The 56,463-nt window shown below is 63.3% G+C and carries 54 protein-coding genes and 1 pseudogene (1 of these 55 only partly in view); 26 read left to right on the forward strand and 29 right to left on the reverse strand.

Features of this window, described 5'->3' with window-relative positions:
* Both FJV80_RS04870 and FJV80_RS04875 read left to right on the forward strand, forming a co-directional pair.
* Positions 1 to 1,804 (forward strand): FAD-dependent oxidoreductase (locus FJV80_RS04870; protein WP_142875699.1); only part of this gene is annotated, 1,804 nt, incomplete at its 5' end.
* Positions 1,805 to 1,813: 9 nt separating this feature from the next.
* Positions 1,814 to 3,169 (forward strand): Xaa-Pro peptidase family protein, encoded by a 1,356-nt coding sequence (locus FJV80_RS04875; protein WP_142875700.1) that lies wholly within the window; start codon positions 1,814 to 1,816, stop codon positions 3,167 to 3,169.
* Here the strand turns inward: FJV80_RS04875 and FJV80_RS04880 are convergent.
* Both FJV80_RS04880 and FJV80_RS04885 read right to left on the reverse strand, forming a co-directional pair.
* Complete coding sequence (locus FJV80_RS04880) at positions 3,134 to 3,961, reverse strand: PhnD/SsuA/transferrin family substrate-binding protein (RefSeq protein ID WP_142875701.1); 828 nt, start codon at positions 3,959 to 3,961, stop codon at positions 3,134 to 3,136. The genes FJV80_RS04875 and FJV80_RS04880 overlap by 36 nt on opposite strands.
* A 93-nt stretch (positions 3,962 to 4,054) precedes the next feature.
* Positions 4,055 to 5,065 carry a fatty acid desaturase gene (locus tag FJV80_RS04885; protein WP_179296431.1) on the reverse strand — a complete coding sequence of 337 codons (1,011 nt, stop codon included), beginning with the start codon at positions 5,063 to 5,065 and terminating at the stop codon, positions 4,055 to 4,057.
* A 230-nt stretch (positions 5,066 to 5,295) separates the two neighbouring features.
* Between FJV80_RS04885 and FJV80_RS04890 the strand changes: the two genes are divergently transcribed.
* On the forward strand, positions 5,296 to 6,153 hold the full coding sequence (locus FJV80_RS04890; protein WP_095772939.1) for a helix-turn-helix transcriptional regulator: 858 nt from the start codon (positions 5,296 to 5,298) through the stop codon (positions 6,151 to 6,153).
* Positions 6,154 to 6,302: 149 nt separating this feature from the next.
* Positions 6,303 to 7,325 carry a betaine--homocysteine S-methyltransferase gene (gene bmt, locus FJV80_RS04895; RefSeq protein WP_095772940.1) on the forward strand — a complete coding sequence of 341 codons (1,023 nt, stop codon included), beginning with the start codon at positions 6,303 to 6,305 and terminating at the stop codon, positions 7,323 to 7,325.
* A gap of 9 nt (positions 7,326 to 7,334) precedes the next feature.
* On the opposite strand, the gene FJV80_RS34440 is transcribed toward bmt, so the two are convergent.
* From FJV80_RS34440 to FJV80_RS04925, 6 genes are all read right to left on the reverse strand, one after another.
* Positions 7,335 to 7,616, reverse strand: a complete 282-nt coding sequence (locus FJV80_RS34440) for a hypothetical protein (protein ID WP_095787438.1) — start codon at positions 7,614 to 7,616, stop codon at positions 7,335 to 7,337.
* A 210-nt stretch (positions 7,617 to 7,826) separates the two neighbouring features.
* Positions 7,827 to 9,950, reverse strand: coding sequence for a VWA domain-containing protein (locus FJV80_RS04905; protein ID WP_142875702.1), 2,124 nt, complete (start codon positions 9,948 to 9,950; stop codon positions 7,827 to 7,829).
* A 2-nt stretch (positions 9,951 to 9,952) separates the two neighbouring features.
* On the reverse strand, positions 9,953 to 10,513 hold the full coding sequence (locus FJV80_RS04910) for an RNA polymerase sigma factor (protein ID WP_095773110.1): 561 nt from the start codon (positions 10,511 to 10,513) through the stop codon (positions 9,953 to 9,955).
* Positions 10,514 to 10,705: 192 nt separating this feature from the next.
* Positions 10,706 to 11,443: a dienelactone hydrolase family protein gene (locus FJV80_RS04915; protein WP_095773111.1), complete on the reverse strand. Its 738-nt coding sequence runs from the start codon at positions 11,441 to 11,443 to the stop codon at positions 10,706 to 10,708.
* Between the two features lie 105 nt (positions 11,444 to 11,548).
* Positions 11,549 to 12,235, reverse strand: a complete 687-nt coding sequence (locus tag FJV80_RS04920) for a hypothetical protein (RefSeq protein ID WP_095772943.1) — start codon at positions 12,233 to 12,235, stop codon at positions 11,549 to 11,551.
* An 89-nt stretch (positions 12,236 to 12,324) separates the two neighbouring features.
* Positions 12,325 to 13,899: a trimethylamine methyltransferase family protein gene (locus FJV80_RS04925; RefSeq protein WP_142875703.1), complete on the reverse strand. Its 1,575-nt coding sequence runs from the start codon at positions 13,897 to 13,899 to the stop codon at positions 12,325 to 12,327.
* Between the two features lie 289 nt (positions 13,900 to 14,188).
* Between FJV80_RS04925 and FJV80_RS04930 the strand changes: the two genes are divergently transcribed.
* On the forward strand, positions 14,189 to 14,887 hold the full coding sequence (locus tag FJV80_RS04930) for a B12-binding domain-containing protein (protein ID WP_032930649.1): 699 nt from the start codon (positions 14,189 to 14,191) through the stop codon (positions 14,885 to 14,887).
* Between the two features lie 84 nt (positions 14,888 to 14,971).
* On the opposite strand, the gene FJV80_RS04935 is transcribed toward FJV80_RS04930, so the two are convergent.
* Positions 14,972 to 15,109: an entericidin A/B family lipoprotein gene (locus FJV80_RS04935; protein WP_019858698.1), complete on the reverse strand. Its 138-nt coding sequence runs from the start codon at positions 15,107 to 15,109 to the stop codon at positions 14,972 to 14,974.
* A gap of 54 nt (positions 15,110 to 15,163) precedes the next feature.
* Here FJV80_RS04935 and FJV80_RS04940 point away from each other — a divergent pair, with 54 nt between their 5' ends.
* Complete coding sequence (locus tag FJV80_RS04940) at positions 15,164 to 15,793, forward strand: DUF1638 domain-containing protein (RefSeq protein ID WP_142875704.1); 630 nt, start codon at positions 15,164 to 15,166, stop codon at positions 15,791 to 15,793.
* 10 nt (positions 15,794 to 15,803) lie between these two features.
* Here the strand turns inward: FJV80_RS04940 and FJV80_RS04945 are convergent, their stop codons facing one another.
* Positions 15,804 to 16,724, reverse strand: a complete 921-nt coding sequence (locus tag FJV80_RS04945) for an NAD(P)-dependent oxidoreductase (protein ID WP_142875705.1) — start codon at positions 16,722 to 16,724, stop codon at positions 15,804 to 15,806.
* A 153-nt stretch (positions 16,725 to 16,877) separates the two neighbouring features.
* Between FJV80_RS04945 and FJV80_RS04950 the strand changes: the two genes are divergently transcribed.
* The 6 genes from FJV80_RS04950 to FJV80_RS04975 all read left to right on the forward strand — a co-directional run bounded on the left by FJV80_RS04950 (position 16,878) and on the right by FJV80_RS04975 (position 21,577).
* A complete protein-coding gene (locus FJV80_RS04950; RefSeq protein ID WP_142875706.1) occupies positions 16,878 to 17,453 on the forward strand; it encodes a DUF4893 domain-containing protein in 576 nt (191 codons plus the stop codon).
* 86 nt (positions 17,454 to 17,539) lie between these two features.
* A complete protein-coding gene (locus tag FJV80_RS04955) occupies positions 17,540 to 18,322 on the forward strand; it encodes a formyl transferase (RefSeq protein WP_142875707.1) in 783 nt (260 codons plus the stop codon).
* 201 nt (positions 18,323 to 18,523) lie between these two features.
* Positions 18,524 to 18,826, forward strand: coding sequence for a virulence factor (locus FJV80_RS04960; RefSeq protein WP_095772947.1), 303 nt, complete (start codon positions 18,524 to 18,526; stop codon positions 18,824 to 18,826).
* A complete protein-coding gene (locus tag FJV80_RS04965; protein ID WP_095772948.1) occupies positions 18,819 to 19,433 on the forward strand; it encodes a methylenetetrahydrofolate reductase C-terminal domain-containing protein in 615 nt (204 codons plus the stop codon). Before FJV80_RS04960 ends, FJV80_RS04965 begins: the two co-directional genes overlap by 8 nt.
* Positions 19,430 to 20,521 (forward strand): methylenetetrahydrofolate reductase, encoded by a 1,092-nt coding sequence (locus FJV80_RS04970; RefSeq protein WP_095772949.1) that lies wholly within the window; start codon positions 19,430 to 19,432, stop codon positions 20,519 to 20,521. The genes FJV80_RS04965 and FJV80_RS04970 overlap by 4 nt, the downstream gene beginning before the upstream one ends.
* Positions 20,522 to 20,602: 81 nt before the next feature.
* The gene (locus FJV80_RS04975) at positions 20,603 to 21,577 is read left to right on the forward strand and encodes a methyltetrahydrofolate cobalamin methyltransferase (RefSeq protein WP_142875708.1); all 975 of its coding nucleotides are present in this window, start codon (positions 20,603 to 20,605) and stop codon (positions 21,575 to 21,577) included.
* Between the two features lie 79 nt (positions 21,578 to 21,656).
* Here the strand turns inward: FJV80_RS04975 and FJV80_RS04980 are convergent, their stop codons facing one another.
* A complete protein-coding gene (locus tag FJV80_RS04980; RefSeq protein ID WP_142875709.1) occupies positions 21,657 to 21,917 on the reverse strand; it encodes a hypothetical protein in 261 nt (86 codons plus the stop codon).
* A gap of 71 nt (positions 21,918 to 21,988) precedes the next feature.
* On the opposite strand from FJV80_RS04980, the gene FJV80_RS04985 reads away from it, so the two are divergent.
* From FJV80_RS04985 to FJV80_RS04995, 3 genes are all read left to right on the forward strand, one after another.
* A complete protein-coding gene (locus tag FJV80_RS04985) occupies positions 21,989 to 24,058 on the forward strand; it encodes an ASKHA domain-containing protein (RefSeq protein ID WP_142875710.1) in 2,070 nt (689 codons plus the stop codon).
* 188 nt (positions 24,059 to 24,246) lie between these two features.
* Complete coding sequence (locus FJV80_RS04990) at positions 24,247 to 24,432, forward strand: hypothetical protein (protein WP_027046953.1); 186 nt, start codon at positions 24,247 to 24,249, stop codon at positions 24,430 to 24,432.
* 231 nt (positions 24,433 to 24,663) lie between these two features.
* Entirely contained in the window at positions 24,664 to 25,620 is a 957-nt protein-coding gene (locus tag FJV80_RS04995; RefSeq protein WP_142875711.1) for an alpha/beta hydrolase, read from the forward strand.
* Between the two features lie 21 nt (positions 25,621 to 25,641).
* Here FJV80_RS04995 and FJV80_RS05000 read toward each other — a convergent pair whose 3' ends face one another.
* Positions 25,642 to 26,541 (reverse strand): LysR substrate-binding domain-containing protein, encoded by a 900-nt coding sequence (locus tag FJV80_RS05000; protein ID WP_010910020.1) that lies wholly within the window; start codon positions 26,539 to 26,541, stop codon positions 25,642 to 25,644.
* A 230-nt stretch (positions 26,542 to 26,771) separates the two neighbouring features.
* Between FJV80_RS05000 and FJV80_RS05005 the strand changes: the two genes are divergently transcribed.
* From FJV80_RS05005 to FJV80_RS05015, 3 genes are all read left to right on the forward strand, one after another.
* Positions 26,772 to 26,957, forward strand: coding sequence for a hypothetical protein (locus tag FJV80_RS05005; protein ID WP_095772954.1), 186 nt, complete (start codon positions 26,772 to 26,774; stop codon positions 26,955 to 26,957).
* A gap of 337 nt (positions 26,958 to 27,294) precedes the next feature.
* A complete protein-coding gene (locus tag FJV80_RS35550; RefSeq protein ID WP_080512035.1) occupies positions 27,295 to 27,429 on the forward strand; it encodes a hypothetical protein in 135 nt (44 codons plus the stop codon).
* Positions 27,430 to 27,710: 281 nt separating this feature from the next.
* Positions 27,711 to 28,712 (forward strand): GlxA family transcriptional regulator, encoded by a 1,002-nt coding sequence (locus tag FJV80_RS05015; RefSeq protein WP_095772955.1) that lies wholly within the window; start codon positions 27,711 to 27,713, stop codon positions 28,710 to 28,712.
* Between the two features lie 8 nt (positions 28,713 to 28,720).
* Here the strand turns inward: FJV80_RS05015 and FJV80_RS05020 are convergent, their stop codons facing one another.
* From FJV80_RS05020 to FJV80_RS05085, 14 genes are all read right to left on the reverse strand, one after another.
* The gene (locus FJV80_RS05020; RefSeq protein ID WP_095787570.1) at positions 28,721 to 29,518 is read right to left on the reverse strand and encodes an ABC transporter ATP-binding protein; all 798 of its coding nucleotides are present in this window, start codon (positions 29,516 to 29,518) and stop codon (positions 28,721 to 28,723) included.
* Positions 29,515 to 30,288: an ABC transporter permease gene (locus tag FJV80_RS05025; protein ID WP_095772956.1), complete on the reverse strand. Its 774-nt coding sequence runs from the start codon at positions 30,286 to 30,288 to the stop codon at positions 29,515 to 29,517. The genes FJV80_RS05020 and FJV80_RS05025 overlap by 4 nt, the downstream gene beginning before the upstream one ends.
* Positions 30,289 to 30,375: 87 nt before the next feature.
* Positions 30,376 to 31,326, reverse strand: coding sequence for an ABC transporter substrate-binding protein (locus FJV80_RS05030; RefSeq protein ID WP_095787428.1), 951 nt, complete (start codon positions 31,324 to 31,326; stop codon positions 30,376 to 30,378).
* Between the two features lie 211 nt (positions 31,327 to 31,537).
* The gene (locus FJV80_RS05035) at positions 31,538 to 32,386 is read right to left on the reverse strand and encodes a DUF1194 domain-containing protein (RefSeq protein WP_142875712.1); all 849 of its coding nucleotides are present in this window, start codon (positions 32,384 to 32,386) and stop codon (positions 31,538 to 31,540) included.
* 93 nt (positions 32,387 to 32,479) lie between these two features.
* On the reverse strand, positions 32,480 to 35,041 hold the full coding sequence (locus tag FJV80_RS05040; protein ID WP_142875713.1) for an FAD-dependent oxidoreductase: 2,562 nt from the start codon (positions 35,039 to 35,041) through the stop codon (positions 32,480 to 32,482).
* Between the two features lie 139 nt (positions 35,042 to 35,180).
* On the reverse strand, positions 35,181 to 35,939 hold the full coding sequence (locus FJV80_RS05045) for an FkbM family methyltransferase (RefSeq protein ID WP_142875714.1): 759 nt from the start codon (positions 35,937 to 35,939) through the stop codon (positions 35,181 to 35,183).
* Positions 35,936 to 37,168, reverse strand: a complete 1,233-nt coding sequence (locus FJV80_RS05050; protein ID WP_142875715.1) for a DUF2029 domain-containing protein — start codon at positions 37,166 to 37,168, stop codon at positions 35,936 to 35,938. The genes FJV80_RS05045 and FJV80_RS05050 overlap by 4 nt, the downstream gene beginning before the upstream one ends.
* Before the next feature lie 25 nt (positions 37,169 to 37,193).
* Positions 37,194 to 38,624 carry an aspartate aminotransferase family protein gene (locus FJV80_RS05055; protein ID WP_185975142.1) on the reverse strand — a complete coding sequence of 477 codons (1,431 nt, stop codon included), beginning with the start codon at positions 38,622 to 38,624 and terminating at the stop codon, positions 37,194 to 37,196.
* 102 nt (positions 38,625 to 38,726) lie between these two features.
* Positions 38,727 to 39,734 carry an NAD(P)-dependent oxidoreductase gene (locus tag FJV80_RS05060; protein ID WP_142875717.1) on the reverse strand — a complete coding sequence of 336 codons (1,008 nt, stop codon included), beginning with the start codon at positions 39,732 to 39,734 and terminating at the stop codon, positions 38,727 to 38,729.
* A complete protein-coding gene (locus FJV80_RS05065; protein ID WP_095772965.1) occupies positions 39,731 to 40,165 on the reverse strand; it encodes an EamA family transporter in 435 nt (144 codons plus the stop codon). The genes FJV80_RS05060 and FJV80_RS05065 overlap by 4 nt, the downstream gene beginning before the upstream one ends.
* 124 nt (positions 40,166 to 40,289) lie before the next feature.
* On the reverse strand, positions 40,290 to 41,639 hold the full coding sequence (locus FJV80_RS05070) for an FAD-binding oxidoreductase (RefSeq protein WP_142875718.1): 1,350 nt from the start codon (positions 41,637 to 41,639) through the stop codon (positions 40,290 to 40,292).
* A 2-nt stretch (positions 41,640 to 41,641) separates the two neighbouring features.
* Positions 41,642 to 43,075, reverse strand: a complete 1,434-nt coding sequence (locus tag FJV80_RS05075) for a UbiA family prenyltransferase (RefSeq protein WP_142875719.1) — start codon at positions 43,073 to 43,075, stop codon at positions 41,642 to 41,644.
* A gap of 226 nt (positions 43,076 to 43,301) precedes the next feature.
* Positions 43,302 to 43,565, reverse strand: coding sequence for a hypothetical protein (locus FJV80_RS05080; RefSeq protein ID WP_027145877.1), 264 nt, complete (start codon positions 43,563 to 43,565; stop codon positions 43,302 to 43,304).
* A gap of 218 nt (positions 43,566 to 43,783) precedes the next feature.
* Complete coding sequence (locus tag FJV80_RS05085) at positions 43,784 to 46,273, reverse strand: mechanosensitive ion channel family protein (protein WP_142875720.1); 2,490 nt, start codon at positions 46,271 to 46,273, stop codon at positions 43,784 to 43,786.
* Between the two features lie 204 nt (positions 46,274 to 46,477).
* Here FJV80_RS05085 and FJV80_RS05090 point away from each other — a divergent pair, with 204 nt between their 5' ends.
* Genes FJV80_RS05090 through FJV80_RS05105 form a run of 4 tightly spaced genes read left to right on the forward strand, consistent with a single transcriptional unit; the run spans position 46,478 to position 51,628 of the window.
* The gene (locus tag FJV80_RS05090; protein WP_095791069.1) at positions 46,478 to 47,737 is read left to right on the forward strand and encodes a sarcosine oxidase subunit beta; all 1,260 of its coding nucleotides are present in this window, start codon (positions 46,478 to 46,480) and stop codon (positions 47,735 to 47,737) included.
* A gap of 24 nt (positions 47,738 to 47,761) precedes the next feature.
* Entirely contained in the window at positions 47,762 to 48,058 is a 297-nt protein-coding gene (locus FJV80_RS05095; RefSeq protein WP_095772970.1) for a sarcosine oxidase subunit delta, read from the forward strand.
* Positions 48,055 to 51,048: a sarcosine oxidase subunit alpha gene (locus tag FJV80_RS05100; RefSeq protein WP_095772971.1), complete on the forward strand. Its 2,994-nt coding sequence runs from the start codon at positions 48,055 to 48,057 to the stop codon at positions 51,046 to 51,048. The genes FJV80_RS05095 and FJV80_RS05100 overlap by 4 nt, the downstream gene beginning before the upstream one ends.
* Entirely contained in the window at positions 51,041 to 51,628 is a 588-nt protein-coding gene (locus FJV80_RS05105) for a sarcosine oxidase subunit gamma (protein WP_095787416.1), read from the forward strand. Before FJV80_RS05100 ends, FJV80_RS05105 begins: the two co-directional genes overlap by 8 nt.
* Positions 51,629 to 51,649: 21 nt before the next feature.
* Here FJV80_RS05105 and FJV80_RS05110 read toward each other — a convergent pair whose 3' ends face one another.
* Positions 51,650 to 51,973 (reverse strand): DMT family transporter, encoded by a 324-nt coding sequence (locus FJV80_RS05110; protein WP_142875721.1) that lies wholly within the window; start codon positions 51,971 to 51,973, stop codon positions 51,650 to 51,652.
* 82 nt (positions 51,974 to 52,055) lie between these two features.
* Positions 52,056 to 52,130 (reverse strand): annotated as a pseudogene (locus FJV80_RS34920) (hypothetical protein); the annotation flags it as partial.
* A gap of 86 nt (positions 52,131 to 52,216) precedes the next feature.
* Here FJV80_RS34920 and FJV80_RS05120 point away from each other — a divergent pair.
* Both FJV80_RS05120 and FJV80_RS05125 read left to right on the forward strand, forming a co-directional pair.
* On the forward strand, positions 52,217 to 53,113 hold the full coding sequence (locus FJV80_RS05120) for a LysR family transcriptional regulator (RefSeq protein ID WP_095791068.1): 897 nt from the start codon (positions 52,217 to 52,219) through the stop codon (positions 53,111 to 53,113).
* Positions 53,114 to 53,278: 165 nt separating this feature from the next.
* The gene (locus FJV80_RS05125; RefSeq protein WP_095772974.1) at positions 53,279 to 54,721 is read left to right on the forward strand and encodes an MFS transporter; all 1,443 of its coding nucleotides are present in this window, start codon (positions 53,279 to 53,281) and stop codon (positions 54,719 to 54,721) included.
* A gap of 35 nt (positions 54,722 to 54,756) precedes the next feature.
* On the opposite strand, the gene FJV80_RS05130 is transcribed toward FJV80_RS05125, so the two are convergent.
* Positions 54,757 to 55,461 (reverse strand): nitroreductase, encoded by a 705-nt coding sequence (locus FJV80_RS05130; RefSeq protein WP_185975138.1) that lies wholly within the window; start codon positions 55,459 to 55,461, stop codon positions 54,757 to 54,759.
* Between the two features lie 204 nt (positions 55,462 to 55,665).
* On the opposite strand from FJV80_RS05130, the gene FJV80_RS05135 reads away from it, so the two are divergent.
* A complete protein-coding gene (locus tag FJV80_RS05135) occupies positions 55,666 to 56,229 on the forward strand; it encodes an XRE family transcriptional regulator (RefSeq protein WP_142875724.1) in 564 nt (187 codons plus the stop codon).
* A gap of 97 nt (positions 56,230 to 56,326) precedes the next feature.
* A protein-coding gene (locus tag FJV80_RS05140; RefSeq protein WP_142875725.1) for an FAD-dependent oxidoreductase crosses the window boundary here: on the forward strand, positions 56,327 to 56,463 show its start. 2,317 nt of this gene lie beyond the right edge of the window; only the first 137 of its 2,454 coding nucleotides appear in the window; it begins with the start codon at positions 56,327 to 56,329; the stop codon falls past the right edge of the window.

A 56,463-nucleotide genomic window follows, 5' to 3' on the forward strand; every position in this document is an offset into this window, starting at 1 on the left:
GATCTACACACGCCAGGAGCGCAACGGAATCCTGCTCGGCACCTATGAAAAGGCCTGCAAGCCGTGGTCCCCGGTCAACACGCCGTGGGATTTCGGCCACGAATTGCTGCCGCCCGATCTCGACCGCATCGCACCGTCGCTGGAGATCGGCTTCAAGCATTTCCCCGGCATCGAGAAGGCCGGCATCAAGCAGATCATCAACGGCCCCTTCACCTTCGCGCTCGACGGCAACCCGCTGGTCGGTCCGGTGCAAGGCCTGACCAATTTCTGGTGCGCCTGCGCCGTCATGGCCGGTTTCAGCCAGGGCGGCGGCGTCGGTCTCGCCCTGTCGAACTGGATGGTCCATGGCGATCCGGGCTTCGACGTCTGGGGCATGGATGTCGCCCGCTTCGGCGAATGGGCAGGCCTGCGCTACACCAACGCCAAGGTGCGCGAAAACTATTCGCGCCGCTTCTCCATCCGTTTCCCCAACGAGGAGCTGCCGGCCGCGCGGCCGGCCCAGACGACGCCGCTCTACGACACGATGCTCGCCAACAACGCCGTTATGGGCGACTCCTGGGGTCTTGAAACCCCGCTCTGGTTCGCGCCGAAGGGCAAGGAACCGAAGGACATCGTCTCCTTCCATCGCTCCAACGATTTTGGGCCCATCGGCGAGGAAGTGCGCGCCACGCGTGAGCGCGTCGGCGTCACCGAAATCGCCAACTTCGCCAAATACGAAGTGTCGGGACCGGGCGCGGAAGAGTTCCTCAACCGGCTGATGACCAACCGCATGCCGAAGACCGGCCGCATCGTGCTCACCCCGATGATCAACGAATTCGGCAAGCTGATCGGCGACTTCACCATCGCCAAGGCCGGCGAGGACCGCTTCATGATCTGGGGTTCGTCGGCCGCGCAGAAATACCACATGCGCTGGTTCGAGAAGCACCTGCCGAAGGACGGTTCGGTGCGCATCCACCGTTTCGACCAGACGCTTGTCGGCCTGTCGATCGCAGGGCCGAAATCCCGTGACCTCTTGCAGAAGCTGGTCGACGTCGACATCTCGACGAAAGCCTTCCGCTTCATGGACTTCCGCGAGATGGCGGTCGGCGGCGCTCCCTGCATGGTCAACCGCATCACCTATACCGGCGATCTCGGCTACGAGATCTGGATGGCGCCGGCCTATCAGCGGCTGGTGTACAAGGCGATCAAGGACGCCGGCGAGGAGTTCGGCCTGGTCGATTTCGGCATGCGCGCTTTGCTGTCGATGCGCCTGGAAAAGAACTTCCCGACCTGGTTCCGCGAGTTGCGGCCGATCTACGGTCCGTTCGAAGGGTCGATGGATCGCTTCATCAAGCTGGAGAAGAACGACTTCATCGGCCGCGAAGCCGCTGCCAAGGAACAGGCGGAAGGCCCGAAACTGCGTCGCGTCTCCTTCATCGTCGATGCGGCGGACGCCGATGTGATGGGCGACGAGCCGATCTGGGCCAAGGTCAGCAAGGACTACGGCACGGTGGAAAAGCCGCATGGCTATGGCGCGCCGCGCTTCGATGACAAGGGCAAGGAAGTGCGCGGCTCCAACGCCGCCGAAGGCGCTTCCGCCGTGCGCGGCATCGTCGATGGCGGCTGGCGCGTGGTCGGCTGGATCACGTCGGGCGGCTATGCCCACTACGTCCAGAAGTCGATGGCGCAGGGCTACGTTCCGGCGGCACTGGCCGAGGACGAAAGTGCCGGCCTTTTCGAGATCGAGATCCTCGGACACCGCCGCCCGGCGCGAATCAATGTCGAAGCGCCTTTCGACCCGAGCGGCGAGAAGATGCGGACCTGAGGTTCGACGATGGACAGCGCGGCGCCAAAGGGCGGCTTCGGCCGCCATCGCAAGATCATGCCGTTCGAGCCCGGCTCGATCGAGGCGCTGCGCGAAGCCTCCCGCCAGAAGGCGGCGTCTCTCAACCAGCATATGCTGGGCTATGGCGCGCAGGCGGAAGCTGAATGGGCAGCGGCAGGGATTGCCGCGCCCGACCTGCCGGCGATGCGCCAATACCGGCTGGAGCGCATCCGCGCCGAGCTGAAGCGCCGCGACTATGCCGGCGCCCTTCTCTACGATCCCGTCAACATCCGCTACGCCACCGACAGCACCAATATGCAGCTGTGGGTGGCGCACAACCCGACTCGGCATTGTTTCGTCGCCACCGAGGGTCCGGTGGTGCTGTTCGACTATTTCTCCTGCGAGCACCTGTCCGACCATTCCGGCGTCGTCGACGAGGTGCGTCCGGCCGTGTCGTGGATGTATCTCTATGGCGGCGAACTGACAGAGCAGAAAGTCCGCCGCTGGGCCGCCGGCATTGCCGATCTGGTCAGGGAACATGGCGGCGGCAACAGCCGCATCGCGGTCGATCACATCAATCCGGAAGGCGTCGAGGAACTCGCCCGTCTCGGCATCTCGATCGGCAATGGCGAAGCGGTGATGGAGAATGCCCGGCTGATCAAATCACCGGACGAAATCCTCGCCATGCGCCGCGCCATCGTTGCCTGCGAGGCGGCGATGGGCGAAATGAAACAGGCTCTGCAGCCCGGCATTTCCGAGAACGAGTTGTGGGCCGAACTGCACCGCGGCAACATTGCGCGCGGCGGCGAATGGATCGAGACGCGGCTGCTGGCGTCCGGCCCGCGCACCAATCCGTGGTTCCAGGAGTGCTCGTCGCGCATCATCGAGGCCGGCGACCTCGTCGCCTTCGACACCGACCTGATCGGCCCCTACGGCTTCTGCGCCGACCTGTCGCGCACCTGGCTGTGCGGCGATACAAAGCCGACCAACGAACAGCGCGACCTGTTCCGCATCGCCGCTGACCAGATCACCCACAATACCGAATTGATGCGGCCGGGCATCTCGTTTCGTGACCTTGTCGAACACTCGGCCGTGCCGCCTGGAGACTGCTTCCCGACCCGTTACGGCGTGCTCTATCACGGCGTCGGCCTGGCCGACGAATACCCGACGCTGCCACATGCCAGCGACTGGACGCCGGACACGCCGGACGGCATGCTCGAACCGGGCATGGTGCTGTGCGTCGAAAGCTATATCGGCAGGCTTGGCGGGCGCGAAGGCGTCAAGATCGAGGAGCAGATCCTGATCACCGAGACCGGCAACGAGCAGCTTTCAACCTACCCGCTGGATGTGAGGCTGCTCGGCTAACCCAGCCAAGGCTTCACGCATTGCCCGGACGGTCTTTTCCGGCGTCGTCCTGGCAGTGATGAAGGGCAGGCCCTTGCGCCGTGCGGTCCAGCCGACGATCACAACCTTGCGTGCCGCCGGTTCGAAACGCTGCGCCAGCGCCCAGCTCTCGCAGTCGATCGCGGCGACATCTGCCCTGCCCTCGGCAACAGTGACGATCGAAGCGCGATGACCGCCGCTTTCGCTGCGCGAGGAAAAGATATCGAGGCTTTCGCCGGCCGCCTGCAGATCGCGCGTCAGGCCGAGAGTGCCCGACATCGAATCCAGGCTGTTGAAGGTGAAGCGTTTGCCGCGGAGCAGGTCGAGCGGCAGCACGGCCTTGCCATCCGCAGGCGATCGCGCCTCCGGCCCCTCGCCGGTCCGCATCACCAGCGCGCTCGAATAAAGCTCGCCCTGCCCGCCTTCATAGGCGTCATAGCTTGGCTGGCCGATCACTTGCACATGGCTCGACAGCCCGAGTTCCATCGGCCCCCAGCAGGTCTGGGCGAACAGCAGCGCCGGATGCACCCAGAGCCTATGATAATCGAGTTCATCCGGTGGCGATGTCGCTGGATCCGGCGCGATCAGGACCCCCTGGGCATCGTGGATGCCGCCCGGCACCGGCGGCAGATCGCCATTGCGACGCGCGATGGTTTGCGGTGCGTCGATGCCCTTTTGCCGGAAGGCATCGCGCAGCAGCGCCCACTGCGCATCGACCTCGCCGCGCACTTCGGGCCAATCGTACATCGGCAGGGCCGCAATCGATTCACTCATGCCGATATCAAATCATCATGTCTGTAGAAAGGATCGCAAAAACGCGGCGTCCAATCAGAATTGGCCGACACAGAACCCGAGGGATGCCCCGGATTATTCCTTGGGCGGCTCGGCGGGCACCGGCGCGGTGCCGAGGCCATTGATGTTGCGCGCCCGGATACGCGGCTTGAACGCCCGGCCGTGCTCGGGCGCACGCCGCAGCACCGGATGCACGATCGGCTCTTTCGCCTTGAAGGCATAGGCTTTGATCAGCGCGAAATAATTCGGATAGGCATAGCCGTTGTTCATCCGCAGCCATTCGTCGCGACGCTCGCGAAACAGTTTCGGCAGCTTGTACCAGGCCACCGTAGGCGTCTTGTGATGGACGAAGTGCAGATTGTTGTTGAGGAACAGGAACGACAGCGGCGAGCGCTCGATGATCACCGTGCGGCCTTCCGGATGCTCGGACCACTGATGCTCGGCAAAGGTGCGGATCGCGATCAGCGACTGGCCAAGCCAGACCGGCGCCAGAATGTAGAGCCACAGCGGAATGCCGAAGCCAAACTGCACGATCGGCGCCACGATGGCGAGGCCGATCGCATGCAGCAGCCAAGCCTTGCGGATCGCCTTGTCGCCGGCCATCATCTGCTTGAAATCGTCGATGAAGAAGCCGATGCAGGACAGCCAGGGGCCAAGGAAGAAACGGCCGACCATGGTGTTGTTGATCTTGAGCAGGAACTTCATCGTCGGCGGCAAATCGTCATGCTGCCACAGCGCCTGGTAATAGCTTTCCGGATCGTCGAGCGGATCGGTCAGCCGCTCGTCGGCATGGTGGCGCAAATGCAATGTCTTGAAGCGGCGGAACGGCCAGACCAGGCCGATCGGCAGGAAGACGAAGGCCTCGTTGATCAACGCGCTGCGCGTCGGATGGCCATGCAGCACTTCGTGCATGATCGACGACTGCAGTGCCAGGATGAAGCCAAGGAGAGCGAGCGCGAGGATGGGATAGGACGGCCAGAGCAGGAAACCGGTGGCAAGCCATGTTCCGTAGCAGAAGAAAGCGAGAACCACTGTCGGCCACTCGATGGCCGGTGCGTTGCGTCGCTTGATGCTCTTGCCTGTCATGCTATCGACCACTGCCCCTCAGTCGTCGGAACCCCAACTGGTTCCTGACAGCATAGTGTCAGGAGAAACGATTCCACTCAACGCGACAAAGTATACAAAATGTTGCGATTGCGCATTTTTGACCGCACATGTTACACGTTGTAAACAACCTTATGGATTCATTTACGCCTGAGACGCCTCACCAGGCTGCCTTGACGCAAATTTTTCCTCAAGACTCGGAGAAGCGGACGATGGACAAACGCGATCTGTCAGCAATTTTCCGGGAGCGTCTGAAGCTGCTCCTGACACGCTCGGACCTCAACCAGTCGGCCTTCGCGTCAGCGGTCGGCATCGACCGGTCGGCACTGTCGCAGCTGATGTCAGGTGCCTCGACGCGCCTGCCGCGTGCCGAAACGCTGCTCAACATCGCCGCCGAATTCAAGGTGTCGCTGGACTGGCTGCTGGGCCTCAGCCAGGACGAAGGCGTCACCGGCGAAATCCGCGAAAGCCTGGAGATCGAGGAAGCGCCCGATGGTTTCGACCGCACGCTGCTCGCCAAATGGTTCGCCGAGGCAGCGGGCACCAAGATCCGCTACGTGCCCGCGGGCATTCCCGATCTGCTGCGAACCCGCGCGCTGGTCGACTACGAAGCCAACATCACCAACAGGAGCCGGCTGGCGCAGGCCAGCGAGACGCAGTACCGCATCGAATACAACCGCCGCCCGGAAACCGACATGGAAGTCTGCATGCCGCGCCACACGCTGGAGATTTTCGCGCGCGGCCTCGGTGTGTGGGATCGCTTTCCCGAGGCCGACCGCCGGCAGCAGCTCGCCCATATGGCGACGCTGCTCGACGATCTCTATCCGACCTTCCGCCTGTTTCTCTATGACGGCCGCATGCGCTATTCGATCCCGCTCACCATCTTCGGCCCCTATCGCGCCGCCATCTATGTCGGCGACATGTATGTCGTGCTGAACGCCACCCAGCCGGTCCAGGCACTGACCCAGCATTTCGACAATCTGATCCGTGCCGCCGACGTCAATCCGCACGAGGCAGCAAGCTTCGCCCGCAATCTGGCCGGCATGTCGTTCCCGTCAGGCTCTGTCTGATCGACGGCAATCATGGTCATTCGAATACTGGACCCCGACACGGTCGAAGGCCACGCCATTGGCATTGCCGAAGGTCGCCACAAATCATTGACTAGACATAAAGACTTCTTTATATCCTTATTCGAATTTGAAACACGAAAGCCAATCCGATGACCACCACCAATCCGATCGATGCCCTGCTGGCTGAAAAGGGCGTGCTGCTGGCCGATGGCGCCACCGGCACCAACCTGTTCGCGATGGGTCTGGAGGCCGGCGAGGCACCCGAACTGCTGAACGAGACGGCGCCCGGCACCATCACCAGCCTGCACCAGAATTTCGTCGATGCCGGCGCAGACATCATCCTGACCAACTCCTTCGGCGGCACCCGCCATCGGCTGAAACTCCACCATGCGCAGGACCGCGTGCATGCACTCAACAAGCGCGCCGCCGAGATTGCCCGCGCCGTCGCCGACAAGGCCGGCCGCAAGGTGATCGTTGCCGGCTCCGTCGGCCCGACCGGCGAATTGCTGGTGCCGCTTGGCGCCATGACCTATGACGAGGCGGTCGACGCCTTCGCCGAGCAGATCGAGGGTCTCAAGGAAGGCGGCGCCGAAGTCGCCTGGATCGAGACCATGTCGGCACCCGACGAGATCCGCGCCGCCGCCGAAGCCGCCATCCGTGTCGGCCTCCCCTACACCTATACCGGCTCCTTCGACACCGCCGGCCGCACCATGATGGGCCTGCTGCCGAAAGACATCCATGGCGTCGCCGACGGGCTGTCGGAAGCACCGCTCGGCGTTGGCGCCAATTGCGGCGTCGGCGCCTCGGACATCCTGGCCTCGCTGCTCGACATGACTGAGGCGAAGCCGCGGGCGACGGTGATCGTCAAGGGCAATTGCGGCATTCCGGAATTCCGCGGCACCGAGATCCATTACTCCGGCACGCCGGAACTGATGGCCGACTATGTTCGCCTCGCCGTCGATGCCGGCGCCAAGATTGTCGGCGGTTGCTGCGGCACGTCGTTCCAGCACCTCGCCGCCATGCGCAAGGCGCTCGATGGCCACACCAAGGCCAGCCGCCCGACGGTCGAGACGATCGTCGAGCGCATCGGTCCGATGCGCAACAAGGTGGCAACGCAAAACACCGCCGAGACCAGCGAAGCGCGCCGCGAGCGTCGCCGCAGCCGGGCCTGAGGATTTCGATTATTCGCTGTTGTCGGCGTAGCTCGACTGCGCCGACTTGAAATCGACGGCATTGTCGCCGCGCATCGTCATCAGCGCGCCGGACGAAGCCGGATCGGTGATCTGTTCCAGCATCGCGCGGAAGCGGTCATTGGTCAGCGCCGACATGGCGGTGTGACGGGCCTGCGCGACATCGTCGCTGATGCGTTTGGATTCGGCTGATGGTCCGGGCGAAGCCGTCGATGTTTGTGCTGGAATCTCTCGCGCCGGCGGCAACGAGTTGGCGATGGTGGTGATCTGCAATTGCGGCTCCCTCAAGCCCGAAGGCCAGTCCTGAATAATGGACCCGGGTTGCGATCCTCTACCGGAAATAACGCGCAATTTAACGACCTCGGAAAATCCGAAAAAAGGCCGGCAAGGGAATGAACCCCTCGCCGGCCTGCCTCACCCGCCCGTGGGCCGGTTTCCCCTGTCAGAACGATCCCACCTGAAGGAAACCGGCCGTCATCGCCACTACCGGTTACCGCCCAGCGCCGAGGCAAGGCGCACAAGCGAGAGGAACTCGGACCTGTACCCAAACGGGTCGGCTCCTCGGGCGGCAGTGGCAATCTCCATGATCTTGTCGTAGCCGAACTTCGCGGTCGCATCCTCGTCGCGCAGCTTCTGGCCGAAGGCGGCGACCGCGACGGAGAAACGCTGGTCGGTGCTGGCCTGGTCGAAGGACGCCATCTCGTTGGCCGATGTCACCGGCGTGGTGATCAGCTTCGAGACGTCCTCGTTGGGCAGCTTGTAGCGGATCTTGACGAAGGCATATTCATCCGCATTGGCGACGCCGCCATTGTTGACCGTGGCCTGGCCATAACGCAGCGGATCGATCTGCTCGCCACCACTGCCCTTCGGGGTGATCTCATAGATCGCGGTGACCGAATGGCCCGAGCCGATATCGCCGGCATCGACGCGGTCATTGTTGAAGTCCTCGCGGTTGAGCGCCCGGGTCTCGTAGCCGATCAGGCGGTATTCCGAGACCTTGTTGGGGTTGAACTCGACCTGGATCTTCACGTCCTTGGCGATCGGGAACAGCGTCGAGGAGGCATCCTCGACCAGCACCTTCTCCGCCTCGGCCAGCGTGTCGATATAGGCGGCGGTGCCGTTGCCGTTCTGGGCGATCGTCTGCATCATCTGGTCGTTCAGATTGTCGTGGCCGAAGCCGAACACCGACAGGAAGACACCGCTCTTGCGCTCCTGCTCGATCAGGCGCTTGAGATCATCGTCGTCGCTCTGTCCAACATTGAAGTCGCCATCGGTGGCCAGCATCACCCGGTTGACGCCGTCCTTGACGAAGGATTGCTGGGCAAGCTTGTAGGCTTCCTTGATGCCGGCCTCGCCGGCCGTCGAACCGCCGGGCGTGAGATTGTCGATGGCGTTCAGGATCTTGTCCTTCTCGGCAGCCCTGGTCGGCATCAGCACGGTGCCGGCCTCACCGGCATAGGTGACGATCGAGATCGTGTCGTCGGCCCTGAGCTTGCTGACCAGCAGCCGGAATGCCGACTTGAGCAGCGGCAGCTTGTCCGGCTCGTCCATCGAGCCCGAGACGTCGATCAGGAAGACCAGATTGGCCTTCGGCTGCTCGGTCGGATTGATGTCGAAGCCCTTGATGGCGACATGCATCAGCTTGGTGTGACCATTCCACGGCGTCGGCATGACGCTGACGGTCGAATTGAACGGCGTCGACGCCGAGTCCGGCCCCTTCCAGTCATAGGGGAAGTAGTTGATCATCTCCTCGACACGGACGGTGTCGGCCTGCGGCACGGCCCCTTCCTTCAGCGAACGGCGCACGAAGGAATAGGAGGCGGTGTCGACATCGATCGAGAAGGTCGAGACCGGGTCTTCCAGTGCCGCATGCACCGGATTGGTCTTGAAATCCTGGACGCGATTGCGGTTTTCCTCTTGCGGCGCGATCTGATCCGCCGGCGCCATGGCAGGCTGCTGCGGGGCCATCAGCTTGGACTCGGGAGCAGCTCGCGAGGCACTGCCCTCGAGCGCGAATTCGCCGGTTGGCGCCGGCGCTGGCGGTGCAATTTCGCTCAGCACGCCTCGTCCGAGCGCTTTCTGCTGCTGCGCTGTGCCGCCGGCAACGGTCGATTCGGATTTAGGCGGCGAAGCCGGCGCGACGAGCGCATCGCTGGCGTCGCGGCTTTCGACATCCGCGTCGGCCTTCTTGTCCTTGGCCGGCTCGGTGGCTGCAAGCGGCTGGTTGATCTCCGGCTTCGCCTGCTTCGGCTCGGCCGGCTTCAGCGTCGCCGGCTTGTCGGCCAGCGTTTCGGTGATCTTTTCGTCGCCGCCGAATTTGGCCGGCTGTTCCCTCAGCAGATGGAAAGTGGCGTATCCTGCGATCGGCAGGGCGACGAGCCCGGCAAGGGCCGGCGTGGCGATGAGTTTCTTTTGCATGATCTCGCTCCAGAGCTTTTGTGCTCGCTCTGTGAGACGAAGGCCGCCGACCGATCCTTGGGTGACGGCAGAAATAATTTCCTCATCATAGGCGCGCAAGGCGGCTTCGAAGGCGCGCGCCTTCGCGCTCTCACCCGGCGCCGGTGCCGCGATATCGCGCAGTCTGTTGAGTTCGTTGTCGTCGACCATGGTCACACTTCCCCGGCCGAGCGCATCAGCGTCTTCAGCCGTTTCTTCGCTTCATGGATGTGCCAGGAAACCGTCGTCTCCGAGATCGCCATCGCCTCGGCAGCGGCCGCATGGCTCAAGCCCTCGCCATAGACCAGCAGCACGGCGTCGCGCTGCTTGTCCGGAAGCTGCCGCACGGCGGCCCACAGCGCCTCGGCCGGATCCTCGCTCTCGGCCGGGGCCTCGCCCGAAATCAGCGCATGGACGCCATAGGCCTCGGTCTTCACGGTCTCGCGGGTGGTCTTGCGCATCATATCGCGCGCCGCGTTCATCGTCACGGAATAGAGCCATGTCGTGAAGGCACCTCCACCGCGATAGTCGCGGATCGCCTTGCCGAGCCGGACGCAGACTTCCTGGGCGATGTCTTCGGCATCGGCCTTCTTGCCGCACCAGCGATAGGCGGCGCGATAGACGAAGTCGTAGTGGCGCTCCAGCAATGTGCCGAAGGCCCCCCTGTCTCCGCCCTTCGCCCGCCCGATCAGTTCAGCGTCGGAGGCTTCGCTCTCATCCAGCATCATCGCCATCATTTGCCTGTTGGACGAAGGCTAATGGCTAATCCTTGGGATGATGGAAAGATTTTTTTGGCAAGCGCCCTCCTCCTTCACCCCGTTCACGGGAGAAGGTGCCCGGCAGGGCGGATGAGGAGCGGCGCCAACTCTCGAAGGTTCGTGCTGGAGTGCCCGAAATTGGAGCTTATCCCAAGCAGGCAGCCCCCCCTATCCCAGCGTCTCCGCAAACAGCGTGATCAGCCTCTGCCAATGCCGTTCGGCGCCGGCCTGGTTGTAGACGCTGTGGTCCGGCACGCACCAGCCATGCGCCATGCCGACATAGTTCTCGATGGCGTGGTCGACTTCGGCATTGCGCAGCGCCTCCTCCAGCCGTGTCGACTGCTCCGGCGGGAAACTCCTGTCGATCCCCGCCATGCCGACATAGACACGCGCCTTGATGGATGCCGCTTTGCGGTGCGGGCTGTCGGCGGCATCGCTGGCGAGATTGCCGCCATGGAAACTCGCGGCGGCCCTGATCCTGTCCGGGTAAGCCGCGGCCGCATTGAGCGCCCGCGCGCCGCCCATGCAATAACCCACGGTGCCGATCGGACCGGTGACGCCTTCCTCGGCGAGCGCATCGAGAAAGGCTTCGCCGTCACTGATGGTCATCTGCTGCGTCGTGCCGGTGACCAGCGCCATCAGCGCTGCCTTGGTGCTTTCCTCGGTGAAGGCGGTCTTGGCGTCGAACGGACCATAGGGCGCGTTGCGATGGAAGAGGTCCGGCACCAGCACCGCGTAACCCTCGCCTGCCAGCCGCTCGGCCATGCCGTCGAGCGCCGGACGCGGACCGAAGGCGTCCTGGTAGAGAATGACGCCGGACTTGGCGGAGGGCGTCTTGGCCGAACGGAACAGGCCCGCTTTCGCCACGCCGTCACGGGTCTTGATCCTGAGATCCTGCTTCGCCATTGCGCGCTCCATTTGTCGGATGCGCGATACATATCCACGCGGCCTGCCACGGCAAGGCATTCCTTGAAAGTACCCGTCAACATTTCGTGCAGGATCGCGGGACGATCACAGGCCGGCGAATGCCGCCATGTGGAAGGCCTGGATATCAGACGGATAGCGATATTCCGTGCCATAGGGACAGGCATTGCGGTCGAGGCAGCCGCCGCTCCGGCACGGTTCGCCATTCCCTCCCCGCACATGCGCCAGGCAGGCCTGATAGGCGAAGCCTTTCGTGGAATAGGCATCGACCGGACAGGATTTCAGGCAAGGTTTCTCAACACAGGCATCGCAGAGATGCGCTGCCGCGCCCTGCCCCGGAAGCGCGATCTCGTCCTCGAACAGCAAAGCGCCGCGATAGGCATGCCAAAGCCCGTATTGCGGATGCATCAGAATGCCGAGCGGCGACGGTTTTAGCCCCTCGGCCCGGACAGCCCATTGCTGGAACGGCAGATAGGGCTTGTCGGAGGGAGAAACGGCGCGCGCGCCGAATGCCTCCGCCACATCGCCGATGACCTGCCGCGACCAGCTGTCGAGCGGATCGGCGATTGTCGACGGCTGCTGCTCCCGCCAGCGCAGGAAATGCGGCCAGGGTGCCGCACCCGCCTGCCCCACCAGCAGCACGGATTTCGCCGGCGCGCCCGAGGCGCTATGAGGGGCATCCTCATCACCGGGGAAAAAGAAGCCGCCACGCAGGATGAGGCCGTTGACGCCGAGCGCGGCGGTGATCTCTTCGACCATGCCGCGGGCAATCATCCCTTGTTGTCCGGATCGGAGAAGGCGCTCCGCCAGACTTCCTTGTGGATGATGTTGGCGACTTTAGCCCCGCCTGACTCGGGCTCCTTTCAAGTGAAGGCGTCGGGCATCGACCCCTTCTTCTTGGCGATGAACTCCTTCAGGGCTTCGTCGATGCTTGGATCGAGATGCGGCGCCTCGTAGCTCTCCAGCCAGCGGCGGGCGAGTTCATTGGCGCGCTGCGGCGCGGTTTTCTCGCCTTCGGCCAGCCACTGTTCGTAGGAATTGTTGTCGGCGATGCTGGAGCGATAGAAGGCCGTCTGGAAATTGGCCTGGGTGTGGTCGCAGCCGAGATAGTGGCTGCCCGGGCCAACCTGGCGGATGGCGTCCATCGCCTGGCCGTTCTCCGACAGGTCGACGCCTTCGGAGAATTTCTGCTGCATGCCGAGCTGATCGATGTCCATCATGAATTTTTCATAGCAGGACGCCAGCCCGCCCTCGAGCCAGCCGGCCGAGTGGAGGACGAAGTTGGTGCCGGCAAGGATCGTCGAGTTCAGCGTGTTGGCGCTTTCATAGGCCGCCTGCGCATCCGGAACCTTGGACGCGCACAGCGAACCGCCGGTGCGGAACGGCAGGCCGAGGCGGCGGGCGAGCTGTGCGGCGCCATAGGACACCAGCGACGGCTCCGGCGTACCGAAGGTCGGCGCTCCCGACTGCATCGAGATCGACGAGGCGAAAGTGCCGAACAGCACCGGCGCGCCCGGCCGGATGAGCTGCGTGAACGATGCGCCGGCCAGCACTTCGGCCAGAACCTGCGTCAACGTGCCGGCGACCGTCACCGGGCTCATCGCGCCGGCAAGGATGAACGGCGTAACGATGCAGGCCTGGTTATGGCGCGAATAAACCTTCAGCGCGCCCAGCATGGTTTCGTCGAACACCATCGGCGAGTTGGCGTTGATCAGGCTGGTCAGCACCGTGTTGTTCTCGACGAAATCGTCGCCGAACACGAGCTTGGCCATGGCAACGGTGTCCTCGGCGCGTTCCGGCGCGGTCACCGAGCCCATGAACGGCTTGTCCGAGTATTTTATGTGCGAATAGATCATGTCGAGGTGGCGCTTGTTGACCGGCACGTCGACCGGCTCGCACACCGTGCCGCCGGAATGGTGGATCGACGGCGCCATATAGGCGAGCTTCACGAAATTCTGGAAATCCTCGATCGTCGCATAGCGCCTGACACCGTCAAGGTCGCGCACGAAGGGCGGGCCATAGACCGGCGCAAAGACAGTAGCATTGCCACCGATCTGCACCGAGCGCTCGGAATTGCGGGCATGCTGGGTATAGACGGACGGCGCGGTCTTCAGCAGCGAACGGCAAAGCCCCTTCGGGAAGTGCACGCGCTCGCCCTTGACGTCGGCGCCGGCCTCTTTCCACAGCTGCAACGCTTCGGCGTCATCGCGAAAGATGATGCCGATCTCTTCGAGCACCGTATCGGTGTTCTTCTCGATCAGCGCGAGGCCTTCCTCGTCAAGGACCTCATAGATGTTGATCTTGCGCTTGATGTAGGTGAGTTGGGTGCCGGGTCCGCCGCCGGAACGCGCGGCGCGCCTTGCCGCCGCTCCGCCGCTCGCGCCGCGCCCACGCCGCGCGTTTGACGCTTCCTGGTCGACTGCCGCGTGTTCACTCATGATCGCTCTTCCCTGAATATGGCCTGGCCTGACGATGGCCGGTCCGTAGCCGTTCTGGCCGCATGGCGCGGCTTTCGCCGGATCGTAGCCATGCACCCTATTCGAAACGGCCCGTCCGCGCCAACGCCTGTCGCAAAATCGACAAGAAAACCAATAGATTTTCCAGTCGCTTTCCTTTTGCGGGAAGTCGCAAATCAGCTATGGATAGCCGCCCGTTGCGGGTTAGGTATGAACGCTAATATTTTGTGCCTTGCGACACAGTCGCGATGCCGTGAGGAGCTGGATAAAAATGTCCGACGACGAGATCATCCTTTCTGAACTTTCCGACGACGAGTTGGTGCAGCAGATGCACGACGACCTTTATGACGGGTTGAAGGAAGAGATCGAGGAAGGCACGCGCATCCTGCTGGAGCGCGGCTGGGCGCCCTACAAGGTGCTCACCGAGGCGCTGGTCGAAGGCATGCGCATCGTCGGCGAGGATTTTCGCGACGGCATCCTGTTCGTTCCCGAGGTGCTGCTGTCCGCCAACGCCATGAAGGCCGGCATGTTCATCCTGCGTCCGCTGCTCGCCGCCACCGGCGCGCCGAAACAGGGCAAGATGGTGATCGGCACCGTCAAGGGCGACATCCACGACATCGGCAAGAACCTCGTCGGCATGATGATGGAAGGTGCCGGCTTCGACGTCATCGACCTCGGCATCAACAATGCGGTCGAGAAATATCTCGATGCGATTGAGCAGCATCAGCCCGACATCATCGGCATGTCGGCGCTTTTGACCACGACCATGCCCTACATGAAGGTCGTCATCGACACGATGAAGGAAAAGGGCATTCGCGACGACTATGTCGTGCTGGTCGGCGGCGCGCCGCTCAATGAGGAATTCGGCAAGGCCGTCGGCGCCGACGCCTATTGCCGCGATGCCGCGGTGGCGGTCGAGACCGCCAAGGACTTCATGAAGCGCAAGCACAATGTCCGCGCTTCGGCCTGACCCAAGGCATCAGGATGACCGATAAGAAAAGCCGCGCCTTGCAGCGCGGCTTTTCTGTTCCCAGATGGTGGGAGAGGCTGCCGATCAGTTGGCGACAGTGTCTTTGACTGCCCTTGCGGTCGATTTGACATCCTTGCCGACACCCCGAATGGTGTTGGCGCAGGCGGTGAGTGCAAGTGCGCAGGCAAGGATGGCTATCGGCGCGATGCGTAGCAGTTTCATGGATGGTGTCTCCCTCGACAGATAAATTAGCCCCGCAGCGAAAGCCTGATCGACTTGGTCAAGACGCAAAAAACGAAACCGAATCAAACAGACAGGTTGCTTGTCATCGCCTGTGGGATGATTGCGCGTGAGGTATTGGCCGTCAAGGAACAGCTCGGGCTGGATCACCTGGAACTGACCTGCCTGCCGGCAGAGTTTCATTTTTATCCCGACCGCATCGCACCCGCCATGGACAAGGCGATCGAGAAGGCCAAGACGGAGGGGTACGAGCACATCTTCGTCGGCTATGCCGATTGCGGCACCGGTGGCCTGCTCGACCGCGTCATCGAGAAGCATGGCGTCGAGCGCATGGCCGGCCCACACTGCTTCGCCTTCTATCAAGGCATGGAAGCCTACGCGAAGATCGCCGACGACGACATGATGTCCTTCTACATGACGGACTTCCTGTGCCGCCAGTTCGATGCCTTCTTCATGAAGCCGCTCGGCCTCGACAAGCACCCGGAGCTGATCAAGGACTATTTCGGCAATTACGAAAAGCTGGTCTATCTGGCCCAGACCGACGACCCGGAACTCGACAAGGTCGCGGAAAAGGCCGCCGCCCTGCTCGGCCTTGCCTATGAGCGGCGCGCGACCGGCTATGGCGACCTGACGGCGGACTTGGCGCAGGCGGCGAAGGTCGCCTGAGCGCAATGCGCTAGGCGGCCTCCTCCGCCCTCAGCGCCGCCAGCACATCGGCAAAACTCGTCTTACAGACAAAGCCGAGCCTCTCCCGCAACCGCGAGGCATCATAGACGCGGTCGATGGAGGAAAACATCGTCCAGCCTTTTTGCGCGTACAGCGCCGGAAAATCCGGGAAATAGCGCGCGGCCACCGACGGCGCATCGGCGATCAGTTCGGCGCAATCATCAGGCCGGAACGGCGTCGGCGCACAGACGATAAAGATGTCGAAGCCGAGCTGTGGCGCCTTCTCCAGCGCAGCGACATGAGCTTCCGCCGCATCCTCCACCGTCAGCCGCCGGAACAGCAATTCATTCGCCTTGGTGTTGGCGTCAGACTGTTCGATCGCATGCGCCATGTCGTCGGCTTCGGGAAAGAACCGGGCCGTGCGCAGCACGACCACCGGCAGGCCATGCTGCAGATGATAGAGGCGGCAGAGATGTTCGGCCGAAAGCTTGGTCACGCCATAGATGTTGCGCGGCTCGGGCGACATCGCCTCGGTCAGCCAGGCGGCCTTGCGCGCACCGCCCTTGAACCCGTCGCGTATCGCCTGCGAGATCATCAGCGAGGTGGTCGAGGTGAAGACGAAGCGCTGCACGCCGCTCGCCACCGCGGCGTCGAGAAGGTTAAGCGTGCCTTGCACGTTGGTGGCGACGAAATCGCTGTTGGCGCGGCTCTCAATATTGGGCTTGTGCAGCGCGCCGCTGTGAATGATGGCTTCGATTCGGTTGTCCCCGACCGCCCGCATGACCAGATTGCGGTTGGCGATCGAGCCGATCATCTGCGTTTCCACCGAAGGAACAGGGTCGAGGCCAATCACCTCATGGCCAAGCGCGCGCAGGCGCGGCGCCAGCACGCTGCCCAGCCAACCCGACGATCCCGTGAGCAAGATTCGCATGCGTCACACCATGATTTCTGACGGCGACGCTGTTAAGCACGGATGACAGGCGCGGGCGACCCGATAAAATCAGCCATCGACCGGCAACGGCGCCGCTCCAGACATTAACTGCCATTTTTGTCGGCTGCATTTTAGAGACTCAGGGAGTTCCAGATGATCGTTCGTCCCCTTTTTGCCGCCATCGGCCTGCTCTGCTGCACCCTGCCCGCTCTTGCCGACGGCCAGGTGCAGAAGCTGATCACGCCTGCCGACAAGGTCCGCCTCGACGAATATGGCGAGACGCGCAAGGCGGCGCTCGCCGAGGCGAAAGCGGGCGGCCCGGCCGAGGTCAAACAACTCGATGCCTTGCTGGCCAAGCCGCTGGTGTCGTTCTCCGACAAGGACCTGACCGGCAACTGGAAGTGCCGCACCATCAAGGCAGGCGGTTTGAGCCCGCTCGTCATCTATGGCTGGTTCAAGTGCAAGGTGACCGACGATGGTTCCGGCTGGCGGCTTGAAAAGATCAGCGGCTCGCAGCGAACCCAGGGCCGCTTTTTCGACGATGGCGAGAAGCGCGCCATCTATCTCGGCTCCGGCTCCGTCAACAATGATCGGGCAAAACCTTATGGCAGCGGTCCGCAGACCGACCAGGTCGGCTATGCTTTCCGCACCGGTGCCAGCGAATGGCGCGTCGAACTTCCCGCGCCCTACTACGAATCGAAACTCGACATCATCGAGTTCAAGCGCTGAGCGTGGTCATCAAGATTTAACCCCATTCCGGCACAAATCCGGCCAGCATGCGGCAGCCGGCCGCGTGCAAGGCAGGAAAGCGGGCCATGTCTTCACCGGTTGGAGCCAGCGCGTCGATCGTCGTCGTGACCGGCGGCGGCCAGCATGTCTGGGCCATGATCAACGCAATTGCCGATCGCGTTGGTCCTGTCAGCGTCATCCTCGAAACCCCTGAATCCAAAAAGCAATTGCTGCGTGGTCGGGCTCGCCGCCAGGGCTGGGTCTCGGCCATGGGCCAGCTTGGCACGATGGTGCTGAGTAGGTTGGGCAAGCGGCTGCGGGCCGGCCATAGCGCGCGATTGATTGCCGAGGAGAGACTGGAGGTTGAGCCGCGACCAGGCCAGGAGATCATCCAGGTGGCCTCGGCCAATGGGCCTGAGTGCCTGCAGGCGATACAGAAGATCCAGCCAGGTGTCGTGCTGCTCAACGGTTGCCGACTGATCTCGGCTGAGATGCTGCGCAAAATGCCCTGCCCGGTGCTCAATTACCATGCGGGCATCACGCCGAAATATCGCGGCATGAATGGCGGCTATTGGGCCCTGGCATCAGGTGATGCGCAGAATTTCGGCACAACCGTCCACCTCGTCGCCGCCGGCGTCGACACTGGCGGCGTGCTGAAGCAGGTGCGCGGCAGACCGGAAAAAGGCGACACCATCTCAAGCCACGCGCTGCGCCAAACGGCGTTCTCGCGCGATATCTGCATCGAGGCGGTCAGCGATGCCCTGGCCGGAAAACTCACGACTTTCGATCCCGGCCTGCCTTCCAAACTATGGTATCATCCGACGATCTGGTTCTACCTCTGGACCGGCCTCAGAACCGGAATCTGGTAGGGTCTCATCAGCCCGGAGCCGCACAGGGCTAGACGGCTTTTCGGCACGCCGACGCTCCGCCGGTGCGCCCCGCGAACGAATTAACACGCCTTTCATTTTACGACATTGCAATGCGTCGCTTTTGAATGCGCGCGCGTCGTCCCATAACAAGCGGCTCCATTGCGCATCCGGCAATGCTCTGAGATCGAGGAGCGAGAATTCATGGCCGATCTTATCGTCGTCTACTGGCGCGACATCCCTGCCCAGGTCATCGTCAAGAAGGGCCGGCAGAATGCCAAGCGCGAGCTGCCGCTGCGCTTCACCGAAGCCATCGACATGTGCGCCATGCGCACCGGCGCCGGCGGCACCGACGACTATCTGGCCGAATGGCGCAAGGCCGATCCGGTTCCTGTCGGCGACGATCTCGAAACCGAGGTCGAAAAGGCTTTCCAGGACCTCGATACGAAATATGACCGAGAGAGATTGGTCGCTCTGGTCAAAGCGGGCGGCAAAGAAAATGTCTGAGACCACTCCTGTCAAAAACGATGGGCCGACGGTTACCCAGGCCACCCTGGTCAAGAAGGCAGCGCCGAAATCCGACTACAAGCCGGCCGACGTGTCGCCGCAGCGACGCGTGCAGCGCTCCTTCGCGGTGAGACTATGGTCGATCCGGCATTCGCGCCTGCTCGAATGGTTCTATTCCCGTTTCGCCGACATGTTTCTGCTCCTCCACCCTCTGTGGAAAGGCATCGGCTACGGTCGCGTCGAGGCTCCGATCAAATTCGTCGAGAAGCGCGTCAAGGGTTTCATGTTCGACTGCCGCATGTGCGGCCAGTGCATCCTGTCTTCGACCGGCATGTCATGCCCGATGAATTGCCCCAAGCAACTGCGCAACGGCCCCTGCGGCGGCGTGCGCGCCAACGGCAATTGCGAGGTCGAACCCGATATGCCCTGCGTCTGGGTCAAGGCCTGGGAAGGCTCGCAGAACATGGTCAACTCCGACAAGATCCTGGCCGTGCAGAAGCCGGTCGACCAGTCGTTGCGCGAGACCTCCGCCTGGCTGCGGGTCACCGCGCAGGCGGCCGCCGCCCGTGAGACCGCGGCCGCGCCAAAGACCGGAGCCGCCACATGAGTGCCCGTCAGCGCGACGAGAACCCGGCCGGCATTCACCTGCCGCTCGACCCCCTGCCCGGCCATTCGTCCCGCGGCCGCCTCGAGCGCGTGTTGCGGCGCGGTGAATTCGCCGTGACGACCGAGCTCAATCCTCCCGACAGCGCCGATCCCGAGGACGTCTACAACAGGGCCAAGATCTTCGACGGCTGGGTCGACGCCATCAACGCCGTCGATGCCTCCGGCGCCAACTGCCACATGTCCTCGGTCGGCATCTGCGCGCTTTTGACCCGCATGGGCTATGCCCCGATCATGCAGATCGCCTGCCGCGACAAGAACCGCATCGCCATCCAGGGCGACGTGCTGGGCGGTGCTGCCATGGGTGTCGCCAACATGCTGTGCCTGACCGGCGACGGCGTGCAGGCTGGCGACCAGCCCGGCGCCAAGCCGGTGTTCGACCTCGATTCCATGTCGCTGCTCGAAACAATCCGCATCATGCGCGACAACGGCAAGTTCCTGTCTGGCCGCAAGCTGACGACGCCGCCGCAGGTCTTCCTCGGCGCTGCCGTCAACCCGTTCGCGCCGCCCTTCGACTTCCGCCCGATCCATCTCGGCAAGAAGATCGCCGCCGGCGCGCAGTTCGTGCAGACGCAGTATTGCTTCGACGTGCCGATGTTCAAGACCTTCATGCAGAAGGCGCGCGATCTCGGCCACACCGAAAAAGTGTTCGTCCTGTGCGGCGTAGGCCCGCTCGCCTCGGCCAAGACCGCCAAGTGGATCCGCTCCAACGTGCCGGGCATCCACATCCCGGATGCCGTCATCAAGCGGCTGGAAGGCGCGCAGGACCAGAAGAAGGAAGGCAAGCAGCTCTGCATCGACATCATCAACGAGGTGAAGGAAATCCCTGGGATCTCAGGCGTCCATGTGATGGCCTACCGCCAGGAGGAATATGTCGCCGAGATCGTCGATGAATCGGGCGTGCTCAAGGGCCGCCAGCCCTGGAAGCGCGAAATCCGTCGCGACGACCAGATGGTTGCCGACCGGCTCGACCACATCCTGCACGACGAGATTACCGAAACCCAGGTGGATATGGTCAAGACCGCGCATTGATCCGCGCGGAGGACCACCATTCGCTTGATCGAGAAGAGATAACGATATAAAGAACTCTTTATATCACGACGGAGAGATTTCATGACCCGGACCATCGTTGCCTCGGCGACACGAGAAATCATCATCGGCTTCGACCAGCCCTTCTGCGTGATTGGCGAGCGCATCAACCCGACCGGCCGCAAAAAGCTCGCCGCCGAGATGGTGGCCGGCAATTTCGAGACCGTCATCAAGGACGCGCTGGAACAGGCCGCCTGCGGCGCCACCATGCTCGACGTCAATGCTGGCGTCACCGCCGTCGACCCCAACGCGACCGAACCGGCGCTGCTGGTGCAGACGCTCGAGATCGTCCAAGGGCTCGTCGACCTGCCGCTGTCGATCGATAGCTCGGTCACCGCGGCGATCGAGGCGGCGCTCAAGGTCGCCAAGGGCCGCCCGCTGGTCAATTCCGTCACCGGCGAGGAAGAAAAACTCGAAGCCATCCTGCCACTGATCAAGAAATACGACGTCCCGGTCGTCGCCATCTCCAATGACGAGACCGGCATTTCGATGGATCCGGACGTGCGCTTCGCCGTCGCCAAGAAGATCGTCCAGCGCTGCGCCGATTTCGGCATTCCCGCGCACGACGTCGTCGTCGACCCGCTGGTCATGCCGATCGGCGCGCTGGGTGACGCCGGCCGCCAGGTATTCGCGCTGCTGCGCCGCCTGCGCGAAGAGCTCAAGGTCAACACCACCTGCGGCCTATCCAACATCTCCTTCGGCCTGCCGCACCGCCATGGCATCAACGCCGCCTTCATCCCGATGGTGATCGGCGCCGGCATGACGAGCGCCATCATGAACCCGGTGCGTCCGCAAGAAATGGAAGCCGTGCGCGGCGCCAATGTGCTCAACGGCACCGACGAGAACTGCACCAACTGGATCAGGACCTACAAGGACTACAAGCCGGCCGAAGGCGGCCATGCGGTCGCGGCGCCGACGCAGGTCAATGCGCCTGGCGACGGCGCTGCCAACGGTGGCCGCCGCCGCGGCGGCCGTGAAGCCCGCATGGCTCGGGGGTAAGCGCGCAATCGTGAACCGGACTGCAAACCACGCTGGACCGATCGCATCATCGATGCGGTCGGACGTGCCTGCGTTACGGTCAGGCGACGCCCAATATGGCGTCGAACAACGCCATTCCCGCCCACGATCCGAATATGCCTGTCACGCCGCCTATGATGAAGTCATCGTCATAGGCGGGCCACAGCCCGTGCAGCAGCAGCACCGCGACGATCGCGCCGAGAATTCCGCTGGCCAGATATTGCGGATTGCGCAGCCACGGCCCCTTCAGCAACCGCACCATGGTAAAGGCGGTAAATATGCTGGACAGCAGGAGATCGGACATGATTGGCCTCTGGACCATCAGACACTCCGCCCAATAATGAAACGATCCGTTAAACGGTATCGACAATCCCTTCCGAGACACGTGTACGCATGAACTCGCCTGCCAACATTACCGATCCACTCGTGCTGTTCATGCCGTCGGGCAAGCGCGGGCGGTTTCCTGTCGGCACGCCGGTGCTCGATGCCGCGCGTCAGCTCGGGGTCTATGTCGAGAGCGTGTGCGGCGGCCGCGCCACGTGCGGGCGCTGCCAGATCGAGGTGCAGGAAGGCAATTTCGCCAAGCACAAGATCGTCTCCTCCAACGACCACATCTCGCCCAAGGGACCGAAGGAAGAGCGCTACGAGCGCGTGCGCGGCCTGCCTGAGCGGCGCCGCCTCTCCTGCTCGGCGCAGATCCTCGGCGACCTCGTCATCGACGTCCCGCAGGACACCGTCATCAACGCGCAGACCATCCGCAAGGATGCCGACACCAGGGTGATCGCCCGCGATACGGCGATACGCATGTGCTATGTCGAGATCGAAGAGCCCGACATGCACAAACCGCTCGGCGACCTCGACCGGCTGAAGATCGCGCTGATGAAGGATTGGGGCTTCAAAAACCTCGAATTCGATTTCCACCTGCTGCCGCAGGTGCAAGGCATATTGCGCAAGGGCAACTGGACCGCGACCGCCGCCATCCACAAGGATGCCGACAGCGACATCGCGCGCGTCATCGCCTTGTGGCCTGGCCTCAAGAACGAGGCCTACGGGCTGGCCTGCGACATCGGCTCGACCACCATCGCCATGCATCTGGTGTCGCTCCTGTCGGGCCGAGTCGCCGCCTCGTCCGGCACCTCGAACCCGCAGATCCGCTTCGGCGAGGATCTGATGAGCCGCGTCTCCTATGTGATGATGAACCCGGACGGCCGTGAAGGCATGACGGTGGCCGTGCGCGAGGCGATCTCCAGCCTCATCGACAAGGTCTGCGCGGAAGGCAATGTCCAGCGCAATGACATTCTGGATTCCGTTTTCGTCGGCAATCCGATCATGCACCATCTGTTCCTCGGCATCGATCCGACCGAACTCGGCGGCGCCCCCTTCGCGCTCGCCGTCTCGGGCGCGGTGCGCATCAAGGCCTCCGACATCGGCCTCAAGCTCAACCAGGGCGCGCGCCTCTATATGCTGCCCTGCATCGCCGGCCATGTCGGCGCCGACGCGGCGGCGGTGACGCTGTCGGAAGGCCCGCATCGCCAGGACGAGATGATGCTGATCGTCGACGTCGGCACCAATGCCGAGATCGTGCTCGGCAACCGTGCGCGGGTCGTGGCGGCCTCCTCTCCGACCGGTCCGGCTTTCGAAGGCGCCGAAATCTCCGGCGGCCAGCGTGCCGCGCCCGGCGCCATCGAACGCGTGCGCATCGATCCCGACACGCTGGAGCCCAAATACCGCGTCATCGGCTCGGAACTGTGGTCCGACGAACCGGGCTTCCTGGAAAGCGTGCAGGCGACCGGCGTCACCGGCATCTGCGGCTCCGGCATCATCGAGGTGGTGGCGGAAATGTATCTTGCCGGCATCATTTCCGAGGACGGCGTGGTCGACGGATCGCTGAGTGCACGCTCGCCGCGCGTCACCGCCAATGGCCGCACCTTCTCCTATGTGCTCAAGGAAGGCGAGCCGAAGATCACCATCACCCAGACCGACGTGCGCGCCATCCAGCTCGCCAAGGCCGCACTCTATGCCGGCACCAAGCTGTTGATGGAAAAGCAGAATACCGACCATGTCGACCGCATCCACTTCGCCGGCGCCTTCGGCTCCTTCATCGATCCGAAATACGCCATGGTGCTGGGCCTGATCCCCGATTGCGAGCTCGACAAGGTTTCCGCCGTCGGCAACGCCGCAGGTGCTGGTGCGCGCATGGCGCTCTTGAACCGCGGCTATCGCCGCGAGATCGAGGAGACGGTGAGCCAGATCGAGAAGATCGAGACCGCGCTGGAGCCGAAATTCCAGGAGCATTTCGTCTACGCCATGGCGCTGCCCAACAAGGTCGACCCGTTCCCGAAACTGTCGGCGGCCGTGAAACTGCCGCCGCGCAAGACGGTGAGCGAGGACGGCATCGCCGGCGACGCCACGCCGCGCCGGCGCTCGCGCGAAGGCCACGCGGCGAGGCGTGGCCGCGAATAGACGCGACCTTCACAGGCCGTCTCCAACCTCAAACTCATTTGCATGCAAATGTTTCCGGATCGACCGATCCGGAAACCGAAACACTGTTTTCGCGAAATCCATCCGATACATGGCAGGCGCATTTACCCCGCATCGAATGGCGGCCGAAGATATTCCTCGGTCGTCGCCGTTCTTCAAGGGAGATGAAAATGTCGATGTTCGAAAATCTCGGCCGCTTCGGTGTGACCATCAGGCAGAACCACGCCAGGAACAAGGCGATCCGCGCGCTGAACAGCCTGCCGGCGCATGTGCAGAAGGACATTGGCTGGCCGGCATCGCCGCCCAGCGATCCGCAGGCCGCGCTCACGTCGCTGCTTCTGGGCACGGCGCGCTGATGACCTTTGCCGACAAATGCGAATTGCTCGGCAGGCGCCGGGGATCTCGGAAATCCCCCGTCGCCACCAGCAACCGGCTGCGCGCGGCCCTTTTGCCGCGCCGCTGACGGCGGCGCGGATCACACCGCCGTGTGGACAGAGCGCAAATCTTGACATTTCGGGCGAGCGTACGATCTTCGGAAATAGTGGAGGTTTCTCTTAGTCGGCTGCAGCCGAAGTTCGTGTATCCGCATGCCAAGTTTCAAAAGCCACATCGTGTCCTTCGTGCTCAGGTACAGCCGCAAGAAGGCGTTTGCCAGCCCGGAAAACCTGAAGCGCTGGATCGCGGCCGCACGCAAGACCGAGGATCACCATCCGCCGGCCTCGCTGCATCAGCGTTTCGACATCCAGACGCGCACCGTCGACGGCTTTCCCGTCTACGAAATCGCCCCAAGAGGTGACGAGCAGAAGCGGATTCTCTACCTGCATGGCGGGGCCTATGTCTTTGAAATCACGCCTTATCACTGGCACCTGATTGCCGACATGGCCGACCGGCTCGGCCATGGCGTCACGGTGCCGATCTATCCCATCGCCCCGGAGCACGATTTCCACGCCATGTTCGGCATGGTCGGCGACGTCTATCGCCAGATGCTCGACGAGACCGAGGCGGAAGACATCGTCTTCATGGGCGATTCCGCCGGTGGCAACATGGCGGTGGTGCTGACCATGATGGCCGCGGAAGAAGGCTTGCCCCTGCCCTCGCGCCACGTGCTTATCTCGCCCGGCCTCGACATGTCGCTTTCCAACCCCGATCTGTTCGAGGCCGAGCGCAACGATCCCTGGCTCGGTATTCCCGGCGGTCTCGAAGCGATCCGGATGTACAGCGCCGGCATCGATCGCAGCGACTGGCACATCAGCCCGATTTACGGCGACCTGTCGGTGCTGCCGAAAACGCTGCTCTTGACCGGCTCGCGCGATCTCTTGACGCCCGACAATCTGATCTTCGCGCAAAAGGCGCGGGAAGCGGGTGTCGAGGTTGATGTCGTCCACGAGGAAGGCATGTTCCACGCCTGGCCGTTGATCGACATGCCGGAATCGCGACGTGCGCGACAGCGCATCGTCACGTTCCTCGGCGAGAGCCGCTCACCGGTCAGGCAAGACAGGAAAACGAGGTCTCAAGCGCCCTCCGCCGAGGCGGCGGCGGAGTAGCGCTTTCGATCCGGCGACAGATCAGAACTTGCCGGTTTCCCGGAACACTTCGAAGGTCGCGCGGATGTGGTCGGCGACGGCCTTGACCGGCGCGCTGGCGTCCGGCGCCACCACCATGGCGAGGTTGTAGGTGCCGATATCGGGCATGCCGTCCTTCGGGCAGAGTTCGACCATATCGTTGCCGAGGAATGATCGCGGCAGCGGCGCGACCGCGAGGTCGGCCATGATCGCGGCACGCTGGCCTGCCGTATGCGCGCTCATATAGGCGACGCGGTAGTTGCGGCCCTCGCGTCCCAGCGCTTCGAGCGCGCCGGCACGCCAGGCGCAGCCCTCTTCCCACAGCGAAACCGGCAAGGGCTCGCGCAGATGCGCGCAGCCGCCCTTGGCGCCTGCCCACACGATCGGCTCGGTCAAAAGCACTTCGGCGCCGAGCGCGCTGGTCTTGTAGGAGTTGGTCAGAAGCGTGATGTCGAGCGCGCGGTCGTCCATGCGCCGGCGCAGATTGCTGCTCTGGTCTATGGTGACGTCGACGGCGATTGAGGGATGCGACTGCGCGAAACGCTTCAGCACATGCGGCAGCACGCGCTCGCCGTAATCATCCGGCGAGCCGAGCCGCACCACCCCGACAATCTCGGGAATAATGAACTTCGACACCACCTCGCGGTTGATCGACAGCAGCCGGCGGGCATAGCCGAGCAGCATCTCGCCGTCCGTGGTCAGCGATACGGAACGCGCATCGCGCGCGAACACCGAACGGCCGAGAATGTCCTCCAGCTTCTTGATCTGCATGGAGACGGCGGACGGTGTGCGGAAGACGGCATTGGCCGCGGTGGTGAAGCTGCCGGTCTCGGCAATCGCCACGAAAGTGCGCAAAACGTCGAGATCGAGGAGCGGCAGCGGATGATTGAGCGGGGCGTTCATGGGAAGCGACCTTCAATTTTTCTGATACAAAGCATCATTCCATTTCGTTTGATTGAACACCGGATCAGGAGGATAGTCAACTCCATCGATTGAGGTTGCTGCCACAAGCAGCTACGAAACGACCACGTCACAGGCCTGCAATCGACATGAAATGGGGTTGAAACGCGCCGCGTGTAAGCCCCCACATCAAAGGCCGGAATGTCTCCGGCCCGCCACCTAAGGAGAATGAAATGTCTATCCTCTCGTCCCTCGGTCGCATCGCGACTGAATTCAGCGCGGCACGCGCCCGCTACCAGACCGAACGCGCCATCCATTCCCTGCCGATCGAATTGCAGAAGGATATCGGCTGGCCAGAAGCCGCCGACACCAAGACCGGCATTCGCAACGGCGTCGGATCCTGGGCTGGAGCAAAGTAAATCGTGTGTACCCTGTGCTGAAGGCCTGCCGTGCAGCCCGCCGGCAGGCCTTTTCTATTTTATTTGCGTTCAAATGATTTCCTAAGCCATGCCGCCGCTGCATGGCGCATATGAACAAGCCGCATAGCGGCCTGTTTTCGAACTAACTTCCTGTAAACAATCGCAAATCCTAGGCACCTTGCCCAAATTTGTCGCAATCCGTGTCGCATTTCATATCAAGCGCTTCGTTTTTGCGATTTAGTTTTACACAACACAAGCCTATATCACCGCCAGCAAACGAGCTGCCCCACTCCATCAAGCGAAGGCGACCCGTCTGAGCAACCGATAGGAGATGATGATGAAGCTTTTTGCCCGCCTCTTTACCCGCCGCGAAATGAACCTGACCACCGCTCTCGAGCGCCAGCGCCTTGCCAACACCATGCCCGGCCAGACCGGTGCGATGGCTGCGGCGCGCCTCGGCTTCGTCGCCTGATCATTTTCCAGGCAGCGTCTCCCTGCCGCTGCTTCAAGAACTGTAACGCCGCCTGGCTCCAGCCACGGCGGCGTTTTTGTCTTGCTTTGTACATTTTGCCTGTCGCGTGAACAGTTGATACAGCTCCCCTGAGCACTGCCGCACAATGATTGCCCATTTGCGACCCGTGTCGCAAATTTTGTCTCACTGAGGCAGCGCAGACGATTGACAGCCAAGGTTTTTCCTGATGTCGCTATGCTATTCGCGACATCCTGTTCGCGCCATGGCCAGGTGAGGTTCCCGTGAACGCCATCAAGCATCCGATCAAGCGATCGTTTGTCTTTTTCCTTGTCCCCGATTTCACCATGATCGCTTTTGCGACCGCACTCGACCCGCTGCGCTCCGCCAACCGCATGCTCGGCTACGAGGCCTATCGCTGGCGCCTCGCCAGCATCGACGGCAAGCCGGTGCGCGCCTCGAACGGCGTCGAATGCGCGGTCAACACCTCGCTGGAGGAAGAGCGCAAGAAGATGGCGGGCCCCGACCGGCCCAACATGGCCATCGTCTGCAGCGGCATCGATGTCGAGCGCTACCATAACAAATCGGCCTTCGCCTGGCTGCGCGAGGAGTATAATCGTGGGGTCGCCGTTGGCGGCCTGTGCACCGGCGCGCACATCCTTGCCGCCGCCGGCCTCCTGTCCAACAAGCGCTGCGCCATCCATTGGGAAAACCTGCCGGGCTTTTCCGAGGCGTTCCCGAAGGCCAATGTCTTTGCCGACCTCTTCGAAGTCGACCAGAACATCTATACCTGCGCCGGCGGCACCGCCGCGCTCGACATGATGCTGAAGCTGATCGGCGACGATTTCGACGAGAGCCTCGTCAACCGGGTCTGCGAACAGGTGCTGACCGATCGCGTGCGCAGCCCGACCGACCGCCAGCGCCTGCCGCTGCGCGCCCGTCTCGGCGTGCAGAACTCGAAAGTGCTGACCATTATCGAGCTGATGGAAGGCAATCTCTCCGAGCCGCTGTCGCTGATCGAGATCGCCGACCATGTCGACCTGTCGCGTCGCCAGATCGAGCGCCTGTTCCGCACCGAGATGGGTCGTTCCCCTGCCCGCTACTATCTGGAGATCCGCCTCGACCGCGCCCGGCATCTGCTGATCCAGTCCTCAATGCCGGTGGTCGAGGTGGCGGTCGCCTGCGGCTTCGTCTCGGCCTCGCATTTCTCGAAGTGCTACCGCGAGCTCTATGCCCGCTCGCCGCAGCAGGAGCGTGTCGACCGCAAGCAGTTGCTGGCGGCCTGATCGCCGGATCAGGCCTCGGCCGGCTGCGCCTGTGCCGTGCGCATCGCCTCGACCCGGATGTCCTCGGTCAGCCGCGCTTTCAGCGCCGAGAATTCCGGGCTGGTCTTCAGCGTGTAGTGGCGCGGATGCGGCAGGTCGATGGCGACATCCGACTTGATGCTGCCGGGCCGCGCCGTCATCACGATGACGCGCGAGGCCATGAAGATCGCCTCCTCGATATCGTGGGTGACGAACAGCACCGTCTTCTTGCGCCGCTCCCAGATGCCGAGAAGCAGCTCCTGCATCAGCCCGCGCGTCTGGTTGTCGAGCGCGCCAAACGGCTCGTCCAGCAACAGGATCTCGGGATCGTTGGCGAGCGCACGGGCGATCGCCGTGCGCTGCTGCATGCCGCCGGAGAGTTGCTTCGGCCAATGATTTTCAAATCCCCTCAGCCCGACCAGATCGACATAGGAGGCGACGATGTCGTCCCGCTCCTTCGGCGCCATGCCGCGTTCGCGCAGGCCAAAGGCGATGTTCTCAGTTACCGTCAGCCACGGGAACAGCGTGTAGGACTGGAAGACCATGCCGCGATCGGGTCCCGGCCGCGTCACGGCCTTGTCGTCGAGCAGCACGCGGCCTTCACTGGGCGCCTCCAGGCCGGCGACAATTCTAAGCAGTGTCGACTTTCCGCAGCCGGACGGCCCCAGAATGGTGATGAAGTCGTTGGCGGCGACCGCCAGATCGATCGGCATCAGTGCCTTGACCGGCGGTCCGCCACGCACGCCGGCAAAGGTGCGCGAGACGCCCTCGATGAGAAGCTTGCTCACGCCAGGCTCCATGGAAAGAGCCAGCGGTTGAACGCCTTGAAGGCGAAGTCGGACAACAGCCCGATCAGCCCGATGACGATGATGCCGAAAATGATCTGTCCGGTCGCCAGCCGCGACTGGCTGTTGATGATCATGTAGCCGATGCCGGAGGACGAACCGATCAGCTCGGCGACGATGACATAAGTCCAGGCCCAGCCGAGCACCAGCCGCAGCGTCTCGGCGATTTCGGGCGCGTTGGCCGGCATGATCACCCGTTTGACGATGCCGTTGCTCGTCGAGCCCAGCGTATAGGCGGCCTCGACCAGATCGCGTCGCGTCGAGCCGACCTTGACGGCGATGATCAGGATGATCTGGAACACCGAGCCGACGAAGATGACCAGCAGCTTTTCCAGTTCGCCTATGCCGGCCCACAGGATCAGCAGCGGAATGAAGGCCGAGGCAGGCAGATAGCGGGCGAAGGAGACGAAGGGTTCCAGGAACGCCTCCACCGGCTTCCAGGCGCCCATGGCAATGCCGATCGGCACGGCGACGACCGAGGCCAGCACGAAGCCGCCGAAGACGCGCCAGATGGTGATCAATATGTCGAGCCAGAAGCGGTCCTCGACCAGCAGCCGCCAGCCATCCCTGAGCATTGATAGCGGATCGGCGAGGAAGATGCGGTTGACGTGGCCGCCAAGCGTGATCCAGGCCCAGAAGGCAATAAACAGCACGAAAAAGGAAATGCCGAGCACGGTTCGCAGGCTCGGCGAGACTGGATGCAAGGGGCGCATCTTCACATCGTCCCCATCAAATGGTCACGTGTCGAGGAAAGAGCGGCGGCGCCGGACGCCGCCGCACGATGGGCAAAGGTCGGACGATCAGTTCGCCACCGCGCTGGTGTCGGCCAGCGTGGCGACGTCGGGCGCTTCCTTGATCAGCCCCATCTGCAGCAGCAACTCGCCCGCGGTCTTGGAAAAATCCTGGAATTCCTTGGTGAAGAACTGCTGGTTCTCGGGCTTGTCGGCCCATTTCAGGTACTTCGCCGAATCCTCGAATTCCTTGGCCGACTGCTTCACGTCGGCGCCCATGATCTCGTAGGATTTCTGCGGGTCCTTCTTGATCAGGTCGAGCGCCTCGAAATAGCTGTCGGCGAGCGCCTTGGCGGCGTCGGGATTGGCCTTGAGGAATTCGGGCGTGCAGCCGACCGTGTCGAGCACCATCGGATAGTCGAGCGTGGTCGCCAGTATGTGGCCCTGGTCGGCCTTGTCGCGCACGGCCGAGATGAACGGCTCATAGGTGACCGCCGCATCGTTCTGGCCGGCGAGGAAGGCTTGCGCCGCCGCGTCCGGCTCCAGATTGACGACCGTCACGTCCTTGGTCGACATGCCGTTCTTGTTCAGCACCCATGCGAGCAGGAAATAGGGCGACGTGCCCGGGGCCGAGGAGGCGACGTTCTTGCCCTTGAGATCGGCGACCGTCTTGATGTCGTTGCGCACGACGATGCCGTCGGCGCCATAGGATTTGTCGAGCTGGAAGATCTGCTTGGTGGTCACCCCACTGGCGTTCCACACCAGCCACGTCTCGACGGTGGTGGCGGCGCATTGCAGGTCGCCGCTGGCGATGGCGAGCGGACGGCTGGCCTGCGGCACCTTCTTCAAGGTCACGTCGAGACCGTGCTTCTCGAAGAGGCCCGCCTGCTTGGCGAGCGTCAGCGGTGCGAAGCCGGTCCAGCCGCTGATGCCGATGGTGACCGATGTGGCGGCCATCACCGGCGCGGACAGACCGGCGGCAAGCGTCAAAGTCGCGGCGAAAACGGCGATTCTGTTCATGTCGGTTCCCCTTTTGTTTCTCTGGGCGAATTGTTCACAGACGCCCGTCGGCTTGTCAATCAACAGGAACGTGTTCGGCTGCTGCCAGCAGGCTCGCCGCACCACTTGCGTTGGCCAAAATTGAAGCCCTGCCCATGGACAGTCGCCGGCACGGCGCTCGGCCGAGGAGCTGCGATCGTGTCGGTCGTCACCGTTGGTTGGCTCGCTCGGCTCAGCGGCTGTCGAGCATCCAGTTGCGGTTTCGCCACATTTTCTCGCCGATCTGGCAGTCGGCGGCGGGCTTGTCCTGCGCCAGCACCACCGGCGGATGATCGGCCTCCTCCGCCGCCCATTGCGGTGAGATCGGGCCGGCAAGCTCCAGCACCAGTTTGCGGCGAATGGCTTCGGGAAATTGCGTCCAGTCGTTGACCGGGATCATGAAGGCGCCCGGGCCGCCGATGACGCAGTCGCTGTAGTAGCGGTCAAGATCGTTGACGTCGTAAGCGCCGGAAAGGCCACCCCGGGTCATCAGCGGCAGGCCGTTGATGACGATGCCTTGTCTGACCACGCCGTCGCGAGTGAGATTGACCGGAGCGCCCTGGTTGTTAGGCCCGTCGCCGGAAATGTCGATGACCCGCTTGGTCCCCTGGTAGCCGCTTTCGGCGAACAGATCGCTGCCGAATTCCAGCGCGCCGGAGATCGAGGTGCGCCGCGCGCTGTTCGGCGGCTGCGCCGACAATTGCGCGACTACCCGCTCCGCGTCGGCTCGGGTTGCGATGACAGTCCATGGCACGATGACGCGTTGCCATGTGGTGCCGGCCCATTCGACATAGGTGACGGCGATCTTGCCATGGGCGCCATCGGCGATCGCCTGCAGCACATTGTCATGCGTCAGCGCCGCCGCGTAGCCATGGCGCTGGATCTCGAGCTCGTCCGCCGACATCGACAGCGAAACGTCGACCGCCAGCACCAGCTCGACATCGACCGGCTCATCCGCGCGAGACCCCGGCGTCAGCGAAAGCATCAGAGCCAGCGCGGCGCAGCCGGAAAGCAGATGTCTCGCGCGCGATAAAGCAGACATGCCGCAGGGTAAGCGAAAACCGCCCGCTTAAAAAGACAAAAGCCCGGCTCGCAGCCAGGCTTTTGCAATAAGTCCCGTGGTCCGCCCGACCGATCAGCTGCGCGGCTTGAGGTTCTCCGGGTCATAGAGCGGCTTGTAGCCGACGCCGGCGACCTCGACCGGATAGGTCTCGCCGAAATATTCGACCTCAAGCTTGCGGCCTTCCTGCGCATATGAATGCGGCAGATAGGCGAGCGCGATGTTCTTGCCGATCGTCGGCCCATAGGCGACCGAGGTGGTGAAGGAGCGGCGGCCGAGCTCGTCGACCAGCGTCTCACCGGTAGCCGGATCCAGCACCGGCATCGTGCCAACGGGATAACGCGCCACGCCCTTGGAATCGGTGTTTTCGGTCATCACCAGCGTGCACAAAGTCGCCGGCTGGTGCTCGCGGGCGCGGTATTCAACATGCTTGGCCTTGCCGCAGAAATCGTTCTCCTTGACCTTCGGACGCGCGAGATCGGCTTCCAACAGATTGTACTCGGTCAGAAGGTCGGCATTCTGCAGGCGCAGGCTCTTTTCCATGCGGCGCGTGTTGGCATAGGTCTCGACGCCGAACGGCATGACGCCGGTCGAGCGCAGTGCATCCCAGACGGCGAGGCCATCCTCGTAGCGCATATGCAGTTCCCAGCCCTGCTCGCCGACATAGGAGATGCGGAAGGCGGTGACATCCTTGCCGCCGATCCTGACCGGCTTGATCGCCGCGAAGGGGAAATTCTCCAGCGAAAGGCCCTCGGGATTCTCGACCACCTTCTGCAAGGTGGTGCGGGCATTCGGACCCCAAATGCCGATGGTGACGTATTTCTCCGTCACATCGGTGACGGTGACGTCAAAGCCTTTGTCCTGCGCTGTGCGCTGCATGTAGCGGAAGTCGCGCGGGCCGGCATCGGCGCCGTCGATCACGCGGCAGCGGTCGGCCATGCGGATCACGGTGAAGTCGGCGCGCACCATGCCTTCCTCGTCGAGGAAGTGGGTGTAGATGCCCTTGCCGATGTTGTTGTCGCCGCCGATCTTGGCCGCGCACAGCCATTCCAGCAGCGCGACGTGGTCTGGCCCTTCGACGTCATACATCGAGAAATGCGACAGGTTGACGATGCCGCAATCCTCGCTCATCGCCAGATGCTCGGCATTGGAGACGCGCCAGAAATGGCGGTTGTCCCACTCGTTCTCGCGTACGGGAACGCGATTGCCATACTTCTCCAGCAGGTGCTCGTTGGCGGCGTAACCATGAGCACGCTCCCAGCCGCCCAGTTCCATGAAATAACCGCCGAGCTCCTTCTCGCGCTCCCAGAACGGCGAGCGCCTGATGTTGCGGCCCTTGGAGAAGGGCTCGCGCGGATGCACCGCGGGATTGTAGACCTTCATCGCCGTCTCGGTGCAGCGATCCCAGATGAACTGTTCCTTCGTCTGGTGCGGATAGAAGCGTGCATAGTCGATGGCGTGATGGTCGACCGCGGTGCGGCCGTCCGTCATCCAGTCGGCTATCAGCTTGCCCATGCCGGGGCCATCCTTGACCCAGATGGCGACGGCATACCACAGCCCTCTCACCTTCTGGCTTTCGCCCATCGACGGCCCGCCATCGGCGGTCACCTGCAGCAGGCCGTTGAAGGAATGGCTTTCGTTGTAGCCGAGTTCACCCAGGATCGGCGTCAACTCCATGGCGCGTTCGAGCGGCGCCAGGATCTGCTCCATGTCGAGGTCGCGCTGCGACGGCGACAGCCGCGCCTCATGCTTTTCGAGGAGGTCGCGCGGATGGCAAAGGCGCGGGTTGTTTTCTTCGTAGTAGCCCCACTCGATCTGGCCGCCCTCGGCTGTCTTGGGGTCGCCGGTGTCGCGCATATAGGCCGAATTGCCCTGGTCGCGCAGCAGCGGCCAGCCGATCTCCTTGCCGGTGCCGGCGAATTCGTTGTAGGGGCCGAAGAAAGTCAGCGGATGGTCGATCGGCATGACCGGCAGGTCCTCGCCAACCATTTCGGCGATCAGCCGGCCCCAGATGCCGGCGCACACGATGACATAGTCGGCCTCGATCGTGCCGCGATCGGTCACCACGGCGCTGATGCGGCCGTCCCTGACCACGAGCGACTTGGCCGGCGTGTTGGCGAAGGATTTGAGCTTACCCGACGCTTCCGCCTGGTCGACCAGCTTGCCGGCGACGGTCTGCGAGCGCGGGATGACCAGACCTGCGTCCGGATCCCAAAGGCCGCCCTGCACCATCCCCTCTTCGATCAGCGGGAACTTCTCCTTGATCTCGGCCGGCTCGATCAGGCGCGCGCGCGTGCCAAAGGCCTTTGCCGAGGCGATCTTGCGCTTGATCTCATCCATGCGGCCATCGTCGCCGAGGCGAGCCACTTCGAGGCCGCCGATGCGGGCGTAATGACCCATCTTCTCGTAGAAATCGATGGAATAAAGTGTCGTCCAGCAGGACAGGAAATCGTGGCTGGTGGTGTAGCAGAAATCGGAAGCGTGCGCGGTCGAGCCGATATCGGTCGGGATGCCCGATTTGTCGATGCCGACAATATCGGTCCAGCCACGTTCGATCAGGTGATGGGCGATCGACGCGCCGACAATACCGCCAAGGCCAATGATAACGACCTTCGCCTTTTTCGGAAACTCTGCCATTGCCCGCGACTCCAGATGCTATTGCGGGCAGCGTCGGCGCCCGTTTGATCGGCGCACAATATGCAGACGACAGGCACGGCGCTACCGCCTGTTTGCGACACGCTGCGGGTGCGGCGCGACCCCGTGAAAACGCCAGCCGTCAGGCGAAGGCCCAGACGTCCTCGGCCTGGAAACCGACCTGGTAGCCCGCTGTCTTCAGCTTGACCACGACCTGACCAATCTCGGTGGCCGGCAACGCGCCGACCTCGATCTTGATCATCCCCGGACGGTAGCGTTTCAGATCAAGCTGTTCGAAGACGATCCAGTCCGCACCCTCGCAATCGACGAGGAAGGCATCGATATGGCTGATGTCGTTGCGGTCGAGCAGCGTCTGCAGCGTTTCCGACGGCACCTCGATATCCCTGAGGTGCGGTGCGAACTTGTTGAAATTGGCGTCGGCCTCGCCCCAGGCGTTCTTGCCCGACATCAGATTGGTGTCGGTGACCGAGGAGCAGCCGATAAACTCGATCGGCAGCGTGCCGGCCTCGAGCGCCGCGGCATCGAACGTGTGGACGGTGATCGTGCCCCTGGTCCTTGTCACCGCCACCGGCTCGATGATGAAGCGCTTCGTATCGGGATAGTTGGCGCGCAGGCGTTTCTGGTTGTACGGGATCGGCTCGACCAGCATGGCGCGGGCGCCGGCAATCCTGTGCAGCCACGGCGTCACATCGTCGAACAGCGCGCCGTCGCAGGCGCCGACATTGACCATCTGGAACGGCTGCCCTGCCCCGCCGAAGCGCGCTTTCAGCCCCGCCTTCGCCAGGAATTTCGTGCCGCGCAGCGACGGCCCGCGATCGAGCAGGCCCGAGGGAAGGCCGAGCGACAAGGCGACGCGCGCCAGGCTGGATAGCGAACTCATAGCTTGTCTCCCGGAATGACGTGCAAGGCCGCGCGATGCTGGCCGCGGACCGATGCTGCCCACAGCGCCATGAACGGCGTTGCCAGCAGCAGGAAGGGCGGGATCAGATGTGGGAAATAGATACGCGTGTCATGGATCGGAAAGACCGTGAACTTGGCCAGCGCACCCAGCACCAGCGCGGCGAACAGGATGCCTGCACGCCGGTCGAGCCGAAAACCGGCGCGGCTGGTGGCAAAACAGCCGGCCAGTGCCAGCACCGAAACGCCGACCCAGCTGTTCAAATTGACGGCGCGCAGCAGCGATGTCGCGAACGCCCTGAGATAGGCAGCGACCGAGAACGCCGGCTCGAACCTGTCCATATTGTAGTGCTGCTCGATGCTCGAGAACCACAGATGCGGCCACCAGCCAGGATGCTGGGCCCAGTGCGAAATGGCGAAATAGGCGATGAAGGACGCCGCAAAGCCGGCCAGCGCGCCCCACGCCTTCTGCCGGAAGGCGACCAGCAGCACCACGAATATGCCAAGGAAAACAATATTGTCCGGCCGCACCATGAAGGCGAGGAAGAGCAGGATCGCCGTCGCCGCCTCGCGGCCTCTGACATAGGCGTAGAGCCCGCCGAGCAGCAGCGCCGACGTCAGCAGGTCCGCCGTCGAAGCGCGCGCCGCATCGCCGAAATCAGCCATGATCAGCACCGCGCCGATCACCGGCGCCAAGGCCAGGGCCTTGTCCCTGTACAGCCAGAGCAGCGCGATCGCGCCGAACAGCAGCACCGAAAACACCTGTACCAGCCGCATCACCTCGACCGGCGACATCACCGCGCTCAGCGTCGACAGGATCTCGGCATAGAGGAATTTTATCCGGTACATGCCGAGCAGCGAATGAAAGTCGCCGGCATTCTCCGTCATGTGGCTGCGGAAGCCGCCGCCATCATCGGTCAGCGCCTTGTAGTCACCCGCCGACACGCCCGCCTTGACGGTGCTGTAGGCATACTCATGCAACGCCTGCGCGTCGGGATAGGTGCCCTCCTCGGCGATGGCAAGGTAGGGCAGCATGTCCCAATTGGCATCGGGCATCACCCACGCCGTGAATGCCGTCAGAAGGATGTAGAGCGCGAAGGCCGCCGCGCCGATGGGTGCGGCGAAGCGCGCATAGGTCCCCTCACCCCACGCCAGACCGGTCTCGGTGAGCCGGTCCAGCGGGTTTTTCGCAGCGGGAGACTTGGTCAGCATCTTTTTGTGCTCAACGGACTCTCTTCTAACGGACCTGGCTTTTGACGAAGTCCTTCACGATAGACACGATGCCGCGCGACAGCAGGCTGTCGAAGGCATCGGCGAAGTGGTCGACATGCTCGCGCTGGCAGATCAGCGGTGGCTCGAGTCGGATGACGTTGCGGTTGTATTCGGTAAAGGCGACGAGCACGTCGTAGTCGCGCAGCAGCAGCGCGCCGACAAAGCCTGACAGCGAGCCCTTCAGCTTGTCGTCGAGCATGCTGACCACCGGGCGCAGCACCATCGGCAAGGTCTGCGAGAAATCGTGGAACTCCAGGCCGACCATAAGGCCTTTGCCGCGCACGTCCTTGATGATCTTCGGGTACTTTTCCTTGAGCGCCTGCAGTCGCTGCAGCAGATAGTCGCCGGTGACCGCGGCGTTGTCGATCAGCCTCTCGTCATAAAGCACGTTGAGCGCCTCGATCGAGGTGACGCAGGCCTCGCCCATGCCGCCAAAGGTTGCCATGGCATGGATCATCGCCGTTTTCGGCGTGCCATAGGCCTTCATGTAAACGTCGCGCCTGGCGATCATCGCGCCGACAGCCGCCTTGCCGCCGCCGAGCGACTTGGCCAGCGCCGTCACGTCAGGCACGACGCCGTAATGTTCGAAGGCATAGAAGCGGCCCGAGCGGCCATAGCCGCACTGCACTTCGTCTGCGACCCACAGCACCCCATACTGATCGCAGAGCGCGCGCAGCTTCTGCCAGTATTGCGCCTCTGCCTGGATGATGCCGCCGCCGCCCTGGATGGTTTCGAGCACGATGACGCCAACCTCCGGATCCGAACGAAACAGGCTCTCGACCGCCTCGATGTCGCCGAAGGGAATGCGCACTGTATTGTCGGCCACCTTGAAATCGGCGCGGTAGAGCTGGCCGTCGGTGATGCCGAGCACGCCCTTGGTCTTGCCGTGGAAGGAATTCTCGGCATAGACGATTTTCGGCCGTTTCGGGCCGGCAGCGCGTTCGGCAAGCTTCACCGCCGCTTCCATCGCCTCCGAGCCGGACGAACCCAGGAACACCATGTCGAGATCGCCGGGCGAGCATTTGGCGAGGTTGTGCGCGAGCGCTGCCGCATATTGCGACATGAAGGCGATGGCGATTTCCTGGCGCTTCTCCTCCTGGAATTTTTTGCGTGCGTCCAGGATACGCGGATGGTTGTGGCCGAAGGCCAGCGAACCGAAGCCGCCGAAGAAGTCGAGGATCTTGCGGCCATTCTGATTGATGTAGAACATGCCTTCGGCACGCTCGATCTTGATTCTGTGGAAGCCGAGCAGCTTCATGAAGTGCAGCTGGCCAGGATTGAGATGCGCCTTGAACAGGTCGGTCATGCGGGCGACATCCATCGCCTTGGCCTGCTCGACACTGATCAGGTCGGGCTTGGCTATTGCTGCGGGCGACAGTGCCGGCGCGCTCACCATGGTGCCCGCATTCGTCTGTTCGGGCTTGGCCATGACGGTCATTTCAATCTCCTGTCCGCGCTACGACCGGCGTCGTGCGCCATGAATTGCTTGGCGCGACCGCTATTCGGCGGGCACATGTTTGGTGGCGACAGCAGGCCCGCCCTTCTTGGCGCGGTATTCGCTGTAGGCGGCGATCAGCATGTCCTCGTCGCGATATTGCGGCACCCAGCCGAGCTGACGCTCGGCCTTGGACACGTCGAGCACGCATTCCTCGTCGGCGATCAGATATTGTTCGGGATCCATGATCGGCATGTTTACGAGATCGAGCAGGTCGAGCGTGCGCTTGACCGCCCAGCCGGGCGTCGGCAGCAGCATCGACTTCGAGCCGGCATGGCGGATGAGATCGCCGAGCAATTTCTTCACCGGCGGCGGGTTGAGCGAGCCGAGATTATAGGCCTCATTGGGCACGCCGGCCTTCCAGGCCGCGCGGGCAGCTTCCGCGCAATCGAAAACAGAAATGAACTGATAGGGGTTCCTGCCGGAGCCGATCATTGGCACTGGAAGGTTCCAGTCGATCAGCTTGAACAGTTTTTCGAGGATGCCGAGCCGGCCTGGGCCGATGATCAGGCGCGGCCGGAACAGCGAGATCGACATGCCGCGACTGCGCCATTCGGCGGCGAGTTCCTCGGTCTTCTGCTTCGACCAGCCATATTCGCCGAGCGGCGTGACGGGGTGCTCCTCGGTCATCGGCTGGGTGACGGTGTGGCCGTAGATCATGTCCGTCGTGTAGTGGACGAGCCTGGACGCACCAGCCTTGTCCATGGCCTGTATGATGTGCTCGGTGCCGTGGAAATTCACCGGGAAGAAGAAGTCGCGCCGTTTGGCGCGCACCTGGATCGGCGACAGCATCTTGGCCGACAGATTGTAGACCATGTCGTCGGCCTTGAGCCCGACGGCGGCGACCGACGCCGGATCGGTGACGTCGCATTGGACGAACCGGACATTGCGGTAGTGCGCAAGGTCGCTCCTGGCGATGTCGGCGACGATGACCTCTTCGCCATCCGCCACGAACTTGGGCGCAAGGTGGCGGCCGACAAAGCCGTCACCGCCGAAAATCACATGTCTCATCGAACGGTCTCGTTTGCAGGGATCTTGTCGGGCGTGATGGAAGCGGTCTGGTCCTCATGCCCTCGCCCGCTTTGCGCGATCAGCACCGTGCCGACGCAGATGAAAGCGATGCCGGCGATGCGCCAGCCATTGAGGTCCTCGCGAAAGACGAAATAGGCGAAGATGGCGACGGCGACATAGGCGAGGCTGAGGAAGGGATAGGCAAAGGAAAGCTCGACCTTGGACAGCACATAGAGGTGCGAAGCCATGGAAATCACGAAGGTGCAGAGCCCGAGGAACACCCAGGGGCTAAAGACGATCTGCAGCAGCTTGACGAGCGGATTGACGGCCTCGAACGAGATCGGGCCAAGCGACATCATGCCTTGCTTCAGCATAAGCTGCGCAGCGGCATTGGTCATGACCGTAAAGAGAATAAAGACGATATATTTCATGCTCGCGCGCCAACCCCGTGATTTCCACTAATACAAATCCGAAAAGATTTCGTGAACTCACAAGACTGTTTTGAGTAAATCTTGCGATTAACCGTTCGATAACCACGATTCATTCCATTTTTATCTATTCGGCAGCCTCCACGCCGCGCCGCCGCAGGTCGATGCCGCCGGCCGTGCGCGCCCAGAAATCGGACATGAAGGCAGGATCGCGCAGCGCTTCCAGCCTCGGCCAGTCCGCGAAGGAAGCAGCAAAGATTGCCGCGCCCATGCGCGCATCCTTGTAGGGATTGACCGCCCCGCCGGCCGCGACCGTGATGCGGTCGAGGTCGCCAAGCAAAGCAAGCGTCGCCGCTCCCTTGTTGGGGAAATCCAGCGTCAGCGTGTAGCCGGGGCGCGGGAACGACAGCAGCGCCGGCGAGCGGATCGAACCGAAGCGCTTCAGCACGGTGAGGAAAGATCCTTGGCCTGCTCGCCGGGCCGCCGCGAGCAATTCCGGCACGACGCTGCGCGCCGCCTCCTCCGGCACCACGCTCTGGTGCTGGAACAGCCCATTGGGACCATAGAGCCGGTTCCAGTCGCGCACACCGTCGAGCGGAAAGAAAAAACCGTGGTAGCCGGTCTGACGCGGCGCGGTCGCGCGACTTTTATTCCACCGGTAGGCGGCGTTGAAAGCAGTCAGGAACGGCCGGTTGAGCACATTGAAGGGCGGCTGGAACGGCACGGAAAGATTGCCGCCGGCGCGCGAGGCCGCATGCGGGCCGTGCTCGGCATGGTTGCCGGTGAACAGCAGCCCACGCCCGCTGTTGCGGCCGCCGGCGAGCTGGTCGATCCAGGCCACCGCATATTCATTGGCCTGGTCGGCCGCCTCGGCCAGATCGAAGAATTCGCCGAGATCACGAAACGGCGTCGTCTTCTCGACGATGTCGAGCGAAGGCACCCGCATCAGCCGGATCGAGGCCGAGAGCATCAGGCCGGTAAGACCCATGCCACCGATGGTGGCCCGGAACAGGCGCGGATTGTCGGTGGCCGAGCAGCGATAGGTCTTTCGATCGGACCGCAGCAGCGTGAAGCTTTCGACATGGCAGCCGAACGTGCCGCGCCGATGGTGGTTCTTGCCGTGCACGTCATTGGCAATGGCGCCGCCGAGCGTGACGAACTGCGTGCCCGGAACCACCGCCGGGAAGAAACCGTAAGGTGCGGCGTGCGCGATAATATCGGACAGCAGCACACCGGCATCCGCTTCGAGCACGCCCGTCTCGGCGTTGAAGGCGCGGATGTGGTTCAGCGTCCGCATATCGACGACCGTGCCGGCCTGGTTCTGGCAGGAATCGCCGTAGGAACGCCCGTTGCCATAGGCAAGCAGCGAGGCTTCCTTCGCCTGGCCACCCTTCAGCAGCGCGATGGCATCGTCGGCGTGGATCGCACGCGGCGCCGGCGGCGTGGCAAGGCCAAAGCTCCGAAAGCGTTCGGCCATGCCTACCAACCCCCGATGACCAGCAGCACAGCGCCGATCAGCACCACGATCTGGCTGCGCCAGTCACGGATGATGAAGACGACCGGGTCGTCATTCATCTCGTCGCGGCGCGCCAGGATCCAGACGCGCATGGTGAGGTAAAGCACGATGGGCGGCAGCGGCCAGATCAGCCACGGATGCGGGTAAAGCTCGCGCACCGCGACACTGTCCATGTAGAGCGCCAGAACCAGCGCCGAGGAGAAGGCGGAGGCCATGCCGGCCTGGGCGACGATCTCCTGGTCTTCCGTGCGATAACCGCGCCCGGCAATGCGTTCGCCGGGCGGAATGGCGGTTGTGCGCAGTTCGACGAAGCGTTTCACCAGCGCCAGCGACAGGAAGAAGAAGATCGAAAAGGCGAGCAGCCAGAACGAGACGGCGACGCCGGTCGCGGCCGCACCGGCGATCACTCGGATCGTGTAGAGGCCGGCAAGCGTCAGCACATCGACCAGCAGCATGCGCTTGAACGATAGCGAATAGGCCGTCGTGACGACCATGTAACCGCCAAGCACGGCCAGGAATTCAGGCGACAGGAACAGCCCGGTACCGACGCCGATCGTCAGCAGCACCGCGATGGCGCCCAGACCGAACGGGATCGACAGCGCACCGCTGGCGAACGGCCTGTTGCACTTGGTGACATGCTTGCGGTCGAGCGCCAGATCGAAGAAATCGTTGAGGATATAGATCGCCGACGCTACCGCGCTGAACGAGACGAACGCCAGCAGGCATTCCCAGATCATGTTGGTGTTGAAATATTCGTGCGACAGCACCATCGGCACGGCGATCAGCGAATTCTTCAGCCACTGATGCACGCGCAGCATCTTGATGATGGTCCGCAAGGTCGGCCTTGGCGCCGGCATGGTTTCGGCGCCATGCGCTGCCTGCCAGCGCGCCGCATGACGGTCGGGCGCGACGACGATTGCATTGCGCGCGGCGTCGAAGACCTGGAGATCATGGCGGCTGTTGCCTGCATAGTCGAAGCCGCCATCGCCATAGGCTGATATCAGCGAGGCGCGCTTCTTGCCGGAGGTGAGATTGTCGAGGCCGTCGGTCGCCAGCACACGGTCGAAAATGCCGAGATGGGCCGATATGGCGTCGGCGAATTTGCGCGGCGTACCGGTCGCCAGCACGATCTTGCGGCCTTCGCCGTGCTCGGCGCGCAGCCGGTCGAGCAGCGGCGCGCGATAGGGCAGCGTCGCGGGGTCGATATCGATGCGCTGTGCGATCGCCTGCTTCAGCCGCGCCGGCCCGGCGGCGGCCCAGAACGGCACCAGGAAGATATAGAGCGGGTTCTTCTTGAGGAGGAGGAACATGCCTTCCCACAACAGGTCGGTCGCGATCAGCGTGCCGTCGAGATCGACCGCAAGCGGTATTGCGTTCCTGTCCGACCGCGCGTCCATGCCCGTCCTGCCCTGCCAGCCTATGATCCGGAACGCCGGAAACCCGTTGAGCGCCGCTTTTCGGCGTCTTGACGCTGGTATAGAGGGGTATGGCGCAGCGAACGTTAAAACGCCTGGTTGCAGGCGGCTGCCGCGGCGGTATTTCCGGCGTCATTGTTAAACAACAGCTACCGGAAACGATAAAAGGCCGAGCAAATGCCCGGCCTTTCCAATCATGGCGCCTGGGTTACTTGATGCGGGCGACGCCGCCCGAGATTTCGACGGTTTCCGAGCCGGTCAGGGCTTCAAGGTCACCGTTCGGCAAGGTGACGAAGCAGCCGTTCTGGCAGAATTCGACGGTTTCACCACCGGCCAGCGCAAGCTCGGTCTTGCTGCCGCCTTCCGTCACGACCAGCGTGCGGGTCTCGGCGTCCTTGTTGACCGCGCTGGCGGCATGGGCCGAGCCGCTCACGGCAAGCAAGGCCACGGCAGCGACGAGAGACTTCCACATGTTGCAATATCGGTGTTCCCACCGCCTCTGTTGCATTTCGCAAGGCATTTTCGCCCTTTGCATGGGAGCTTATATGAGATGGAAGCTGAACCGCAACTGAATGCCGCATTCATGCCGCAATTGGTTTTGGCCTGTCCGCAATCATACGCCCGACCCTGTCATTTTCGCTGGCCGGCACGATATGATGCGGGGCGGCAACGCGCTGACGGGAACCGACCCTAGCTGGGATCGGGCTTGCGCGTCTTGCGTCCGGATTTGGCGAGCCTTTTCGCTTCGGCCGCGGCTTCCACCTTCGCCTGTTCCTGTTCGGCGAAGTCGGCCTCGATCTTGTCGTCGTCGGTTGGCCAGGCCTTGGGCTTGTTCACCTCGACGACAGCGCGCGGCGTCGACGGGATCTCGATATGCTGGTCGTTGAATGTCTCCAGCACGGCAAAACGAATGTCGTTCTGCACGACGCTGCCGTTCATGATATCGGCCAGGAACACGCGGATTTCGAACTCCAGCGCGGCCGCGCCGAAATTGGAAAACAGCACGAAGGGCTCCGGGTTCTTAAGCACCATCGCATGGCTGCGCGCGATTTCCAGCAGCATGGCATGCACCTGCTTGACGTCGCTGCCATAGGCGACGCCGACCTTGATCTCGACACGGCCGAGCTTGTTGCGGTGCGTCCAGTTGCCGACGGCGTTGTTGATCAGGTTTGAATTGGGCAGGATCACCGACTGCCGTTGGAAAGTCTCGATCTCGGTGGCGCGCACGCTGATCTTCTTGACCGTGCCGCTGACGTCGCCGGCGACGATCCAGTCGCCGACCTTGAACGGCCGCTCGGCCAAAAGGATCAGGCCGGAGACGAAGTTGGAGACGACATTCTGCAGGCCGAAACCGATACCCAGGGAAAGGGCACCGGCGACCAGAGCGAGGCTGGAAAGATCAATGCCCGCCGCCGATATGCCGACCAGCCCCGCCAGCGCCACGCCGGCATAGCCGACGGCCAGCCGGATCGAGTTGCGCACGCCGGTATCGACCTTGCCGCGCGCCATCACCGAGCCGTCGAGCCAGCCCTGGAACCATCGCGTCAGGAAATAGCCGATGATGAAGACGACGATGCCCGAAAGGATGCCGGTGACCGAAATCGTCACGGAACCGATATTGATCCCGGTCGCCAGCTTGTAGGCCCAGGCCTGGATGTCGCCGGGCTGGAACCCCCACATCAGCAGGATAAGCGGCAGGAAAACCAGCACTATCAACAGGTTGATGGCAACACTGACGACGAGGCCGAGCTGATCGAGTGCCGTGTCCTCGTAGCTGGAATGGGTCGATAGCCAGCGCCCGACCGTGGTGTTGGCGAACGCCCCTTCCTCGCCGATCGCCCGCGCCGACAGGAAGCCGATATAGGCGGTGATCAGCGCCGTGCCGGTGACCACGACCTGCAGCGAGACGAACAGGGCAAGGCCGATATAGCCAAGCAGCGCGGCGATGATGGTGAACAGTCCAAGCGCCAGCGCCAGATAGCGCAGCCATGCCGGCCAGGGCCGCCAGCTTCCGTCGCGTGCCCTGAACGGTCGCAGCATGGCCATCAGGATCAGGATGATGCCGACGACGATGGTGGCGACGAAACTGCGCGCGATGGTCAGCGACAGCGGCGAGCCCATCTTGTCGTTGACGACAGACAGGAAGGTGTTGACGCTGATGACGACCGCCATGGCGGTGGACAGGCGCACCAGCCAGCGCGCCGCGCCGGTTTCGACCGGGATGAGGCGCCAGTTCGGCAGTTGCGGCTCAAGCGCGGCATTGGTCAGCCGGTTGACGCAGAAGATCACCCCGATGGCGGTTGCCAGGGCATTCAGAAAGACTCCGATGTCGCCGCGCAACACATTGTAATAATTGAAAAAGAACACCGTGGAGGCGAGGAATACGCCGACCGCCAGGGTCGGCAGCATGGTAGACCAGAAGGCCACCGACAAGCGGCTGAGATAGGACGGGGCCTCGTTGGCGGGATCGGCCTCGAACACCCGCCCGAACAGCCGCCGGCCACCGACCAGCAGCACCAGCGCCAGGCCGAGCGCCACGAAGGTTGCCGCCAGGATGGCCTGGAACTTGAACTTGAACGCGAAGCTCAGCCAGGACGACACCGCCTTGTAAAAGTTGGCGTATTCCTCCTGGGCGTCGGAGAAGACCTGCGGGCTCAGCGCGTCCGACAGCACGTAGCGCTTGGTCAAAAGGTTGCGGAACAGCGCGCTGCGCATGTTGCCGATCTTGTCGACCAGCCCGCTGATGCGGATCGACAGGTTCTGCGCGCTGGCGACGACCGAGTTGATCTCGGCCTTTTCCGACGCCAGCGCCTGGCGCTCGCCGGTCACGATGTCGGGCTCCTGCGGCTGGCCCGCTGCCGGCGGCGGGCCGAGCACCTCGATGCGATTGTTGATGTCGGTGAGGCGCGAGCGAAACGCCAGCGCACTGGTCAGTGCCGCTCGCGACAGATCCTCAAGTTGCAGACGGATATCCACGAGCGAGGCATCGTCCTCGGCGTCCTGCTGGATTTTCTTCTCGAGATCGTCGGTCTTGGCCGTCAGGCCCTGGATGACTTTCTGCTGATCAGTGACCAGGCCGATGGAACCCTGGCCAAGCGCCTGCGCCATCGCCTCGAACGAAGGCGACGCCGAAATGACCAGCGTGAAAACCAAAATGAGGCGAAGCAATCTCAAAAGCATGACTATAGGCGACTCACGGCGGCAAAGGCATTTAAAAAGCCTGTCCTTGATAAAGACGGCCATATCGTGGGGCAAGCCGTCGCATCCGATGGCGATCCGATCGCGATCCGAGCGTCGGCCAGTCGAAAGGCCATGGCGCAATATTGGCTTTGCGGATGCAGCCTGCTCTATAGTCTGCCGCATCGCCCGAACCGGATGACAATGATGGCAGAGTACTCGGCCTTTTCGCTGCTCGCGAACGCGCTCAAGGGAAACAAGGACTGGAAGCCGGCCTGGCGCAAGCCGGACCCGAAGGCTTCCTATGACGTCATCATCATTGGTGGCGGCGGTCACGGGCTGGCGACCGCCTATTATCTGGCCAAGGAGCACGGAATCACCAACGTCGCAGTGCTGGAAAAGGGCTGGCTCGGCTCCGGCAATGTCGGCCGCAACACCACGGCGGTGCGCTCGAACTATCTGCTGCCCGCCAACACCCGCTTTTACGAACATTCGATGAAGCTGTGGGAAGGCCTGTCGCACGAACTCAATTACAACGTCATGTTCTCGCAGCGCGGCTGCCTGAACCTGGCGCACACGCCGGCGCAGTTCGACGACTATGCCAGGCGCGGCAATGCCATGCGCCATCTCGGCGTCGATGCCGAACTGATGACGCCGGCGCAGATCAAACGCCTGATCCCGGCGCTCGATATCTCCAGCGATGCACGTTTTCCGGTGGTCGGCGGCCTGATGCAGCGGCGCGCCGGCACCGCCCGTCACGATGCGGTGGCCTGGGGTTATGCGCGCGGCGCCGACCGGCGCGGCGTCGACATCATCGAGAATTGCGAGGTCACCGGCTTCCTGCGCGATGGCGATCGCGTCATCGGCGTCACCACGTCGCGCGGCGACATCAGGGCCAGGAAGGTGGCGGTCGCCGTGGCCGGCAGCACCGGACGCGTCATGCGGTTGGCCGGCGTCGAAACGATGCCGATCGAGAGCCATGTGCTGCAGGCTTTCGTGACGGAATCGCTAAAGCCCTTCATCGACACGGTCGTGACCTTCGGCATGGGCCATTTCTACATGTCGCAGTCCGACAAGGGCGGCCTTGTCTATGGCGGCGATATCGACGGCTACAACAGCTACGCGCAGCGCGGCAACTTGCCCATCGTCGACGAGGTGATGAGCGAGATGCTGGCACTGTTTCCGGGCCTTGCGCGTGTGCGCATGCTGCGTTCGTGGGGCGGTGTCTGCGACATGTCGATGGACGGCTCGCCGATCATCACAACCGGTCCCCTGCCCGGCATGTATCTCAACTGCGGCTGGTGCTATGGCGGCTTCAAGGCGACGCCGGCCTCCGGCTGGACCTTTGCCTGGACCATCGCCAAGGATGAGCCACACGATTTCAACGCGCCGTTCACCCTCGATCGCTTCCACCGCGGCCTCGTCATCGACGACAAGGGCCAGGGCGCGAACCCCAGACTTCACTAAGCAAGGCTGCATTAGGAAAATCCGATGTTGATCACCTGTCCCTATTGCGGCCCGCGCGACGTCATCGAATTCACCTATCAGGGTGACGGCAACCGTGAACGTCCCGACCCGGCCTCGCAGAATTTCGAGGCGTGGAACGCCTATGTCTACGACCGGCTGAATCCGGCCGGCGACCACAATGAGATCTGGCAGCATTCCGGCGGTTGCCGCGCGCATCTGCGCGTCGTGCGCAACACGCTGACGCATGAGATTTCGAGCGTCGCCTTCGTGCGCGGCGATCATGCCTCGGCCGCGCGCCGCAAGGCGGAGGACAAGGCATGAGCCCGCGCCGCACCGACACTGGCGGCCGCATCGACCGGCTGAAGACGATTCGCTTCAGCTTCGACGGCGTTGCCTATACCGGCCATGCCGGCGACACGCTGGCCTCCGCCCTCCTGGCCAAGGGCGTCACGCTTTTCGGCCGCTCGTTCAAATACCACCGTCCGCGCGGCCTGCTGACCGCGGGCGTGGAGGAGCCCAATGCGCTGGTGACGGTGCTGAAGGGCGAGGTGCGCGAGCCTAACATTCCAGCGACCATGGTCGAGATCCATGACGGGCTGGTGGCGATCAGCCAGAACCGCTTCCCTTCGCTGGCCTGGGACATCCATGCCGTCAACCAGCTCGGCGGCAAGATCCTGTCGGCCGGCTTCTACTACAAGACCTTCATGGGGCCGGTGATCGGTCCGCTGAAAGGCACGCGCTTCTGGATGTTCTGCGAGCACTTCATCCGCCGTGCCGCTGGTCTCGGCAGTGCCGGATCAGCGAAGGATCCCGCCCACTACGAACGCATGAACGCCTTTTGCGACGTGCTGGTGGTCGGCTCCGGGCCGGCCGGCCTGATGGCCGCCAAGGCAGCCGCCGATCAGGGCGCGCGCGTCATGCTGGCCGATCTCGAGCCGCGTTTTGGCGGCTCGACCAACTGGTCGAACGAAACCATCGATGGCGCGCCGGCCGCCGATTGGGCGCGGCGCACCGTCACCCAGCTCGAAGGCCGCGACAACGTCCGGCTTTTGCCGCGCACCACGGTATGGGGCTACTACGACAACAACACGCTTGCCGCGCTCGAACGCGTCAGCGACCACAAGGAACAACCCGCCAAGGGCGAACCGCGCCATCGCTATTGGGCGATCCGTGCCAGATCCGTGGTGCTGGCCACCGGCGCCTTCGAACGGCCATTGGTCTTCCCGGGCAATGACAGACCGGGCGTGATGCTGGCGCATGCGGCGGAGCGCTATGCCAACGAGTTCGGCGTGCTGCCGGGCGAGCGGATCGCGCTGTTCACCAACAATGACAGCGCCTATCGCGCGGCCATCGCCCTGAAGAAGGCCGGTGCGGCGATCGTCGCCATCGCCGACGTCAGGTCCGAGCTTTCGCCAGAGATGCGCAAGCTGGCCACGGAGGCCGAGGCCGAGATCTTTGCCGGCCACGCCGTCGTCGCCACCGAGGGCGGCAAGGCGCTCTCCGGCGTCAAGGTGCAGCGTTTCGACATGGTCACTGGCGCGCTCACCGGCGATGAGCGCAGCATCCATGCCGACTGCCTGCTGATGTCGGGCGGCTGGTCGCCGACCATCCATCTGGCCAGCCAGGCCGGCGCCAAAGCAGAATGGAATGCCGCACGCCAGGCCTTCCTGCCGCCGAAGCCGGCGCAGCAATGGATCGGGGCCGGCGCTTTTACCGGCAGTTTTTCCACGGCCGAGGCGATCGCAGAAGGCCGCGCCGCCGGCCTTGCAGCAGCCGGCGGAACGAGCACGCCGGCGGCATTGCCCACGGTCGAAGCCGTCCACGGAGATCCCGATCCGGCGCCTGTCTTCGAGATCAGGGCCAAGGGCAAGAGCTTTGTCGACTTCCAGCATGACGTGACGGCTGAGGATGTCCGGCTGGCGCACCGCGAAGGCTTCGTCTCGGTAGAGCATCTCAAGCGCTACACCACGCTCGGCATGGCCACCGACCAGGGCAAGAGCTCCAATGTTCCCGGCCTGGCCATCATGGCCGAGGCGCTGGGCAAGCCGATCCCGGAAGTCGGCACGACGCGTTTCCGGCCGCCCTTTGCGCCGGTGTCGATCGGCTCGCTGGCGGCGGAGCGCTTTGGCGACCTGAAGCCCGAACGGCTGACGCCGATGCATGACTGGCACCTCGCCAATGGCGCGACCATGTATTCCGCCGGCCTCTGGTACCGGCCGATGATCTACGGGCTTTCAGGCGAAACGATCGAGCAGGCCTATGTGCGCGAAGCCAAGGCGACGCGCGAAAGTGCTGGCATCGTCGATGTCTCGACACTGGGCAAGATCGCCGTGCAGGGCCCCGATGCCGCAGCGTTTCTCGACCGCGTCTATACCAACATGTTTTCGACGCTCGCCGTCGGCAAGGCGCGCTACGGGCTGATGCTGCGTGAGGACGGCTTCGCCTTCGACGACGGCACCACCTGGCGACTGGGCGAACAGGATTTTCTGATGACCACCACCACGGCCAATGCCGGCAAGGTGATGCAGCATCTTGAATACTTCCTCGACGTGATCTGGCCCGACCTCAAGGTCCACGTCACCTCGGTGACCGACGAATGGGCGGGTGCGGCGATCGGCGGCCCGAAAGCCAGGCAGATCCTCGCCGCCTGCGTCACCGGCACCGCGGTCGACAATGCGACCCTGCCCTTCATGGGCATCGTCCATGGCCAGATAGCGGGCGTGCCGGTGATGATCTGCCGGCTTTCCTTCTCCGGCGAAATGGCCTTCGAGGTCTATTCCGGCGCCGGCCACGGCATCCATGTCTGGGAAGCGCTGATCGAGGCCGGCAAGCCGTTCGGGCTGGTCACCTACGGGCTCGAGGCGCTGGGCACGATGCGCATCGAAAAGGGCCATGTCACCGGTGCCGAGATCGACGGCCGCACCACGGCGCGTGACCTGCATCTCGATTGGATGCTGTCGAAGAAGAAGCCGTTCATCGGCTCGGCGATGATGGACCGCGAAGGCCTGATCGCGTCCGACCGGTTGGAACTGGTCGGCCTGATCGCGCTCGACAACCGGCCGCTAAATGGCGGCGCGCACATTGTCGAGGCGTTGGACGAGACCAATCCGCACGGCTCGATTGGTCACATCACCGCCTGCTGCTATTCGCCGGCACTCGGCAAGCACATCGCGTTGGCGCTGGTCCAGGCCGGCAAGGCCAGGCACGGCACGCGTGCCCATGTCTCGGATCCGTTGCGCAATAGGTTCGGACCGGTCGAGATCGTCTCCAACCATTTCTACGATCCGGAAGGGACCCGCATGCATGGCTGAGCGCCAATCCCCCCTCGAGCCGGAGTTCCATGTCGGCTCGCATGGCAATTTCGAGCATGGCGTCGAGATACTCCTGACCGAGACCAGGCCGGGCTCGATCGTGCAGCTCGCCGCCTGGCCGGGCGAGGAGAAGAAACTGATTGCGGCCATCCGCACCGTCACCGGGCTGGCGCTGCCGGACGGCGCCGGCGGCGGCTCGAGCGACGGCGTGAAATCGGTGTTCGGCTTCGCGCCGGGAAAATTCACCGTGGCCGACGAGGCCGAAGGGCTGGCCGCTGCCTTCGCCAAGGCGGTGACACCGGCCATCGGCACGGTGACTGATCTGTCGCATGGCCGCACCGCCATCCGCATCGCCGGGCCGAAGGCCGAATGGGTGCTGGCGAAATTCTTCGCCATCGACTTCGCGCTGCCGGCCTTCCCGGTCGGCGCCGGCCGCTCGACGGCTCACCACGACGTCTTCGCCCAGATCCAGCGCACCGGCGCCGACCAGTTCGACATCTACGTCTTCCGCTCCTTCGCGCGTTCGTTCTGGAAGGCGCTTTGCCATGCCAGCGAGGAAGTCGGCTACGAGGTGCAGTAGGGCCACCTCCTCCGGTGCCGGCTAGGATTGCTGCGCGACGGCGTGCCAGTCGGCGTTCTGCAGGACAACACGATAGCCGTCGCAATCCTCGAAGGTGATGCCTTGCCTGTCCCAAAAGGGATTGAAGGACGGCACCGCGGCGTAGCCATGGTCCTTCATGCGCTGGACGGCCGCCTCCCAGGCGTCACGATCCGGCATGTGGAAGACAACCAGATTGTCTGCTGTGGGTGCCAGAAGCAATGCGGCGGTGATGTAGGCCACGCCTGCCGCACCGCCGATCCAGATCCACCACGGACCTTTGACTGCCATCCCGACGGCGGGAACGGGCAGCTTGAAGCCTATCATGACCGGGACGATCAACACGGCGCTCACACCCAGAGACGAAGGTTGCCCAGAGCGGGTGACCGAGCAGGCGGCCAAGCATGGCGTTCGCCCCAGCCTGGAAGGGAACGGCGATCCCTGCCAACAGGGCGGCGATCAGAAAGGAAAAGGTGCTGGCCATGAGATTGTCTCCATATCGATCATGGCCGACTACATCATCAGGTTCACATATGGAAATTCGATTGTCGTACACATAGTATGCATGAAATGAATAATCTCGCCGCTATCGATCTGAACCTGCTCGTCGTACTGGAGGCCTTGCTGGCCGAACGCCACGTTTCGCGGGCGGCAATCCGCTTGAACAAGAGTCAGCCCGCTGTCAGCCATGCGCTCGCCAGGCTGCGTCACCTTCTCGATGACCCGCTGCTGGTCAGGCGGCAAGGGGGCCTCGAGCCGACGGCGCGCGCCATGGAAATCAGCCCGGCGCTCACCGAGGCACTCGATCGCATGCGGCACCTTCTGGCGCCGGCTGGCTTCGACCCGGCAACGGAGCGCCGAACGTTTCGGCTCGCCATGTCGGACTATGGCGCGGCGGTCATCCTGCCGGCCCTGCTGCCGCTCATGCGGGCGCAGGCACCGCAGGTCGATCTCATGGTCAGCCAGGCGAGCCGCGAGGTCATGGTTTCGCAAATCGTCGACGGCGAGATCGATCTGGCCTTTGGCGTCTTTCCCGACCTGGATCGATCCGTGCGCTCGCATCGCTTGTTCGACGAGCGTTTTGCCTGTCTCGCCGATGCGGCAAGTCTTGGCGGCAGAAAGACGATGGATCTGGCGACTTATCTCAAGCGGCCGCACGCGCTGGTCGATTTGCGGCCCGAGCGCCAGAGCGAGGTCGACAAGGCCCTGGCCGGATTGGGCCGCAAGCGGCGGCTCTGCCTCATCATCCCGCATTGGGGCGTCGGGCCACACCTGATCGCCGGCACCGACCTGGTTCTTACCATCGCCAGCCGGATACTTCCGGCGCCGGACAATCGGATTTGCGTGTTCGCCCCGCCTTTCGAAATCCCGGCCTTTCAGTTCACGCAGATCTGGCACAAGCGACGCGACGGCGACCCGGCGCACCAATGGCTGCGGTCGCAGCTTCAGCATCTGCTTGACGGTTGAGCAGGCTGAGCGGCGCGACATCGCTTCTGGCCTCAATGCCGGCCGGTTCTGCCGCTAGAGAATCGCACAGTGGGCGGCCATGGTGGAAAACGTGGCCGCCAGATCGGCCCAAGGGATAAAAATCCCGTCTCAGGCTCGGCACATTCGTTTGGTTCGAACATTCCCATGACCGCAGAACTATCCGCCGGCGCCACGGATCGCGCCGATGTGTCGGCCCGAGCCTTGCTCCTGCTGCCGCTGACGGTCGCTTGCGGTGTGTTCATGACCAGCCTCGACCAGAATGTCGTGGTGACGGCGCTGCCCGGTATCGGCGAAAGCCTCGCCCGCCCGCCGAGCCAGCTCGGTTTGCTGATCACCGTCTATGTCGCCAGCCTGATCATCTCGATGCCGCTCGGCGGCTGGGCGGCCGACCGCTTCGGCCTGCGCAACGTCTACTGCTTTGCCTTGCTGGTGTTCGCCACCTCCTCGGCGCTCTGCGGCCTGTCTGATAACATCTGGACACTGGTCGGCGCCCGCGCGCTGCAGGGATTTGGCGGGGCGCTGATGGGCACGCTCGGCCAGGTCGTCATCCTGTCGAGCTTTCCGCGCAACCGGACGCTGAAGATCAACATGTATATCTCGGTCGCCAGCCAGACGGGACCGCTGGTCGGGCCGCTCGTCGGCGGCGCGCTGACCACCTACATTTCCTGGCGCTGGATCTTCTTCATCAACGTCCCGTTCGCGCTGGCGGCGGCGGTCCTTGCCGCCTCGCTGTTCCCGACGGTGACCAAGCCCGTTCGCACGCGGTTCGATTTTCCAGGCTTCCTGCTGGTCGGCAGCGGCATGATCCTGCTGGTGTTCGGCATGGACTCGCTTGCTGCCAAGGACGCCGCCGGCGGCATGATTGCCGGCGAACTGGCGCTGGCGGTCATCATCCTGTCGGTTGCCTCGCTCTACTGCCTGCGCGTGCCAAATCCCTTGCTCGACCTCAAGCTCCTGCGCATCCGCACCTTCCGCATCTCCTTCCTCACCGGCGGCGGGCTGGACACGATCGGGCTGAGCTCCGTCGCCTTCCTGCTGCCGCTGATGTTCCAGCTCGGCTTCGGCATGAGCGCGGTGCAGGCGGGATCGCTGACCTTCGTTGCCGCGCTCGGCTCGGTGATCATGCGTTTCTTCATGCCGCGCGTCCTCAACCGGTTCGGCTTCCGCCTTGTCCTGGTCTTCAACACGCCTGTCGTTGCCGCCATGGTCGCCGGCTTTGCCTTGATGCAGGCGACGACGCCGGTGTGGATCGTGCTTGGCTATATCTTTGCTTTCGGCGTTTTTCGGTCCGTCCAATGGGCCTCGACCGGCAACCTCGCCTATTCCGACATAGCCCCCGACCAGCTCGCCCGCTTCAGCGCGCTCTACTACATCCTCTGGCAGCTCGCGGTGGCGGTCAGCGTCGGCCTGGCGGCGGCCATGCTATCGTTCCTGGCCGGCGGCGGGCCTGCCGTGACCAATGATTTCCGGATCCTGTTCGCGATCGAGGGCATCATCACGCTCTGCGCGCTGTTTGCCTATCTCAAGCTGACACCGCGGGACGGCGCCCATGTCAGCGGACATGGCATGCAGATGAATACGGAATAGCCACCATACGCCGCCGATTTCCTTCGGCGACCGCTCTATTCGCTGAACGACACCCACTCTTCCAGCGGCACGCGGTCGGTGCGGAAGGCGTTTTCCGGCTTGGAGGTGTCCTCATAGCCGAGCGCCATGCCGCAGACGACGATCTCCTCGTCGGGAATTTTGAGCACCGGCCGGATCTGCCGATGATAGGGCGCGAAGGCGGCCTGCGGGCAGGTGTGCAGGCCCCTGCCCCGCGCAGCGACCATGATGTTCTGCAGGAACATGCCGTAGTCGATCCACGAACCCTGGTTGAGCCGGCGGTCGATGGTGAAGATCATGCCCACCGGCGCGTCGAAGAAGACGAAGTTGCGGTCGTGCTGGGCACGCATCCTGTCGACCTCGCGGCGGCCGATGCCGAGCGCGCCGTAAAGGCCGAAACCGTTAGCGCGTCGCCGCGTCAGATAAGGTTCGAAGAACTGGGTGGGATAGTAGCGATACTCGTCCCAGTCGGCCTTTTCGGCGCGGATACCGGAATTCAGAACGGCGTCCGATATACGCTGCTTGGTCTCGCCCTTGGTGACGTAGACCCGCCATGGCTGCATGTTGGTGCCGGACGGCGCGCGTGCCGCAACCGCCAGAATGTCGCGAATGGTGTTGTCGTCGACCATGTCGGGCAGAAATGCGCGCACCGAACGGCGCGACACGATCGCCTCGTCGACGATCTCGGCCTCATCCGCTATTCGAGCCTTCTTTTCCAACATGGGCCGTCCCTTAGCCATTGCGTCGATCGGACGTCCCCACTCGCCGCTTGCGGCGGAGCCTTTGCATGAACCGTCAAAATCCTGCAAGCAAATCTTGAGCATTGGTGAAAATCTACTTGATTTTTTCATGAGCTTGATTTCTCATGAAATTCGGATTGAATTTTTCATGAAGTGAGCATTTTGGCGTCTCCTACCGCACGAACATTGCAGGGACCTGACGAACGTGTGCTGGCCGGCGATATCAGGGCGCTGCGCCGGGCACGCGGGCTGACGCTCGCCGAAATCGCCCTGAAGCTTGGCCGTTCGGTCGGCTGGGTCAGCCAGGTCGAACGCGGCCTGTCGACGCCGTCGCTCAGCGACCTCAGGGCGTTCGCCGAACTGTTCGGTGTGCCGATCAGCCTGTTCTTCAGCCATGACGTGCCGGTCGAAAGCGAGCGCGGCGTGGTGGTGCGCGCCGGCAGGCGCCGCACGCTTGGCACCAGCGAATCCGGCCTGGTGGAAGAACTCCTGTCGCCCGATCTCGGTGGTAGCTTCGAGATGGTGCGCTCGATCTTCGCGCCGGGCGCGGAGATGAAGACCGAGCAGCTGCGGCCGACCGAGGAAGCCGGATATGTCGCCTCGGGTATTTTCGAGATCGAGATTGCGGGCGTCTGGCACCGGCTCGGCGAAGGCGATTCCTTCCGCTTCGAAGGCAAGCCCTATCGCTGGCGCAATCCAGGCACCGAGCCGGCGGTTGTCATCTGGGTGGTTTCGCCGCCGGTTTATTGAAATGCATGTCGCCCAAAACTGTGCAGCGGTTTTGGGATAACGACATGCATCACAACAAAAAAGGAAGCGCAACGCGCTTCATTTCTGGGAGAAGAAGATGGCGGGTTTGCCGAGCACGGCGCGCGTGGTGATCATCGGAGGTGGCGTCGTCGGTACCTCCTCGCTCTATCATCTCGCCAAGGCGGGCTGGACCGACTGCGTGCTCCTGGAAAAGAACGAGCTGACATCGGGCTC

It is taken from the genome of Mesorhizobium sp. WSM4310, assembly GCF_007003935.1.
Classification (GTDB): Bacteria; Pseudomonadota; Alphaproteobacteria; order Rhizobiales; family Rhizobiaceae; genus Mesorhizobium.

Bases quoted from the DNA above. Each gene is read 5' to 3' on its own strand.
- FJV80_RS04915 (WP_095773111.1), bottom strand. From the start codon at position 11,443: ATGGCGAAGCAGGATCTCAGGATCAAGACCCGTGACGGCGTGGCGAAA.
- FJV80_RS04990 (WP_027046953.1), top strand. From the start codon at position 24,247: ATGTCGATGTTCGAAAATCTCGGCCGCTTCGGTGTGACCATCAGGCAG.
- FJV80_RS35550 (WP_080512035.1), top strand. From the start codon at position 27,295: ATGAAGCTTTTTGCCCGCCTCTTTACCCGCCGCGAAATGAACCTGACC.
- FJV80_RS04985 (WP_142875710.1), top strand. From the start codon at position 21,989: ATGAACTCGCCTGCCAACATTACCGATCCACTCGTGCTGTTCATGCCG.
- FJV80_RS05100 (WP_095772971.1), top strand. From the start codon at position 48,055: ATGAGCCCGCGCCGCACCGACACTGGCGGCCGCATCGACCGGCTGAAG.
- FJV80_RS05070 (WP_142875718.1), bottom strand. From the start codon at position 41,639: ATGGCCGAACGCTTTCGGAGCTTTGGCCTTGCCACGCCGCCGGCGCCG.
- FJV80_RS04950 (WP_142875706.1), top strand. From the start codon at position 16,878: ATGATCGTTCGTCCCCTTTTTGCCGCCATCGGCCTGCTCTGCTGCACC.
- FJV80_RS05065 (WP_095772965.1), bottom strand. From the start codon at position 40,165: ATGAAATATATCGTCTTTATTCTCTTTACGGTCATGACCAATGCCGCT.
- FJV80_RS05110 (WP_142875721.1), bottom strand. From the start codon at position 51,973: ATGATAGGCTTCAAGCTGCCCGTTCCCGCCGTCGGGATGGCAGTCAAA.
- FJV80_RS05095 (WP_095772970.1), top strand. From the start codon at position 47,762: ATGTTGATCACCTGTCCCTATTGCGGCCCGCGCGACGTCATCGAATTC.
- FJV80_RS05025 (WP_095772956.1), bottom strand. From the start codon at position 30,288: ATGCGCCCCTTGCATCCAGTCTCGCCGAGCCTGCGAACCGTGCTCGGC.
- FJV80_RS04945 (WP_142875705.1), bottom strand. From the start codon at position 16,724: ATGCGAATCTTGCTCACGGGATCGTCGGGTTGGCTGGGCAGCGTGCTG.
- FJV80_RS04955 (WP_142875707.1), top strand. From the start codon at position 17,540: ATGTCTTCACCGGTTGGAGCCAGCGCGTCGATCGTCGTCGTGACCGGC.
- FJV80_RS04875 (WP_142875700.1), top strand. From the start codon at position 1,814: ATGGACAGCGCGGCGCCAAAGGGCGGCTTCGGCCGCCATCGCAAGATC.
- FJV80_RS04930 (WP_032930649.1), top strand. From the start codon at position 14,189: ATGTCCGACGACGAGATCATCCTTTCTGAACTTTCCGACGACGAGTTG.
- FJV80_RS05040 (WP_142875713.1), bottom strand. From the start codon at position 35,041: ATGGCAGAGTTTCCGAAAAAGGCGAAGGTCGTTATCATTGGCCTTGGC.
- FJV80_RS05045 (WP_142875714.1), bottom strand. From the start codon at position 35,939: ATGAGTTCGCTATCCAGCCTGGCGCGCGTCGCCTTGTCGCTCGGCCTT.
- FJV80_RS04925 (WP_142875703.1), bottom strand. From the start codon at position 13,899: ATGAGTGAACACGCGGCAGTCGACCAGGAAGCGTCAAACGCGCGGCGT.
- FJV80_RS04920 (WP_095772943.1), bottom strand. From the start codon at position 12,235: ATGATTGCCCGCGGCATGGTCGAAGAGATCACCGCCGCGCTCGGCGTC.
- FJV80_RS04910 (WP_095773110.1), bottom strand. From the start codon at position 10,513: ATGGCGATGATGCTGGATGAGAGCGAAGCCTCCGACGCTGAACTGATC.
- FJV80_RS04880 (WP_142875701.1), bottom strand. From the start codon at position 3,961: ATGAGTGAATCGATTGCGGCCCTGCCGATGTACGATTGGCCCGAAGTG.
- FJV80_RS05075 (WP_142875719.1), bottom strand. From the start codon at position 43,075: ATGGACGCGCGGTCGGACAGGAACGCAATACCGCTTGCGGTCGATCTC.
- FJV80_RS05030 (WP_095787428.1), bottom strand. From the start codon at position 31,326: ATGAACAGAATCGCCGTTTTCGCCGCGACTTTGACGCTTGCCGCCGGT.
- FJV80_RS05005 (WP_095772954.1), top strand. From the start codon at position 26,772: ATGTCTATCCTCTCGTCCCTCGGTCGCATCGCGACTGAATTCAGCGCG.
- FJV80_RS04995 (WP_142875711.1), top strand. From the start codon at position 24,664: ATGCCAAGTTTCAAAAGCCACATCGTGTCCTTCGTGCTCAGGTACAGC.
- bmt (WP_095772940.1), top strand. From the start codon at position 6,303: ATGACCACCACCAATCCGATCGATGCCCTGCTGGCTGAAAAGGGCGTG.
- FJV80_RS05090 (WP_095791069.1), top strand. From the start codon at position 46,478: ATGGCAGAGTACTCGGCCTTTTCGCTGCTCGCGAACGCGCTCAAGGGA.
- FJV80_RS04960 (WP_095772947.1), top strand. From the start codon at position 18,524: ATGGCCGATCTTATCGTCGTCTACTGGCGCGACATCCCTGCCCAGGTC.
- FJV80_RS04980 (WP_142875709.1), bottom strand. From the start codon at position 21,917: ATGGTCCAGAGGCCAATCATGTCCGATCTCCTGCTGTCCAGCATATTT.
- FJV80_RS05060 (WP_142875717.1), bottom strand. From the start codon at position 39,734: ATGAGACATGTGATTTTCGGCGGTGACGGCTTTGTCGGCCGCCACCTT.
- FJV80_RS05125 (WP_095772974.1), top strand. From the start codon at position 53,279: ATGACCGCAGAACTATCCGCCGGCGCCACGGATCGCGCCGATGTGTCG.
- FJV80_RS05105 (WP_095787416.1), top strand. From the start codon at position 51,041: ATGGCTGAGCGCCAATCCCCCCTCGAGCCGGAGTTCCATGTCGGCTCG.
- FJV80_RS05080 (WP_027145877.1), bottom strand. From the start codon at position 43,565: ATGTGGAAGTCTCTCGTCGCTGCCGTGGCCTTGCTTGCCGTGAGCGGC.
- FJV80_RS05130 (WP_185975138.1), bottom strand. From the start codon at position 55,461: ATGTTGGAAAAGAAGGCTCGAATAGCGGATGAGGCCGAGATCGTCGAC.
- FJV80_RS04935 (WP_019858698.1), bottom strand. From the start codon at position 15,109: ATGAAACTGCTACGCATCGCGCCGATAGCCATCCTTGCCTGCGCACTT.
- FJV80_RS04885 (WP_179296431.1), bottom strand. From the start codon at position 5,065: ATGACAGGCAAGAGCATCAAGCGACGCAACGCACCGGCCATCGAGTGG.
- FJV80_RS04905 (WP_142875702.1), bottom strand. From the start codon at position 9,950: ATGGTCGACGACAACGAACTCAACAGACTGCGCGATATCGCGGCACCG.
- FJV80_RS05085 (WP_142875720.1), bottom strand. From the start codon at position 46,273: ATGCTTTTGAGATTGCTTCGCCTCATTTTGGTTTTCACGCTGGTCATT.
- FJV80_RS05050 (WP_142875715.1), bottom strand. From the start codon at position 37,168: ATGCTGACCAAGTCTCCCGCTGCGAAAAACCCGCTGGACCGGCTCACC.
- FJV80_RS05120 (WP_095791068.1), top strand. From the start codon at position 52,217: ATGAATAATCTCGCCGCTATCGATCTGAACCTGCTCGTCGTACTGGAG.
- FJV80_RS04970 (WP_095772949.1), top strand. From the start codon at position 19,430: ATGAGTGCCCGTCAGCGCGACGAGAACCCGGCCGGCATTCACCTGCCG.
- FJV80_RS05055 (WP_185975142.1), bottom strand. From the start codon at position 38,624: ATGGTGAGCGCGCCGGCACTGTCGCCCGCAGCAATAGCCAAGCCCGAC.
- FJV80_RS05000 (WP_010910020.1), bottom strand. From the start codon at position 26,541: ATGAACGCCCCGCTCAATCATCCGCTGCCGCTCCTCGATCTCGACGTT.
- FJV80_RS05035 (WP_142875712.1), bottom strand. From the start codon at position 32,386: ATGTCTGCTTTATCGCGCGCGAGACATCTGCTTTCCGGCTGCGCCGCG.
- FJV80_RS04975 (WP_142875708.1), top strand. From the start codon at position 20,603: ATGACCCGGACCATCGTTGCCTCGGCGACACGAGAAATCATCATCGGC.
- FJV80_RS04890 (WP_095772939.1), top strand. From the start codon at position 5,296: ATGGACAAACGCGATCTGTCAGCAATTTTCCGGGAGCGTCTGAAGCTG.
- FJV80_RS04965 (WP_095772948.1), top strand. From the start codon at position 18,819: ATGTCTGAGACCACTCCTGTCAAAAACGATGGGCCGACGGTTACCCAG.